The organism is Streptomyces sp. NPDC102441, assembly GCF_044765585.1.
GTDB lineage: Bacteria > Actinomycetota > Actinomycetes > Streptomycetales > Streptomycetaceae > Streptomyces.
The window spans coordinates 1-56776 of record NZ_JBIWKH010000019.1 but is presented as its reverse complement, the minus strand read 5'-3'; the positions used below and the strand labels follow the sequence as shown (position 1 = coordinate 56776).

Here is a 56776-nt window from a genome sequence, read left to right as displayed (position 1 = left end):
AGATACAACTCACCTGCCCACTCGGACACATGTCCGGACCGACCCGGACAGCAGGCGGGTGGCGGGCCGCGAAAAGGGCGGACGGCGCGTCAGAACACGCCGTCCGCCGCTGTACTGAGCGGGTGTCGGTCACCGGGCCGCCCGCCCCTCACCTCTCGCGTCAGGAAACAGCCGCAGGGCCGGTGGACCTGTCAGGGCCGCCCCCGCCGTCGTCACCACCGCCGTCGCCGTCGCTGTCTCCCACGGCGATGCCCCGCCGTTTGGACACATAGACCGCGCCGACGATGACGACGACCGCCACGACGGCCACCAGGGTCCGTACGCCCGCACTCGCGTCATCTCCGTAACTGAACTGCACCACTGCGGGGGCGATGAGCAGCGCCACGAGATTCATCACCTTGAGAAGCGGGTTGATGGCAGGGCCCGCCGTGTCCTTGAACGGGTCGCCGACCGTGTCGCCGATGATCGTCGCCTCATGGGCCTCGCTGCCCTTGCCGCCGTGATGGCCGTCCTCGACGAGCTTCTTGGCGTTGTCCCACGCGCCACCGGAGTTGGCGAGGAAGACGGCCATCAGGGTGCCGGTGGCGATCGCGCCCGCGAGATACGAGCCGAGGGCACCGACGCCCAGCGTGAATCCCACCGCGATCGGCGCCAGGACCGCGAGCAGCCCGGGTGTGGCCAGCTCGCGCAGCGCGTCCTTGGTGCAGATGTCGACGACCCGGCCGTACTCCGGCTTCTCCGTGTAGTCCATGATCCCCGGGTGCTCCCGGAACTGCCTCCGCACCTCGTGGACCACGGCCCCCGCCGAGCGGGAGACCGCGTTGATGGCCAGCCCGGAGAAGAGGAAGACGACCGCAGCTCCGAGGATCAGGCCGACCAGGTTGTTCGGCTGTGAGATGTCCAGGCTCAGCCCGAGCTCTCCCGACTGTGCCCCCACATCGTCGACCGCGGTGGCGATGGCGTCCCTGTACGAACCGAAGAGCGCGGCCGCGGCCAGGACCGCCGTGGCGATCGCGATGCCCTTGGTGATGGCCTTGGTGGTGTTGCCGACGGCGTCCAGGTCCGTGAGGACCTGGGCCCCCGCCCCCGTGACGTCCCCGGACATCTCGGCGATGCCCTGGGCGTTGTCCGAGACCGGGCCGAAGGTGTCCATCGCGACGATGACACCCACGGTGGTGAGCAGCCCGGTCCCTGCCAGGGCCACCGCGAAGAGCGCCAGCATGATCGACGTACCGCCGAGCAGGAACGCCCCGTAGACGCCGAGACCGATCAGGAGCGCGGTGTAGACGGCCGACTCCAGGCCGATGGAGATACCCGCGAGCACCACGGTGGCCGGGCCGGTCAGCGAGGACTTCCCGATGTCCCGGACAGGGCGCCGGCTGGTCTCGGTGAAGTAGCCGGTGAGCTGCTGGATCAGGGCGGCGAGCACGATCCCGATGGCCACGGCGACCAGGGCGAAGACGCGCGGGTCTCCGCCGTGCGAGGCGATGGCGTCGTCGGTGACCCCGTCAAGCCCGGCGTACGACGAGGGCAGATAGACGAAGGCGGCCACGGCCACGAGGACGAGGGAGATCACGGCGGAGACGAAGAATCCGCGGTTGATGGCGCTCATCCCGCTCCGGTCGGCACGCCGGGGAGCGACCGCGAAGATCCCGATCATCGCGGTGACCACCCCGATCGCCGGGACGATCAGCGGAAAGGCGAGCCCCGCGTCGCCGAAGGCGACCTTGCCCAGAATGAGCGCGGCCACGAGCGTGACGGCGTACGACTCGAAGAGGTCTGCTGCCATGCCCGCACAGTCACCCACGTTGTCGCCCACGTTGTCGGCGATGGTCGCGGCGTTGCGCGGGTCGTCCTCGGGGATGCCCTGCTCCACCTTGCCGACAAGGTCGGCACCTACGTCGGCGGCCTTGGTGAAGATGCCGCCTCCGACCCTCATGAACATGGCGATCAACGCGGCACCGAGACCGAACCCCTCCAGCACCTTGGGCGCGTCGGCCGCGTAGACGAGCACCACGCAGGAGGCGCCGAGCAGGCCGAGGCCCACCGTGATCATGCCGACCACACCACCCGTGCGAAAAGCGATCTTCATCGCTTTGTGCGAAACCGTGGTGAGATCCTTTTCCGGTTCCCCTTCCGCGGGAGTCGCCTCACGCGCGGCGGCTGCCACACGCACATTGCTGCGGACCGCGAGCCGCATGCCGATGTATCCGGTGGCTGCCGAGAAAAGCGCACCCACCAGGAAGAACAGCGAGCGCCCCGCACGCTGCGACCAGTTGTCGGCCGGGAGCAGCAGAAGCAGGAAGAACACGACGACGGCGAAGATGCCGACGGTACGCAGCTGCCGGGCCAGATAGGCATTCGCGCCTTCCTGGACGGCCGCCGCGATCTCTCTCATGCGTTCGGTGCCTTCACCCGCGGCCAGCACCTGGCGTGCGAGCAGCTGGGCCATGACCAGCGCGGCCAGGGCGACGACCGCGATGACGACGACGATCAGCCGATTGCCATCGGTGAGTACTGCGGCTGCGAGTGAGGTGGACCGGCCGGAAGGTGCGGGAACGTGCGTCAGTTCTGCGAGTGGGGTGTTGAAGAACTCCGCCATACGTCCTCCTTGACGCTGAGCGCTCAAGACGTGGACGGATTGTAGGGAGCCGCGGCCGATCAAAACAGTGGGTGGTCAATGAAATCGACTTTCGTCCACCCAATGACAAATGATCTCGCTCGCGCTTGAACTCGAATGCAGTAATGGGGCAGAGGCGTGGCGCGCACGGAATTTCCGGAGATCATTGATCAAGCGCAAAGAAAAAGGCCCTGCTCAGCAGGGCCCGAAAACGTGATCGCGCCTACCATTCGAGGGCCGCGCGAGGCGGGGCAGGCGCCACGGCCGGCGGGCCGGGGCCGCGTCCGGCGGGCCGGGGCCGCGTCCGGCGGGCCGGGGGCTGCATCCGGCGCGAGGGGCTGTGTCCGGCGGGATGGGGCCGACCGGGCGGCGTGGGTCAGGGAAGCACTACGGCGGAGGCCGTCGGCCAGGTCATGCGGATCACTCCGCCGTCCGCACCCGTGCGGACCTCCACGTCGTCGACCAGCCCGCTGATGACCGCGAGGCCCATCTCGTCCTCGCTGTCGGCGTCGGTGTCCGGCTCGCCCCGGCCTCCGCCGCCGGGCGTTCCTGGCGGCGAGGCATCGCTTCCCCGGGCGGGAAGCCCGTCGCCGACCTCGATGGAGAACGCCTTCTCCTCCTCGGTCAGAACGACCGTGACCGGGGCGGCGATGTCATGGCTCCGATGCAGCCCTACGGCGCGGCTGCACGCCTCGCCGACCGCGAGCCTGACCTCGTCGAGCACCGCCTCGTCGACCCCGGCCCGGCGCGCCACGGCGGCTGCCACGAGGCGGGCCGTCCTGACGTGTTCGGGCTGAGCGCTGAAGCGGAGTTCAACGGTTGGCATGCCATCCCCCTCGAACGTATGGGCGTGCATCTCAGGGGCCCGGGCGTGACGCCCGGGTACCCCTGCTCTCATTCCCCTCCGGGAACCGACGAAGCCGGCAGCCGACCGCATGGGTCGACCGCCTGCTCATGGCGGCCTGACTGCTGCCGCCTGCCGGTCTGTCACTGCGTGCCTGCCGGCCTTCTGGCTGCCGGCCTGCACCGACGGTCAGTCGGTAGCCGCGACAGCCTCGTCGACCGTGGTGTGGATGGGAAACACCTTGGTCAGACCTGTGATCCGGAAGATCTTGAGAATGCGCTCCTGGTTGCACACCAGGCGCAGCGAGCCCTCATGGGCCCGGACACGCTTCAAGCCGCCCACGAGCACGCCGAGGCCGGTGGAGTCGAGGAAGTCGACGCCTTCCATGTCGACAACCAGGTGGTAGCTGCCGTCATTCACCAACTCGACCAACTGCTCGCGCAGCTTGGGCGCGGTATACACATCAATCTCGCCACCGACCTCGACGACCGTACGGTCGCCACCAGGCCCGGACACATTGCGAGTCGACAGGGACAGGTCCACGGATCCTCCAGCACCTTGCTATCGAGCGGTCGCCCCTCGGTCTCCCCGACGGAGGCCAGGGGACGGATCGCCAGCCGCGATGGCATTCAATCACTTACCAGCAGCCATGCACGACGCCTTGGGACCATTGTCCGCCACGCCAGTGACACACTCGGTGCCGATGGCCAAGAATCACCGCCCCAGTCGACCACCTGAGAACGCGGGCTCGCGCCCCTCTCCCATGGTGGTTCTCGACCGGCTCGCCGCAGCGGCGGGCCGGGCAGCGCGCATCACTCATACGGAGCACTTGCCCCCGCGTGCGGGAACCCATGCCCTCTGGCCTGATCGCATCCGGCCAGAAGTGATCTCGGCAATCAGCCGGGCCGGAATCGACCATCCGTGGACGCATCAGGCCGCCGCCGCCGAACATGCCCTGGACGGCGAGTCCGTCGTGATCGCCACCGGGACGGCGTCCGGCAAGTCGCTCGCCTACCTCGCTCCGGTACTGAGTACCCTCCTCGACGGCTCCGATGCCCCGAACGGCCGTGGCACCACCGCCCTGTACCTGGCCCCCACCAAGGCCCTCGCCGCCGACCAGCGCCGAGCCGTGAAGACGCTCGCGGCACCTCTGGGCTCCGCGGTACGGCCCGCGGTCTACGACGGGGACACGCCGGTCGAAGAACGCGAATGGGTGCGTCAGTACGCCAACTACGTCCTGACGAACCCCGACATGCTGCATCGGGGCATCCTTCCGTCCCACCCCCGCTGGGCCTCCTTCCTCCGCGCCCTCCGCTTCGTCGTCATCGACGAGTGCCACACGTACAGGGGCGTCTTCGGCTCCCATGTCGCCCAGGTGCTGCGCCGCCTCCGCCGCCTCTGCGCCCGATACGGATCCGACCCCGTCTTCCTCCTCGCCTCCGCCACATCGGCTCAGCCCTCGGTCGCCGCGGGCCGTCTCACAGGCCTGCCCGTCAAGGAGGTCGCCGACGACGCCTCGCCCCGGGGAGAGCTGGTCTTCGCCCTCTGGGAGCCGCCGCTGACCGAGCTGCACGGCGAGAAGGGAGCCCCCGTACGCCGTACCGCCACAGCCGAGACCGCCGACCTCCTCACCGACCTGACCCTCCAGGGCGTCCGCTCGGTCGCCTTCGTGCGCTCCCGGCGCGGAGCCGAGCTCATCTCCCTCATCGCCAAGGAGCGGCTCGCCGAGGTGGACCGCTCGCTGCCCGGGCGTGTCGCCGCCTACCGTGGCGGTTACCTGCCCGAGGAACGCCGGGCCCTGGAACGGGCACTGCACTCCGGAGACCTGCTCGGACTGGCCGCCACCACCGCACTGGAGCTCGGCATCGACGTCTCGGGCCTGGACGCCGTCGTCATCGCCGGCTATCCGGGCACCCGTGCCTCCCTCTGGCAGCAGGCGGGCCGAGCCGGGCGCTCGGGGCAGGGCGCCCTGGCCGTCCTCGTGGCCCGGGACGACCCCCTGGACACCTTCCTCGTCCACCACCCTGAGGCACTGTTCCAGCAGCCCGTGGAGTCGACCGTGCTGGACCCGGACAACCCGTACGTCCTCGCGCCCCACCTGTGTGCCGCCGCTGCGGAACTCCCCCTCACGGAAACTGACATCGCGCTCTTCGGGCCCGCGGTGCCCGAGCTTCTGCCGCAGCTGGAGGCCGCGAAGCTCCTGCGCAGAAGGACGACGGGCTGGCACTGGACCCGCCGGGAGCGCGCCGCCGACCTCACCGACATCCGCGGCGGAGGCGGCCGTCCGGTCCAGATCGTCGAGGAAGGTACCGGGCGTCTACTGGGAACCGTTGACGAATCAGCGGCGCACACCGCTGTTCACGAGGGTGCCGTCCACCTCCACCAGGGCCGGACATATCTCGTCCGCACGCTGGACCTGGAGGATTCGGTGGCTCTGGTCGAAGAATCGGTCCCTCCCTACTCGACCAACGCTCGCGACACGACAGCGATCACCGTGCTGGAGACGGACACCGAGATCCCCTGGGGTGACGGGCGGCTCTGCTTCGGCTCCGTCGAGGTCACGAACCAGGTCGTCTCCTTCCTGCGCCGCAGGCTGATCACCGGAGAGGTCCTGGGTGAGACCAAGCTCGACCTGCCGCCCCGCACCCTCCGCACCCGTGCCGTGTGGTGGACGGTCACCGAGGACCAACTCGATGCCGCCCGGATCAACCCGGAAATCCTCGGAGGCGCCCTGCACGCCGCCGAACACGCCTCCATCGGAATGCTGCCGCTCTTCGCCACCTGCGACCGCTGGGACATCGGCGGTGTCTCCGTTCCGCTGCACCCCGACACCCTCCTTCCCACAGTGTTCGTCTACGACGGCCATCCGGGTGGCGCCGGCTTCGCCGAGCGCGCCTTCCACACGGCCCGTACGTGGCTCACGGCAACGCGTCAGGCCATCGCGTCCTGCGAGTGCGAGGCGGGCTGCCCGTCCTGCATCCAGTCCCCCAAATGCGGCAACGGCAACGAGCCACTGCACAAGCGGGGCGCCGTACGCCTCCTGACCGAACTGCTCAGGACCGCGCCGCCCGATCCCGGGGAAGGTCATCCGGCGGAGGGCTCGTAGGGCTCGTGTCCGGAAGGCACCGCGGGATGAGGCCGTATGCGCGATCCGGCTCCTCGGCGTATGCCGGGCAGACGCAACCGATGCCGGGCAGACGCAACCGAGGGGGCCGACCGAGCCGCCAGGGCCTACGGGGGCTCCTCCGGAGGCCCCGCTCTCGATCTGACCTCAGGTGCGTACGGGCCGAAGCGCGCTCGGGCGGTCACGTCGGCGATCTCGCCCTGGACCCCGCAGCGCACGATCTCCGCCCCCTGGGCCGCAGCGACCTCGCCGGCCGCCCCGCACGCCGCCTCCGCGCCCCGCAGCGCCTGGTCGGCAGCGGCGAGCGCCGCCAGATCCGCCGCGCCACCAGCCCTGTGACGGGCGGACACGGCCTGGCCGAGAGCGAGCAACATCGCGAACACCGCGCAGAGTGTCACCGTCGTGACCGCCACCCAGACAGTCGCCAGCCCTCGGTCCCCGGCTCCGGGACGGAATTCCGCCCTCCTCACGGCTCCGCCCCCACCGTGTCCTCGGCCAGTGCGACTGCCTCAGCACTCAGAGTCAGACCCAGCGGACCAGGCCCCGGCGTCGGTGCCTCCACCCTGACCCTCCACAGCGCCCCGGTCCGCTCCACGTCGACCCGGGCACGGCCCGGCGCCGCCTCCTGTGCCGCGGACCGTACGGATTCCTGCGGCTCGGACCGGGCCGCGGCCCGTGCCCCGGCCCGTGCGGCATCCACACAGCGGATCTGGTCCGCCGCGGCGACCAGCGCCCAGACGAGTGCGAGAACGAACGCCACCAGCACGGGAAGGGCCATGGCTGCCTCCGCCGTCACCGCTCCCCGGTCGCTGCTCCGGTCCCTCCGCGTCTCCTCAGAACTTCGCATCGAGGGCGTCCTTGATCAGCGACTGCAGCGCGGACAGCACCGCCCCGCTGGTGACCACCTTGTAGAGCACCGCCGCGAACGCGCAGGCCGCGATGGTCCCCACCGCGTACTCGGATGTCGTCATCCCCTGGTCCAGGCCACGGCGCCGGGCACCGGTGCCGAACCTGGCCTCCCACGCACGACGCAGCGCGCTCACAGACCGCTCCATGGCATTCCTGTTCATCTCAACCCCCATGTTCACAATCCACGTTGTTCCGATCCGAACTTCGATCCAGCGCTTCGGCGGGGTCCCGGCCATCAACTCGGGCTTGCCCCGGACGTCAGGCGGGATTCCGGCTGCTCCCGCTCAGCCGCGGTGCAACAGGCCGGTCGCCAGCCCGATCACCACGGGCGCCACGCCCACTGCCAGAAAGGCGGGCAGGAAGCAGAGCCCCACCGGTGCGGTGATCAGCACGCCTGCCCGCTGAGCACGTGCCACGGCCGCACTCGCCCGCTCGGCACGCATCTCATCGGCCAGCCGGGAAACCGGCTCCGCCGCAGGTGCCCCCGTCGAGGCGGCACGCTCCAGGCAGCCGGCCAGTGGCCCGGCACCCGGCAGGCACCCGAACCGGCCCCAGGCCTCGGCCGGTTCTCCTCCGAGCAGGATCTCGGCAGCCGTACGAGCCAGCCGCTCACCGACCGGGCCGCCGATGGATTCCCCGACCGCCTCCGCCGCGTCCCGCGGACCGGCACCCGCCGAAAGGCAGGACGCCAGCAGATCCGCGGCGATCGGCAACTGGCGGAGGATCAGAGGCGCCTCGTCGTCGGGGCCGGCGGCGCCACGCACCCTGACGGAGCGCCGCCACCGCCGCACGCCGAACGCAGCCGCAAGACCGATCCCGGTCCCCGCCGCACCGCCGACGAGGATCCAGCCGGCCGCCCAGACAGCCAGAAACACCGCCCACCGTCGAGCACGGTTCCAGCCAGGCGCCCGTACGTCCGTCCACCCCTGCCTCGGGCCGGCCGCACAGCTCTTGGCCAGCAGCGCCCCTCTTCTGCGTATCGCCCGCTCATGCCGCCGGCCGGTGAGGGCGAGGGCGAGATACGCGGCTGTGCCCAGCCCCGCGCCCACCGCACCAGCAACCCCCAACGCATCACCCGCACCAGGCATGCCGCTCACGAACGCATCACTCGCACCAGGCATGCCGCTCACGCCGCCTCCCCGGCCCGCACGATCCGCGATGCCCAGAGCAGCCCCGCGGTTTCCAGCAGTCCGCCCGTCACCAGGCAGACGAGCCCTCCCGGACTGTGCAGCAGAACCCGCAGTGGGTCCGCTCCAAGTGCCGCCCCCAGCCCCAGACCCAGCACCGGCAGCAATGCCAGGACCACGACCGTCGACCAGGCGCCCGCCAGCTGTGCCCGCAACTCCTCCCGCCGCCGTCTCTCACCCCGCAGCGCGCTCTCCAGGCGCGCCAGACCTGCCGCGAGACCGGCTCCGCCGTCCACCGCCACCCGCCAGCAGGCGGCCATACCCGCAAGCCCGTCGAGACCGGGCCCCAGCGCCGCCTGCCGCAGCGCGCCCGCCACATCGCCACCGAACCGCGCAGCCGCCAGCACAGCGGGCTCGGCCGTGCCCAGTGCGCCGAAGTTCCTCGCGGCGGCGAGCAACGCCTGTCCGGGCTCGCGCCCGGCGCGCAGCTCGCCGACCACCGCCCCACAGAGCGCCGTCACCGAGTCGGCGGCCTCCTCACTCGAACGCCGCCGCGCCCTCCGACGCAGCCAGCGCTTCACCAGCGGGACCGCCACAGCGCCCGCGAGCAGCGGCAGCACCGATTCACCCAGCACAGCGAGAAGGGCCGCCACAGGGGCACACAGCCATTCCCTGCGCTCGGCGAGGAGCGCCCGGGCAGCGGTCCACGCCGCCGGCCCCCACGGCTCCTCCCGCCCGCGAGCCGCCAACACCCGAGCCCGCCGCGCCCCATGGTCCCGGGCCACGGCCAGACCACCCGCCAGGCCGGCGCTGCCGGCCATCACCCACACCGGCACCTGCATGAGTCCGTCAGAGCCCGCCGACGTCACGGCTCATCCCCGATCAGCGCCCCGAGACGCTCCCAGCCCCGATCCGGCTGGAATCCCTCGGCGCCCCAGCGCAGCGCAGGCACGGTGATCACCAGGCCCGCGGAATCCCGCTCGAGCACGTGCACCTCGGCCACACGCCGCCGTCCGCGCCTGTCTCGGACAAGATGGACGACCACGGACAGTGCCGCTGCCAACTGGCTGTGCAGAGAAGCCCGGTCGAGACCCGCAGCCGTCCCAAGAGCCTCCAGACGCGCCGGAACATGCTCGGCCGCGTTGGCGTGCACCGTGCCGCAGCCCCCCTCGTGCCCGGTGTTGAGGGCTGCCAGAAGTTCCGTCACCTCGGCGCCCCGGACCTCTCCCACCACCAGCCGGTCAGGACGCATACGCAACGCCTGGCGTACCAGGTCCCGCAGCGTCACCCGCCCAGCACCTTCCTGATTGGCGGGACGCGACTCCAGCCGCACCACATGCGGGTGATCCGGGCGCAGTTCCGCCGAGTCCTCGGCCAGCACGATGCGCTCCCGCTCACCGACAGCCCCCAGCAGGCTGGAAAGCAGAGTCGTCTTCCCCGCGCCCGTCCCTCCGCTGATCAGATACGAGACCCTGGCCTCCACCAGGGCTCTCAGCAGCCGGTCACCGCCGGGTGGGACCGTCCCCGCCGTGACGAGCTCCGCCAGCGTGAAGGCCTGGGGCCGCACCACACGCAGTGAGAGGCACGTCGATCCGACGGACACCGGCGGCAGGACCGCGTGCATGCGCGTCCCGTCCGGAAGCCGTGCGTCCACCCACGGCCGGGCGTCGTCCAGCCGTCGCCCCGCTACCGCGGCAAGCCTCTGAGCCAGCCTCCGGACAGCTGCCGCATCCTGAAAGACGACCCGGGTCAACTCGAGTCCGACGCCGCGGTCCACCCACACCCGGTCCGGAGCGGAAACCAGCACATCGGTCACCGCCGGATCGGCCAGGAGCCGCTCCAGCACCCCTGTGCCCACCAGTTCCCCCCGCAGCTCCTCGGCCGCGCCGAGGACTTCCGCGTCGCCGAGCAGACGGCCCTGCTCCCTCAGCGCCGCGGCCACCCCCGCCGGCGTGGGTGCCGCGCCGCTCCTGGCCAGTCGCTGACGTACGGCGTCGAGCAGCGCGTCGGTCATGACACCCCTCCGCCATGAGACCGGGCCGTAACGGCGTCCGGACGGCCCGGGGCATCCGCCAGATCCCAGAAAGCCGTGCAGAAACGGGCCAGTGCGCCGCGGGCGTTCCCGCCCGGGGGCTCACCGCTGTCCTGAGCCGAAGACAGCCCAGGCTCCATGGGCAGATCGCCGACGAGTGGCAGGCCCAGCGTCTGCGCCACCCAGTGCTCGTCCAGGCCTGCTGTGTAAGGCCCCCGGGCGATGACACGCAGGTCCTCCAGGACCATTTGGGACACAGCCGCCATGCGCCGCGCCGCCGCCACCGCTCTCAGCTCCCCAGGAACGACCAGCAGCCCCACGTCCAGTTGTGCCAGCGCCTCTGCCACGCTTTCGTCGAACCGTCGCGGCAGATCAACGACCACCACTCCACCGAGCCGGCGAGCAGCGGCCAGCACCGACCGCATGGCCTGTGGGGGCACGATCACCTCGTCGTCCCGGCCCCAGCTGAGCACTCGCAGCCCGTGCAATGCGGGAAGCGACTCCTCCAGTGCCCCTCCGCCCAGCCTCCCTTTCGAACGGGCGAAATCCGGCCACCGCAGGCCCTCGGATTCCTCACCGCCGAGCAGCACATCGATACCGCCGCCGAGGGGATCGCCGTCGATCAGCATGGTCCGTCGGCCCGACCTCGCGGCTGTCACGGCAAGTGCACAGGCCAGCGTGGATGCGCCGGAGCCGCCGCGTCCGCCCATCACTCCCACGGTGAGCGCCGATCGACCCACACCCTCCACCGCATTGGCGATCTGGTCGACGAGCCAGCCTTCGGAGTCGGGCAGTCTGAGCACATATTCAGCCCCGATCTCCACTGCGCGGCGCCATACGTCAGGGTCGTCCTGATCCCGCCCGACCAGCATCACGCCGGGCCTGCGAGGCACTCCACGGCATCCGCGCGCCGCGTCGTCGCCGACCAGAATCATCGGGGCCCGTTCCCAGCCGCCCCGCTCTCCCGGAGGCCCGTGGTGCACTTCCGGCACTGCCCCGGCCGCCGCGCACAGCCTGAGCAGATCGTCCAGCAAATCGGGGTCCTCGGTGAGGACCAACGGTCCGTCGTGCCGCCCTTCGGCGCTCGGCGGACCTTCGCCCGCGAAAGATCCAGCCACGATCTCCGCCCCTCTCACTGTCTCCTCCAGTGCGGTTTCGCGGCGATCTCAGACGCTTCCGAGATGCGCGATTCCGGAATCCGCGGACTTCGCGGGTGGAATCAACATGCAACGCTGCGGAAAAACATGTGGATCTTGCTCAAAAACTGTGGACAACTCAAACGTTGTGAATATCCCCGTAGCTCATACAGGGGACTTTCGCAGCGCAGCCCTTCCGCTACATACAGTGACGAGGCATGATCGGGTCGATCCCCCGGGATCGCGGCCTGGAGCGGCGGCAAGAGAGGGAGGACCTGGCGTCTACGCTGCGAAACGCATCCGGACATGCGACGACCCCCGCCGGGGGGGAGAGCGGGGGTCGTCCCCACGGCCGACTCAGGGGGGGGGAGGAGCCGGACCGGGTTAGCACGGTCGCGAACGATCCGTGACTTCCATGATGTACCCGAGCCCCTTCTCAGGCAAACCCGCCTGCCGGATTTTACGCCGAATGGCGGGACCCTATGCTCACCTTTGTGGAAAACTGCTTCTCGCCGCGCACAGCAGCCTTCTTTGACCTGGACAAGACGGTCATTGCGAAGTCATCGACACTGACCTTCAGCAAGTCCTTCTACCAAGGCGGGCTGATCAACCGCCGTGCCGTACTGCGCACTGCGTACGCACAGTTCGTGTTCCTTGCCGGGGGTGCCGATCACGACCAGATGGAGCGGATGCGCGAATATCTCTCAGCGCTCTGCAAGGGATGGAACGTCCAGCAGGTCAAGGACCTTGTCGCCGAAACCCTGCACGACCTGATCGACCCGATCATCTACGACGAGGCCGCGACCCTCATCGAGGAGCATCACACCGCCGGGCGTGATGTCGTCATCGTTTCGACCTCCGGCGCCGAAGTCGTCGAACCGATCGGCGAACTGCTCGGTGCCGACCGGGTCGTGGCGACCCGGATGGTCGTGGGCGACGACGGCTGCTTCACCGGCGAGGTCGAGTACTACGCCTACGGGCCGACCAAAGCGGAGGCCATCAAGGCTCTCGCCGAATCGGAGGGCTACGACCTCTCGCGCTGCTACGCCTACAGCGACTCCGCCACCGATGTACCGATGCTGGAGTCCGTGGGCCACCCGCACGCCGTCAACCCCGACCGGGCACTGCGGCGCGAGGCCACACTCCGGGAATGGCCGATTCTCACCTTCGACCGACCCGTCCGGCTCAAGCAGCGCCTACCCACCTTCTCGATGCCACCGCGACCGGCACTCGTGGCAGCGGCCGCACTGGGCGCGGCCGCCGTGACCGCCGGGTTCGTCTGGTACACACATCGGCGCCGGGCCGCCACGGCCACCACCTGACAGGCCTGGTCGGGGACGCCACCCATCTGCGCTCGACGGCAGCAGACTCACCGCCAACCCGCCGCAAAATGTCCGACTCAGTCATATTTGAACATAAAAGTAAAGAAAAGCGGCCAGAGCTTCCACTCCCCATGGTCCTGGAGTACAAAGGATGCAACGGCCCGCGAGACCAAGGCCATCCGAGAGGATTACCTTTCTACGTACAAAAGGCCCCACGGACCGAGCACGAAAGCCGAGCACCCACGCGACGTCGACCCGTCGATTACGGGCCAGCCGCACCAGGTGACGGGCAAAGAACCCGACCTGATGGGCATACAACGAGGACGCTTGGTAACTGGGCGGACGTGCCAGCGGCGGTACCGGATTCGGTACCGCCGCAACCCTTTCCGGGGCCCGCTCGCAGCACCCTCCGGGGCCGGCCCCGGCATCCTGAACGCCCGCGGACCCGGAGGCCGAGCCGACCGGCCGAACCGACCCGGGTCGCGCGACTCAGGCGGCGCCGCGCTGCAACGCCTCGCACACCGCGGTGGACTCCCGGACACCCAGCCCCACCGAGCGCCCGCAGTGAGCGATCCAGGCGGCCATGCCTTCCGGCCTCCCCGACAGGTACCCCTCGAACGCCGCCACATAAGCCGCGCGCCCCTGCTCCGCATGGCCCACTTCGGCAGGGCAGATCGACTTCGGGTCGAGCCCACTGCCGATCAGCACGATCCGCTCGGCGGTCCGGGCGACCAAGCCGTTGTGTGAACCGAAGGGGCGCAGCGCCAGCAGCTCACCGTGAACCACCGAGGACGTCACAAGCGCGGGCGCCGAGCCTCCGGCGATGATCAGTCGCGACAGCCCTTCAAGGCGTCCCGACACCTCGTCCGCACCCGGGACAGGAGCCTCGATCAGCGGTTCATCGACCGCCTCGCCCGCCAACCGGGGCCTGCCGACCGTCTCGTCCGGAGTCGCGCCGCCCGCCGCCACCAGGTGCAGGCGGGCCAGGACACGAAGCGGCGACTGCCGCCAGATCGAGAGCAACTGTCCGGCCTCCGCTGTCAGCCTCAAGGCGGCACCGATGGTGCGGGCCTCGTCCTCACCGCTGAAGTCCGTGCGCCGGCGAACCTCCTCGAGATTCCAGTCGGCGCCCGAGAGCGCCGCCGAACCACGAGCGCCGCGCAGGGCCGCCTCCGCGGTGACCTCATTGCTGCGGCGCCGCATGACCCGGTGCCCGTAGACCCGGTCCACGGCCTTGCGTACGGAGTCCACCGCGTCGGCGACCCCCGGCAGGTCACCCAGAGCGGCAAGCGGGTCCGAGGATGTCGTACTCATAAGTAGGGAGGCTACGCGTCCCGGGTACGGATACCGCCCGGGAGTGGTCTTCTTCACGAAGAATGACAACGGTGAGCGATGAGACCGCTACCCTAGGTGAACATGAAGATCGCTTTCGTAGGGAAGGGCGGCAGCGGCAAGACCACGCTGTCCTCGCTCTTCATCCGTCACCTCGCTGCCAATGAAGCCCATGTCGTCGCGGTGGACGCCGACATCAACCAGCATCTCGGGGCCGCCCTCGGCCTGGACGAGAAGGAAGCGGCCGCTCTGCCCGCCATGGGCGCGCAGCTGCCTCTCATCAAGGACTACCTCCGCGGCAGCAATCCCCGCATCACATCCGCCGCAACGATGATCAAGACAACGCCGCCCGGGGAGGGCTCCAGGCTCCTGCACGTCCGCGAGGACAACCCGGTCTACGACGCCTGCGCCCGCACGGTCCGTCTCGACGACGGGGAGATCCGGCTGATGGCCACCGGCCCGTTCAGCGAGTCCGATCTCGGTGTCGCCTGCTACCACTCCAAGGTCGGGGCGGTCGAGCTCTGCCTCAACCACCTGATCGACGGCCCCGACGAGTATGTGGTGGTCGACATGACTGCGGGTTCTGATTCGTTCGCGTCAGGAATGTTCACCCGCTTCGACATGACCTTCCTCGTCGCCGAACCGACCCGGAAGGGCATCTCCGTCTACCGCCAGTACAAGGAGTACGCACGGGACTTCGGCGTCACGCTGAAGGTGGTGGGCAACAAGGTCCAGGGCGAGGACGATCTCGACTTCCTGCGCGCCGAGGCCGGTGACGACCTGCTGGTCGGCATCGGACAGTCCGACTGGGTCCGAACCATGGAAAAGGGCCGTCCTGCCCCGTTCGAACTGCTGGAAGCAGACAACCGGATGGCACTGCAGGCCCTACAGAACGCCGCGGAGGACTCGTACGAGCTACGCGACTGGGAGCGCTACACGCGGCAGATGGTGCACTTTCACCTGAAGAACGCGGAGAGCTGGGGCAACGAGAAGACGGGCGCCGACCTGGCGGCCCAGGTCGACCCCGCCTTCGTCCTGCATGAGCACCGTGCGGAGACGGGCGCCGCCCAGCCGGCCTGAGCCGGACGGGGCGGCACCGGAGAGTGATCCCTACTCCGCGCTCCCGTCGGCCCCCTTGCCTGCCGGCTGATCCGCCGGCCTGGCAGGCACGGGGCTGCCCGCGGGTTTACCCGGAGCCGTCCCCGCAAGGAAGGCGGTCCAGCCCGGCTTGGGCTCCTGCCCCACCTTCAGCGTCCCGAGTGTGGCGAGCGTCGCCGGGTCCTGCGCGTCCAGCCAGTCGGCGAGCTGACGGAAGGAAACGCATTGCACATCCTGTTTGGTGCATACCGTCTTGATCGTCTCCTCGACCGCACGCATGTAGGTGCCGCCGTTCCAGGACTCGAAGTGGTTGCCGATGATCATCGGAGCCCGGTTCCCGTTGTAGGCGCGGTCGAACGCCTGAAGCAGACCGTCCCGCATCTGATTACCCCAGTACTCATGCTTGTCCGGGTCGCCCTGTGTCGTCGTACCCGACTGGTTGAACATGAAGTTGTAGTCCATCGAGAGCGTCTCGAACGCGCGCCCCGGCACGGGAACAAGCTGCAGGGGAAGGTCCCAGATACCGTCCCTCTTCGCGGGCCAGACCTGGTTGCCGATCCCGCTGGAGTCGTAGCGGAATCCCATGGTCCGTGCCGCAGCGACCATGTTCTTCTGCCCCTCCAGGCATGGGGTGCGAGCGCCGATCAGCTCCGTGTCGTAGTCGAAGGGCAGAGGTGCTTCACCCTTGAGGTCCGGGGCATTGGTCTTCCAGCTCTTCACGAACGACTTCGCCTGGCTGATCTCGCTCTTCCACTCCTCGACCGACCATGTGCCGACACCTCCGTCCGGCCCGCAGAAGTGCCCGTTGAAGTGGGTGCCGATCTCGTTGCCCTCCAGCCACGCGGCACGCAGCTCCGTCAGCGTGTTGCGGATCCCCTCGCCGTCGTTGAACCCGATGTCGGAGCGGCCCGCCGAATGCTGCGGCGGATCGTAGAGCTCCTTCTTCTTCTCCGGCAGGAGATACACGCCGCTCAGGAAGTACGTCATCTTGGCGTCGTACTTCTTCGCGACCGAGCGAAAATGCGAGAAGAGCTTCTGGCTGTCCTCACCGGCGCCGTCCCACGAGAACACCACGAACTGGGGAGGCTTCTGGCCGGGCTTGAGGCGCTTGACAACGGGTAGTTCCGGCTGGGTTCCCGTAAAGGCGGTGGAACCGTCGCCGATGAGCTTGACCGCCCCCTTCGGCGCCGCCGCCGGAGAGTTCCCCTCCGTGACGGGAGCGGACTTCGTGCCTGTTCCGGCCGCGGGACCGGTGGCGCCCGCGCCCGAACCCGAGCAGCCGGCCAGGCCGGCGATCAGCCCCGTGACCACGGCTCCCAGGGCGACCCGCTTCGTGACGGCCATCATCCGTCCACCCTCTTCCTTGCAGCATTCGTGCGTTGACGTGCCGACACGGCGCGGTCAACCTCACACGCAGCTCCGCCGGAACCAGTACGACAAGCCGGATGAAAAGCTGCTTATTCACTGAAGAGAGTGATTCGCTGGGCTATTTGCTCGAAAACATGGACACCCTTCTTTACTCTCCATTACGATTCATTTACCGAGAGTTGGAAATCCCGCCGCTGTACCCCACCGCTGCACGCCGTGACCCACGGCCGCCGTCATTCACATACCGCGACCGCGCTGCCCCGGAGGAGACGGGAACATGTCTGCCTGCGTCCCCACTCGTAAAGACCACTCATCCCGCAGCTCGCACCCTTCCCGGGCTTCGGGATTCAAGCGTCCACACAGCCCGCCGCCGCCCCGCCGCGGAGGTCTTCGCATCTCAGGTGCGGATCTGTCCGCATCGATCACTGTCTTCCTGATCGCCGTTCCCATGTCGCTCGGTCTCGCCGTCGCCATGGACGCCCCTCTTGCCGCCGGACTGGTTTCGGCCGCGATCGGCGGCATCGTCGCCGGACTACTGGGCGGCACACCGCTCCAGGTCAGTGGACCATCCGCCGGACTGACCGTAGTCACCGCAGAGTTGATCCAGATCTACGGCTGGCGCACCACGTGCGCGATCACCATCGGCGCGGGTCTCCTGCAGATCCTGCTGGGTTCGCTGAGAGCGGCCCGCAGTGCCCTCGCAGTCAGTCCGGCCATCGTGCACGGCACACTCGCCGGTATCGGTGTAGCCATCGCTCTGGCCCAGCTGCACATCGTGTTCGGTGAGGTGCCTCAGAGCTCCGCCCTCGACAACGTCCTGTCGCTCCCTTCCCACTTGGCCCACTTCGAGCCGGCCGGGCCTCTCATCGGAGCCCTGACGATCTCCATCCTCGTCGTGTGGCCGCGCCTGCCCGGACACGTCGGAGCCTCACTCCGCAGACTTCCGGCCGCGCTCGCAGCCGTGGGTATCGCGACGGCTGTAGCGGCCGCGGCAGCCCCTGGCATCACCCGGGTGGACCTGCCGTCATGGCACTCGCACGCACTGCCGGAGCTGCCGAAGGGTCCGGTGGCGGCACTGGCGACAGCGGTGTTCACCGTCATGCTCGTCGCCAGTCTCGAATCCCTGCTGGCCGCGGTCTCCGTGGACAAGCTGGCTGCAGACCGCTCAGCAGCCGCGCCCAAGGACGGGGCGGCGCCGCACGCTCCGGTCAAACGATCGGATCTGGATCGGGAGCTGCGGGCCCAGGGTGTCGCCAACGCGGTATCAGGCCTGGCCGGAGGGCTGCCGGTGTCGGGTGGCGCCGTGCGCAGTTCTGCGAATGTGCGGGCGGGAGCGACGAGCCGCGCCTCCACCGTGCTGCATGGCGTGTGGGTGCTGCTGGCAGCCGTCCTGCTGGTCAGGGCCCTCGAGTGGATCCCCCTGGCCGCGCTCGCCGCTCTGGTGATGGTCGTGGGGATCCAGATGGTCAGCTTCGCCCACATCCGCAAGGTTCACAGGCACCGGGAGTTCCTGGTGTACGGCGCCACGATCAGCGGCGTCATTCTGGCGGGGGTGCTAAAGGGCGTGACGATCGGCATCGTCGTGGCGGTGGCCGTCGCCCTGCACCGGCTGGCACACACAAGGATCACAGTGACCGAACAGGACGGCCGCTATCTGGTCGCCGCTCGCGGCCAGCTGACCTTCCTGGCCGTCCCCCGGCTCAGCCGCATGCTCGGCAAACTCCCGCAAGGGGTGGACGCCGTCGTGGAGTTGGACGGATTCTTCATGGACCACGCGGCGTACGAGACGATCCAGGACTGGTATGCGGCGCAGACCGCGCTGGGAGGCCGGATCGAGTTCACCGGACGTTCCGGTGGCCGGATCGCCGAGCCTGCGTCGGCCGCCCATTCCTGCTGCCGTCCTTGGACGCCGTGGCGCAATCATCACTGCCACGACCGCGTGCAGGACACCACACCGACAACCGCCGCCCCCGCCTCGCACGTCATCTCGAAGGCTTCGCCTTCCGCCCCTGGAGGCTCCTCGGATCCCCGGCACGGAGCCCATCGGCTGCTCAGTGGCCTCAGTTCCTTTCAGCGCACCACCGCCCCGCTGGTGCGTGAGGAGCTGGCCCGGCTGGCCACCGAAGGGCAGCGCCCTTCACAGCTGTTCCTGACCTGTGCCGACTCCCGCCTGGTCACCAGCATGATCACCGCAAGCGGCCCGGGCGACCTCTTCACCGTACGGAATGTCGGCAACCTGGTGCCGCCCCCGGGGACCGGGGACGCGGCGATCAACGACGATTCCGTAGCCGCCGCCATCGAGTACGCGGTGGATGTGCTGGAGGTCGAGTCCATCACCATCTGCGGACACTCCGGGTGCGGAGCAATGCAGGCGCTGTTGGGGGCCGCGCCGGAGACACCCCGGACACCTCTGTGGCGCTGGTTGCGGCACGGGCTGCCGAGCTTGGAGCGCATGCGTTCCCGTCACCACTCCTGGGCGCGGATCGCAGGTCGGCTGCCCACCGATGCGGTGGAGCAGCTCTGTCTGACCAATGTGGTCCAGCAGTTGGAGCATCTGCGCGGGCATGAATCGGTGGCCCGCCGACTGGCGGCGGGGACCTTGCAGCTGCACGGCATGTACTTCCATGTCGGCGAGGCGCAGGCCTATCTGCTGACCGAGGGCGCCAGTTCCGGCACCGGACCCGACGAGGTCTTCGCCCGGGTCGCCCCCGGCGCGGCATGGGGTGCGGAGCAGGGCATCGAAGCACTGCATCCGACTCCCGGCACCACCGTCGGGGCCTGAACCGCTCACACACCCGGTCCGTGAGACCTTGTGGTCCCGCTTTCGCATCGCACAGCGCTGCTCGCGAAAGCGGGGCAGGTGGCTCCTTACAGGAGGCACAGGTCTAAACCAATTTCCGGCAGACACTTGTCACCTGGCCCGCAGCCTGATGAGCTGTCCCCCGGGACACAACGGACACCCTGGGAATGGGAGATGTCGTGAGCAACGAAAGCCTGGCCAATCTGCTCAAGGAGGAGCGGCGGTTCACACCGCCTGCCGATCTGGCTGCGAACGCCAACGTGACAGTGGAGGCGTATGAGCAGGCCGAGGCGGACAGGCTGGGCTTCTGGGCCGAGCAGGCCCGCCGCCTGACCTGGGCCACAGAGCCGACCGAGACGCTCGACTGGAGTAATCCGCCCTTTGCGAAGTGGTTCGCGGATGGCAAGCTCAACGTCGCGTACAACTGCGTGGACCGTCATGTCGAAGCGGGCAACGGCGACCGGGTCGCCATCCATTTCGAGGGCGAACCCGGAGACAGCCGCGCGATCACCTACGCGGAGCTGAAGGACGAGGTCTCCCGCGCGGCCAACGCACTCACCGAACTCGGCGTCGGCAAGGGAGACCGGGTCGCCGTCTACCTGCCGATGATCCCGGAAGCCGCCGTAGCGATGCTGGCGTGCGCCCGCATCGGCGCAGCGCATTCGGTGGTCTTCGGCGGCTTCTCCGCCGACGCCATCGCCGCGCGGATCCAGGACGCGGACGCGAAGGTCGTCATCACCGCCGACGGCGGCTACCGCCGCGGCAAGCCCTCGGCGCTCAAGCCGGCGGTGGACGACGCCGTCTCCCGGATCGACAGCGTCGAGCACGTGCTCGTGGTCCGGCGCACGGGGCAGGACACCGCCTGGAACGAGGGCCGGGACGTCTGGTGGCACGAGATCACTGGCCGTCAGTCGGCCGAGCACACGCCGGAGGCCTTCGACGCGGAGCAGCCGCTCTTCATCCTCTACACCTCGGGGACCACGGGTAAGCCGAAGGGCATCCTGCACACCTCCGGGGGCTACCTCACCCAGACGGCGTACACACACCACGCGGTCTTCGACCTCAAGCCCGAGTCGGATGTGTACTGGTGCACCGCCGACATCGGCTGGGTGACCGGACACTCGTACATCGTCTACGGTCCGCTGGCCAACGGCGCGACCCAGGTGATGTACGAGGGCACGCCCGACACCCCGCACCAGGGGCGCTTCTGGGAGATCGTCCAGAAATACGGCGTCACGATCCTCTACACCGCGCCGACGGCGATCCGTACGTTCATGAAGTGGGGAGACGACATCCCCGCCAAGTTCGACCTGTCGTCGCTGCGTGTCCTGGGTTCGGTCGGTGAGCCGATCAACCCCGAGGCCTGGATGTGGTATCGCAAGCACATCGGTGCGGACTCCTGTCCGATCGTGGACACCTGGTGGCAGACCGAGACCGGCGCCATGATGATCTCGCCGCTTCCCGGGGTCACCGCGACGAAGCCCGGTTCGGCCCAGCGTGCCCTGCCCGGCATCTGCGCCACCGTGGTCGACGACGAGGCCCAGGAGGTACCGAACGGCGGGGGCGGCTATCTCGTCCTCACCGAGCCGTGGCCGTCGATGCTCCGCACCATCTGGGGCGACGACCAGCGCTTCCTCGACACCTACTGGTCGCGCTTCGAGGGCAAGTACTTCGCGGGCGACGGTGCCAAGAAGGACCAGGACGGCGATGTCTGGCTGCTCGGCCGGGTCGACGACGTCATGCTCGTGTCCGGGCACAACATCTCGACCACCGAGGTCGAGTCGGCTCTCGTGTCGCACCCCTCGGTCGCCGAGGCCGCCGTGGTCGGCGCCAACGACGAGACGACCGGTCAGGCCATCGTCGCCTTCGTGATCCTGCGGGGGACGGCCACCGCTTCCGATGAGCTGGTCGCCGAGCTGCGTAATCACGTCGGCACCACGCTCGGACCGATCGCGAAGCCCAAGCGGGTCCTGCCGGTGGCGGAGCTGCCGAAGACCCGCTCCGGCAAGATCATGCGTCGTCTGCTGCGCGACGTCGCCGAGAACCGCGAGCTGGGCGATGTCACCACGCTCACGGACTCCTCGGTCATGGCACTCATCCAGACGCAGCTGCCCTCCGCCCAGTCCGAGGACTAGGCAGACCCGGCCGGAGACGGTCCAGGCAGGACGGGAGACGCTCCAGGCCTGACGGGAGACGGCCCAGGACCTGGAGCGGTCCGCCCGTACGCGTGAAGGGGCATCCGGAACAACCCGGGTGCCCCTTCCGGCTGCCAGGGGCAAGGCAAAGACCGGGCCCGGTGCGCGCCTGCGAGTGGGGGACACCGGATCCGGATACGCTTCCGACAGCCCAGGTAGAGTGACGTCTCAGTCGGCGGCGCACGTCAGCACGTTCGTGTGCACGCCGGCCAGCAAGTGCAAACACCGAGCACGAGCGAGCGAGCGACAACAGCACAAGAAATCTCCACAGGGGCGCCGGGAAGTCTGGTCGGCATGTGAATCCGCCATGCCACCACTGCCGCAACCCGACCCGGAGGTCTTCCTCGTGGCCCCGCCCCTTCCCCCTTCCGGCCGCCGCACCCTGCTCGGCCGGCTGTCACTCCCCGAGCGCAACTACGTCGCCGAAGCCCTGCGCACCGAGACGGTCGGTGGCGTCATCCTGCTGCTGGCGGCCGTCGCCGCGCTGATCTGGGCCAACACCTCCGGCTCCACCTACGCGTCCGTCAGCCATCTCCACTTCGGCCCCGAAGCCCTGGGGCTCGATCTCTCGGTGTCCCACTGGGCGGCCGACGGACTGCTCGCCGTCTTCTTCTTCGTGGCGGGCGTCGAACTCAAGCGTGAGCTGGTCGCCGGCGAACTCCGTGATCCCCGGGCCGCGGCGCTTCCCGTCGCGGCAGCGCTCTGCGGCATGGCCGTCCCCGCCCTGGTCTACACACTGACCGCCGCACTCGGCGGAGGATCCCTCGGCGGCTGGGCAGTCCCCACCGCCACCGACATCGCTTTCGCGCTCGCCGTCCTCGCGGTCATCGGCACGTCACTGCCGTCGGCGCTGCGCGCCTTCCTGCTGACGCTCGCCGTCGTGGACGACCTCTTCGCCATCCTCATCATCGCGGTCTTCTTCACCGAGAACATCGACTTCCTGGCACTCGGCGGGGCTTTCGCCGGGCTGGCCGTGTTCTATGTACTGCTGCGCACGGGAGTACGAGGCTGGTACATCTATCTGCCGCTCGCCCTGGTCATCTGGGCGCTGATGTACAACAGCGGCGTACACGCAACGATCGCGGGCGTCGCCATGGGGCTGATGCTGCGCTGCACCAGGCGCGAGGGAGAGACGCACTCTCCGGGCGAGCACATCGAGCATCTGGTGCGCCCCTTGTCGGCCGGTGTCGCGGTTCCGCTGTTCGCTCTGTTCTCCGCCGGTGTCACCCTCAAGGGCGATGCCCTGGCCGGCGTCTTCACGCGGCCCGAAACGCTCGGGGTGGTGCTCGGTCTGGTCGTCGGAAAGACCGTGGGCATCTTCGGCGGCACCTGGCTCGTCACCCGCTTCACGAAGGCCCAGCTGAACAAGGACCTCGCCTGGGCAGATGTCTTCGCCGTAGCCACGCTGGCCGGTATCGGCTTCACCGTTTCGCTGCTCATCGGGGAGCTCGCCTTCACCGACGAGGACATGATCAACGACGTCAAGGCAGCGGTACTCATCGGTTCCCTGATTGCCGCCGTACTCTCCGGTGTACTGCTCAGACTGCGGGTACGCAGATACAGGGCGCTGTACGAGGCCGAGGAGCTCGACGCGGACGAATCGGGAGTGCCCGACGTCTATGAGCAGGACGACCCCGAGTACCACCTGCGCATGGCCGCGATCTACGAGAGAAAGGCTGCCGAGCACCGTCGCCTTGCCGAACGGGCCGGGGCAGCGAGCAGCAAGCCGGACAGTCCGGCATGATCTGACATCGGATGTACGGAAGAAGAGAGGGAGTCAGGGATGAGCGACCCCGGCAACTACGCGGGCAGCACCGATCGTAGTCTCGGACAGCTGTTCGCTTCGGCGACCGCTGAAATGTCCGCATTGGTCCACGATGAGATCGCGCTGGCCAAGGCCGAGATGCGTCAGGACGTCAAGCGCGGCGCGATCGGCAGCGTGGCTTTCATCGTCACGGGTGTGCTGATCCTCTTCGCGATCCCCGTGCTGAGCTTCGCCGCGGCGTACGGCATCCACAATCTCGGGCTCGGTCTGGCCTGGTCGTTCCTGATCGTCGGCGGTGCCTTCATCCTGCTGGGGGCCCTGCTCGGCCTCTTCGGGTACGCCAAGTTCAAGAAGGTCAAGCCGCCGGAGAAGTCCATCGCTTCGGCGAAGCAGACCGCGGCGGTTCTCCAGGGCGTCAAGCCCCACCCCCGCCCCGCCGGCGCGCGTGCGATCGAGCAGGCGCAGGGCAGCACACTCGCGGACAGGGCCATCGAGAACCGTCCTGTCCAGGACAAGGCGGTCTCTGTGACACGCTCGTCCACATGACCGACCCCGATTTCAGCGCATCCGGCCCGGTGGGGCCGCTGGGACCGGCTGCCGGGCCCGGTGGCCCTGTTCGCCTCGACGGGCCCTGGACCCACCGTGATGTGGCCGCCAACGGCGCGCGCTTCCATATCGCCGAGCTCGGCGACGGGCCGCTGGTGCTGCTGCTGCACGGCTTCCCGCAGTTCTGGTGGACCTGGCGCCATCAGCTGACCGCCCTGGCCGACGCCGGGTACCGAGCGGTCGCGATGGACCTTCGCGGGGTGGGCGGCAGCGACCGTACGCCCCGGGGCTACGACCCCGCGAACCTGGCGCTCGACGTCACCGGCGTGATCCGCTCGCTCGGCGAGCCGGACGCGGCGCTCGTGGGGCACGACATGGGCGGCTACCTCGCCTGGACGGCGGCCGTGATGCGGCCGAAGCTGGTCCGGCGGCTCGTGGTCTCCTCGATGCCGCATCCGCGCCGCTGGCGCTCCTCGATGCTCGCGGACTTCGCTCAGTCCCGGGCCGGCTCACACGTCTGGGGCTTCCAGAGGCCCTGGGTTCCGGAACGTCAGCTCGTCGCGGACGACGCTGCGTTGGTGGCCCGGCTCATCCGCGACTGGTCGGGGCCGCGCACCCCCGGCTTCCCCGACGACGGGACCATGGACGTCTACCGGCGCGCGATGTGCATCCCTTCGACGGCCCACTGCTCGATCGAGCCGTACCGCTGGATGGTCCGCTCACTGGCCCGTCCGGACGGCGTCCAGTTCAACCGGCGGATGAAGCGTCCGGTACGTGTACCGACGCTGCATCTCCACGGCTCGCTCGATCCGGCGATCCGGACCCGTAGTTCAGCGGGGTCCGGCGAGTACGTCGAAGCGCCGTACCGGTGGCGACTTTTCGACGGTCTGGGGCACTTCCCCCACGAGGAGGACCCGGTCGGCTTCTCGGCCGAACTCATCAACTGGCTCAAGGACCCTGAGCCCGACCGGTAGCCGACGGGCACAGGTGTCCGACGAACAGCCAATTGCCTGCCGCATAAGCCAATTGGCTGACTCGCGCACGATTACCGACCACGGCTCACGGGCAGACGTCGGGGTATGGGCTGGACGCGCGACTTCAATGACGCAGCACGCAACCGCCGCTCGACCGCTCCTGCTGGTCCGAGCACTCATGAGGGGGGCGGCTCCAGGAGCCGGGTGCACGATGTGAGCGATTTCCATGATCTCCGGCTGGGCATTCCGCGTATTCTCCACCGCCGGGCCCGCTGGGTCTCGGCGCGCCTGCGCCATCCCCGCGGATGACCCCGTAGCCGTCAGGCATCACACCACGCACAGGCCCCCGGTCCGCTGAGGCCCGGGGCCCGTACGTGGCATCCGTACGACAGCAGCAGGTGGCCCCTGGACTGCTGGTGTCCGCCGGACGGATACCTCAGAGTGCGCAGCCCTGGCTGTCGACCTGCTGGGCCGTGGACTTGCCGAGCTCGATGTCCTCGCGGATCTCGTCGGCCGTCAGCGCGTAACCGGTGTCCGGGTCGTCGAGCGACTTCGCGAACACCACTCCGTACACCTTTCCGTCCGGAGTGAGCAGCGGGCCGCCGGAGTTGCCCTGGCGGACGGTCGCGAAGAGCGAGTAGACATCTCGTCGCACGGTGCCCCGGTGGTAGATGTCGGGGCCGTTGGCGTCGATGCGGCCGCGGATGCGCGCGGAGCGTACGTCGTAGGCGCCGTTTTCCGGGAAGCCGGCGACGATGGCGCTGTCACCGCTCCCCGCGTCCTTGTCGGTGTCGGTGAAGCGCAGCGGCTCGGCGTCCAGGTCCGGGACGTCCAGTACGGCGATGTCCCGCTCCCAGTCGTAGAGGACGACCTTGGCGTCGTAAAGCCGGCCCTCGCCGCCGATCTGGACGGTCGGTTCGTCGACGCCGCCGACCACGTGGGCGTTGGTCATCACACGGCGGTCGGAGAAGACGAAACCGGTTCCTTCGAGGACCTTGCCGCAGCCCGGAGCCATACCGACGACCTTGACGATGGACTTCTTGGCACGGGTGGCGACGGGGCTTCCGGCCAACGCCGGGTCCGGCGCGTCGACCTCGGTGATGGGCTCGTTGGCGAAAGGGCTGAAGACCTGCGGGAAGCCGTTCTGCGCGAGGACGGAGGAGAAGTCCGTGAACCAGGTGGAGGCCTGATCGGGCATCACCCGGGAGACGCCGAGCAGGACGGAGGAGTTACGGACCTCCTTGCCCAGCGTCGGCAGCGACGTGCCGGCCAGCGCGGAGCCGATCAGCCAGGCCACCAGGAGCATGGCCACCACATTGACCAGGGATCCGCCTGTGGCGTCCAGGGCACGCGCCGGCGACCACGTGATGTACCTGCGGAGCCGGTTGCCGAGGTGGGTGGTGAACGCCTGGCCCACGGAGGCGCACACGATCACGATCACGACCGCGATGATGGCAGCGGTGGAGGAGACCTCCGACCCGTCGGTCACCTGGTCCCAGATGATCGGCAGCAGGTAGACAGCCACGAGGCCGCCGCCCAGAAAACCGATCACGGACAGGATGCCGACGACGAAACCCTGGCGGTAGCCGATGACCGCGAACCACACGGCGCCGACGAGCAGCAGGATGTCCAGCACGTTCACCGTCTATAGCCTCGCAGATTCGTCACCTGGCCCGTCCGGTTCGACGGGGTCCGGGCCAGGCCCGGAACAGCGCAGCACGGGAGTCAGCCTGTCATGCGCGCCAGTCGAGCGGCACCTGCCTGGTCCTGTCCCAGGGGCGTTCCCATCCCGCGTAGTGCACAATCCTGTCGATCACACCGGCTGTGAATCCCCAGACCAGGGCGGATTCGACCAGAAACGCCGGACCCTGATGGCCGCTCGGGTGAACGGCCGTCGCACGGTTGGCGGGATCCGTGAGATCTGCCACGGGGGCGGTGAAGACCCGGGCGGTCTCGGCGGGATCGACGGCTCCCACCGGGCTGGGCGTCCGCCACCAGCCGAGGACGGGTGTGACGACGAAGCCGCTCACCGGGATGTACAGCCGGGGCAGCACACCGAAGAGCTGGACACCGCTCGGATCGAGCCCGGTCTCCTCCTCGGCCTCCCTCAACGCGGCCCTGAGCGGCCCGGTGGTCGCGTGGTCCCCGTCCTCGGGGTCGAGGGAGCCCCCGGGGAAGGACGGCTGGCCGGCGTGGGAGCGCAGGGAACCGGCACGCTCCATCAGGAGCAGCTCCGGACCGCGCTCGCCCTCACCGAAGAGGACCAGGACGGCGGACTGGCGCCCCGCGCCGCTCTCCGGCGGCAGAAACCTGCTGAGCTGCTGGGCCCGCACCGTACGCGCTGCCCGGGCCACAGGCTCCAGCCAGGCGGGCAGGCCGTCGGTGGTGACGGTGAGCGCGCTGTCCTGGGGCGCGCCCGTGTCGGTGGTGGCCGCGTCGGTCGCGGCCCGTGTGCTCTGTGCGTGCGTCATGGGCACCCCCGTCGTTTTAACGCCTGTCGCCAGCCATTTCGTTCCGCTCGTTCCGCGCGGACGGGGCCGGCGGGCCCGCGAAGGACGCCGCCCGCTTCTCGGCCCCACGGCCCGGGCAGGGCACCGGCCACCCCTCCGGCGGCAGGACCGAGCGGGGCGCCGGTCACGCCCATCCCCGCGGAACGGCCGCTCACCCGGCTCCAAGCGGCGGTGCGGGGCTGCCCGGATAGTCCGGGGGCGGGCTGAGGCGCTGGCCCGGATAGCCGCCCATCTCGTACTTCAGGAGCTTCTTCGCCTTCTCGGGATCCGTCTCGCCCTCCCCGTAGGCAGGGCAGAGCGGGGCGATCGGGCAGGCGCCGCAGGCGGGCTTGCGGGAGTGACAGATGCGGCGGCCGTGGAAGACCACGCGGTGCGAGAGCATCGTCCACTCGCTCTTCGGGAAGATCGCGGCGATATCGGCCTCGACCTTCACAGGGTCCTCCTGCTCGGTCCATTTCCAGCGGCGGACCAGCCGGCCGAAGTGGGTGTCCACCGTGATGCCGGGCACCCCGAACGCGTTACCCAGGACGACGTTGGCCGTCTTGCGCCCGACACCGGGCAGCTTCACGAGATCCGCCAGCCTGCCGGGGACCTCTCCGCCGAAGTCGTCCCTCAGGGCTGCCGACAGGCCCATGAGGGACCGCGCCTTGGCCCGGAAGAAGCCGGTCGGCCGGATGATCTCCTCCAGCTTCTCGGGAACGGCCGCAGCCATGTCCTCGGGCGTCGGATAGGCGGCGAAGAGGGCCGGAGTGGTCTGGTTGACCCTCAGGTCGGTGGTCTGGGCGGACAGAACCGTGGCCACCAGGAGTTCGAAGGGATTGCGGAAATCCAGCTCCGGGTGGGCGTACGGATAGAGCTCGGCGAGCTCGCGGTTGATCCGGCGGGCGCGGCGGACCATCGCGAGATGCGACTCAGGCTTCGCGGGCTTGCCCGAAGCCGCCCCCGTCGGACGGTTCGCGGCTTTTTTCACACTTCGTACAACCTGTTCGCCCACAGCAGAATCCTTCTCTCCCGACACCCCATCAGCCCCCTCGGCCTGCGCTGTCACCGGCGCTCCGGACACTCGGCCAGCCTAGAGCCAGGGACTGACATCCGCCCCGGTCACCGCATGTCCACGCCCGATCGGCCCCCTGCCGTAGGGTCCGGCACGCCCGTGCGTCAAACTGGTTTGTGATCGATCGCACTGTTTTACCGTCCGGCATCATGGAAACCACGCTTCCCTGAACAGGCCGACAAGGAGAGAACTCGTGGACGACGTTCTGCGGCGCGCCCCGCTTTTCGCGGCGCTCGATGACGAGCAGGCCGCGGAGCTCCGCGCCTCGATGAGTGAGGTGACCCTCGCACGCGGTGACGCGCTGTTTCACGAGGGCGACCCGGGCGACCGCCTGTACGTGGTCACCGAGGGCAAGGTGAAGCTCCACCGCACCTCCCCCGACGGGCGGGAGAACATGCTGGCCGTGCTCGGCCCCGGCGAGCTGATCGGGGAGCTGTCGCTCTTCGACCCGGGCCCGCGCACCGCGACGGCGAGCGCGCTCACCGAGGTCAAGCTCCTCGGCCTCGGTCACGGAGACCTCCAGCCCTGGCTGAACGCACGCCCCGAGGTGGCCACCGCGCTGCTGCGTGCCGTTGCCCGCCGGCTGCGCAAGACCAACGACCAGATGTCCGACCTGGTCTTCTCCGATGTGCCGGGCCGCGTCGCCCGTGCGCTCCTCGACCTGTCGCGCCGCTTCGGCGTGCAGTCGGAGGAGGGCATCCACGTCGTCCACGACCTGACGCAGGAAGAGCTGGCCCAGCTGGTCGGAGCCTCCCGCGAGACGGTCAACAAGGCGCTCGCGGACTTCGCGGGCCGCGGCTGGCTGCGGCTCGAGGCGCGCGCCGTGATCCTGCTGGACGTGGAGCGGCTGGCGAAGCGGTCCCGCTGACGCCTCCACCGCCTACGCGGCGCCCTGGACGAGATCGCCCCGGAGGACGCAGCCGTCGAAAAGGCCCCACCGGCCGGTGGGGCCTTTCGCGTGCCCCGGCCGTTTCCGGGGACGGGCCGGGCCAGGTCAGATCAGGCCGTGCTCGGTCAGGTACTCCAGCTGGGCCCGCACCGACAGCTCCGCCGCCGGCCAGAGGGAACGGTCCACATCCGCGTACACGGCCGCCACGACCTCGGCGGGCGTCCGGTGCCCCGCCTCCACGGCCGTCTCCACCTGGGCCAGGCGGTGTGCCCGGTGGGCGAGATAGAACTCGACGGCGCCCTGCGCGTCCTCCAGCACAGGCCCGTGCCCCGGGAGCACCGTGTGCACCCCGTCGTCGACCGTCAGCGAGCGCAGCCGCCGCAGGGTGTCCAGGTAGTCCCCGAGCCGCCCGTCCGGGTGGGCGACGACCGTGGTGCCGCGCCCCAGGACCGTGTCTCCCGTCAGCACGGCCCGGTCGGCCGGCACATGGAAGGAGAGCGAGTCCGCGGTGTGACCCGGGGTGGGGACGACCCGGAGTTCCAGGCCTCCCGTGGTGATCACGTCGCCTGCCGCGAGCCCCTCGTCGCCCAGCCGCAGGGCCGCGTCCAGGGCGCGCACCTTCGTACGGGTGAGCCCGGCGAACCGGGCGGCGCCCTCCGCGTGGTCGGGGTGTCCGTGCGTGAGCAGGGTGAGGCCGACGCGCCTGCCCGCCCGTTCCACCGTGTCGATGACGGCCCGCAGGTGTACGTCGTCCAGAGGCCCCGGGTCGATCACGACGGCGAGATCGGAATCCGGTTCCGCGACGATCCAGGTGTTCGTTCCGTCCAGGGTCATCGCCGAGGCGTTGGGGGCCAGGACGTTGACCGTACGGGTGGTGGCCGGCCCGGACAGGGCCCCGCCGCGAGGTTGTCCGGGCAGTGCTGCCGCGTCGCTCATGCGGTGCCGCCTTCCACGTCGGCAGAGGCGTCCTCAGAGGCGTCCCCAGAGGCGTCCCCAGGGAGGTCCCCAGAGGCGTCCCCCGAGGTGGACGGGATGTGTTTGGTGAACTCGTCGTGCCCCGGCCAGCTCAGCACCAGCTCGTCCCCCTCCATGCGGGCCTCTGCCAGCACGGGAGTGAGGTTCTGGGAATCCGCTGCCTCCAGCGCCTCCGCGGCCGTCCCGTACGGCCTCAGGGCCCGCAGGGTGGCCACGGTGGGCGGCATCATCAGGAGGTCGCCCTTGTCGTAGCCGTCGGCGGCGTCCCCGGGCCGGATCCACACCGTCCGGTCGGCCTCGGTGGAGGCGTTCCGGGTGCGCTGGCCCTCCGGGAGCGCGGCCACGAAGAACCAGGTGTCGTACCGTCGCGGTTCGAAGGCCGGGGTGATCCAGCGCGCCCACGCGGCCAGCAGGTCGGAGCGCAGCACCAGGCCCCGGCGGTCCAGGAAGCCCGCGAAGGACAGCTCCCGGGCGACGAGGGCCTCACGGTCGGCCTCCCAGTCGGCGCCCGTGGTGTCGCTCACGACGGTGCCGGCGGTCGGTCCGGCCAGCAGGACCCCTGCTTCCTCGTACGTCTCACGCACCGCCGCGCAGACGACGGCCTGTGCCTCGGCGGCCGTGCCGACGCCCAGCCGGACGGCCCAGGTGGCCAGGGACGGTCCCGCCCAGCGCACGAGGTGGTCGTCGTCGCGCGGGTCGACCCCGCCACCCGGATAGGCGTACGCGCCTCCGGCAAAGGCCATGGAGGTGCGGCGGCGCAGCATGTGCACGGAGGGACCGGTGGCGCCCGGCCCCGATGTGTCGTCCCGGAGCAGCATCACGGTGGCCGCCCGCCTGGGGGTCACGGCTGTCAGCTCGCCGCTGGCGAGGGCCCGGATCCGGGCGGGCCATTCCGGTGGGTACCACTGACCGTTGGACATGGCCGGAGGCTATCCGGAACCGCGCCGATGTTCGAGGGGCCCCGGGCCGCGGTGTCTGCCCCATACACGCATGATCCCGCCCGGTCGCGGGACCGGGCGGGATCGTGGAGGTGCGGGATCAGGCGTCGACGAGCTCGACCTGGACCTCGACCTCCACCGGTGCGTCCAGCGGCAGCACCGCGACACCGACGGCGCTTCGGGCGTGCACGCCCTTGTCACCCAGAACCGCGCCCAGCAGCTCGCTCGCCCCGTTGACGACTCCCGGCTGCCCGGTGAAGTCGGAGGCGGAGGCGACGAAGCCCACGACCTTCACGACCCGTGCGATCCGGTCCAGGTCACCGGCGACCGACTTCACCGCCGCCAGGGCGTTCAGCGCGCAGGTCTTCGCCAGCTCCTTGGCCTCGTCAGGCGTCACCTCGGCACCGACCTTGCCTGTCACCGCGAGTGTGCCGTCCACCATGGGGAGCTGGCCCGAGGTGTAGACGTACACCCCCGACCGGACGGCGGGCTGGTAGGAGGCCAGCGGCGGTACGACGTCCGGGAGCGCCAGGCCGAGTTCGGCGAGCTTCGCCTCGACGGCGCCCGCCACTACGGCTTCTCCCGCTTCAGGTAGGCCACGAGCTGCTCGGGGTTGTTCGGGCCGGGAACGACCTGGACCAGCTCCCAGCCGTCCTCGCCCCAGGTGTCCAGAATCTGCTTGGTCGCGTGCACGAGAAGGGGCACGGTCGCGTATTCCCACTTGGTCATGAGCCGACTGTAATGCCTGGCACAGGCGGTCTCGTGCGTAGCCTGCCTGCTGACTGGTTAGGCTCGAAGACGTGAGCAGGTTCCAGGTCGTCAGCGGCAAGGGCGGGACCGGTAAGACCACGGTCGCCGCCGCACTCGCGCTCGCCCTCGCGACCGAGGGCAGGCGCACTCTCCTCGTCGAGGTCGAGGGCAGACAGGGCATCGCCCAGCTCTTCGAGTCCGAGCCCCTCCCCTACGAGGAACACAGGATCGCCGTGGCGCCCGGCGGCGGCGAGGTCCACGCACTGGCGATCGACGCCGAGCGCGCCCTCCTGGACTACCTCCAGATGTTCTACAAGCTGGGCAGCGCCGGCCGGGCACTGAAGAAGCTCGGCGCGATCGACTTCGCGACCACCATCGCCCCAGGGGTCCGGGACGTCCTGCTGACGGGGAAGGCCTGCGAGGCCGTACGCCGCAAGGACAAGCAGGGCAGGTTCGTCTACGACCACGTGATCATGGACGCGCCCCCCACCGGCCGCATCACGCGCTTCCTCAATGTGAACGACGAGGTCGCGGGACTGGCGCGGATCGGCCCCATACACAATCAGGCGCAGGCCGTGATGCGGGTCCTGAAGTCCCCCGAGACCGCGGTCCACCTGGTGACGCTCCTGGAGGAGATGCCGGTCCAGGAGACAGCGGACGGCATCGCCGAACTGCGGGCCGCCGAACTGCCCGTGGGGCGGGTCGTCGTGAACATGGTGCGGCCCCATCTGCTGGACGAGGACGCGCTGCGTACGGCCTCGGGAGGCCGCCGCAAGGAGATCGCGAAGACGCTCACGCGGGCCGGCGTGACAGGTTCCGCCGGTCTGGTACGACCGCTCGTCGAGCAGGCCGCCGAGCATGCGCAGCGCGTCCGTCTGGAGCGTGAGCAGCGCGCGGTGCTGGCCGGGCTGGGACTGCCCACGGCGGAGCTCCCGCTGATGGGCGAGGGAGTGAGCCTGTCCGCGCTGTACGAGCTGGCAGCGGAGTTCCGCAAGCAGGGTGTGGGCGATGAGACCGCGGACGCGGCGGGGCACGGCCCCCCGGGCGGGAAGCGACGCGGATCCGGAGAAGGGGCGGGGTCATGACGCTGGGCACGGACATCGCACCGGGGCTGGAGACCGACGCGCTCCTGGACGACCCGGGGATCCGTATCGTCGTGTGCTGCGGTTCCGGCGGCGTGGGCAAGACCACGACCGCGGCGGCGCTCGGCGTCCGGGCGGCGGAGCGCGGCCGCAAGGTCGTCGTGCTCACCATCGACCCGGCCCGTCGGCTCGCCCAGTCCATGGGCATCGACCGGCTGGACAACATCCCGCGCCGGGTCGAGGACATCGGGGGCGAGGGCGAGCTGCACGCCATGATGCTCGACATGAAGCGCACCTTCGACGAGACCGTCGAGGCGCACACCGACGCCGAGCGGGCCCGCGCGATCCTGGAGAACCCCTTCTACCAGTCCCTGTCGGCCGGGTTCGCGGGCACACAGGAATACATGGCGATGGAGAAGCTCGGCCAGCTCAGGGCGCGCGACGAGTGGGACCTGATCATCGTCGACACCCCGCCGTCCCGTTCCGCCCTGGACTTCCTGGACGCGCCGAAACGTCTCGGCTCCTTCCTGGACGGGAAGTTCATCCGGCTTCTGATCGCCCCGGCCAAGATCGGCGGGCGGGCCGGGATGAAATTCCTCAACGTCGGGATGTCGATGATGACGGGGACGCTCGGCAAGCTCCTCGGCGGACAGTTCCTCCGTGACGTACAGACCTTCGTCGCGGCGATGGACTCCATGTTCGGCGGATTCCGTACCCGGGCCGATGCGACGTACAAGCTGCTCCAGGCACCAGGCACGGCATTCCTCGTGGTGGCGACGCCGGAGCGGGACGCGCTGCGCGAGGCCGCGTACTTCGTGGAACGGCTGGCCGCCGAGGAGATGCCACTGGCCGGCCTGGTGCTCAACCGGGTGCACGGGAGCGAGGCCGCACGGCTCTCCTCGGAGCGGGCGCTGACAGCCGCAGAAAATCTTGAAGGCGTCGGCATTGTCGATCAGACGGCCGGGAAGGCTGCCCTTGGTGACCCGGTGGACCCGGTGTCCGTCACCTCTCCCGAAGCCCCGGAGCCGCCGCTCTCCCCCAAGCGCAGCAACGAGCACGCACCACACGAGCCGTCACAGCAGGAGCCGTCACAGCAGGAGCCGCCCCAGCACGACCGGACGACGAGCACCGCCGAGACGGAGCCGCACGGCCGTGGCCGAAAGTCGCCTGACCCGTCCGGACCAACCACGCACACGGAAACAGACAGGCACGACGCGCCCGCCGCGGACGCCGCATCCGTCGAGGTGTCCATCGAGCAGCTCACCGCGGGTCTCCTGCGGCTGCACGCCGAGCGGATGCAGGTCGTCGCGCGCGAGCAGCACACACGGGACCGCTTCACCACGCTTCACCCCGAGGTCCCGGTGACCGAGGTGGCCGCGCTGCCCGGTGACGTGCACGACCTCTCAGGCCTCAGGGCCATCGGGGAACTGCTCGCGACAGGTTCCGCTCCCACACCGGCCTGAGCCGCCCAGGACCACCGCGGGCCTCCCCAGGGCAGCCCGTGCGGCACTACGAGCGCGCGGCGCTACCCCACGGCGGCGAACCTCTCGTGCAGTTCGTCGTCATGCAGGCCCTCGTCGTGCAGGCCGTCATCCAGGCCCACCGCTGCGGGCAGCATGCCTGTGGACCGCTCGTACTCACTGCGCGCGGTCTCCAGCAGGCGGCGCCAGGACGTGACGGTCGGCCGTCGGCGCAGCAGCGCCCGGCGCTCCCGCTCCGTCATTCCGCCCCACACGCCGAACTCGACGCGATTGTCCAGCGCGTCGGCCAGGCACTCGGTCCGCACCGGGCAACCGGTGCACACCGCCTTGGCCCTGTTCTGCGCTGCCCCTTGTACGAACAATTCATCCGGATCGGTAGTGCGGCAGGCTGCCTGCGCACTCCAGTCGGTTACCCAGCCCATGCCGGCGCCGTCCTCTCCCGAATCGAGGCTCCCCCACGGCGGTAGCGGCATATTCACCGCTGCCAGTTGAGGACGTTACGGAAGGTGGGGACAGCACAACACCCCCTTCGAGCCCAATCTTGAATGGTCCGAACGGACTATGCGTACGCGGCAGATCACCCAGAGGAGTGATGCAAGGACATGCGGGACCTTCCCGAACGAATCGGGACAGAAGCCCCAAGTCACAACGGACATTCGGCGACACATGAGACGAATTCGGGAGCGTCCCGGCAGGTGGCTGAATTCCGTTGAAGGCCGTGCAGGGGGGTTGATGCAGAATCGGACTGCTGTGACAGTTGAGAGCAGCTTAGGCCAAGGCCTATACGTGTGTCCGGCGAATGAGAACGTAGGCTGCCCCCATGCCAAAGAAGCGCTCAGGCGGGGGTCTGACGACGACCCAGCAGGCCGCCAAGTTCCTCGGTGTCGCCGCGCTCGCCGGAGCTGTGCTGGCAGGCATCGCGCTGCCGGCCGCCGGCGCTCTCGGGCTCGCCGCCAAGGGGACGGTCGAGGGATTCGACGAGATCCCTTCCAACCTCAAGACGCCGCCGCTGAGCCAGCGGACCACGATCCTGGACAACGAGGGCGGCGCGATCGCCACGGTCTACTCGCGTGACCGCACCGTCGTCCCGCTCAAGAACATCTCGCCGTACATGCAGGACGCGATCATCGCGATCGAGGACTCGCGCTTCTACGAGCACGGCGCGGTGGACCTCAAGGGCATCCTGCGCGCGATGAACCGCAACGTGCAGGCGGGCGGCGCCTCGCAGGGCGCGTCGACGCTCACCCAGCAGTACGTGAAGAACGTGTTCGTCGAGGAGGCCGGCGACGACCCGGACAAGGTCGCCGAGGCCACCCAGCAGACTCTGGGCCGCAAGGTCAGGGAGCTGAAGTACGCGATCCAGGTCGAGGAAGAGCTCGGCAAGAAGAAGATCCTGGAGAACTACCTCAACATCACGTTCTTCGGGCAGCAGGCCTACGGGGTCGAGGCGGCCTCCCAGCGCTACTTCTCCAAGCACGCCAAGGACCTGAAGCTGGAAGAGGCCGCGATGCTGGCCGGTCTCGTCCAGTCACCGACCCGCTACGACCCGGTCAACGACACGGAGGAGGCGACCAAGCGTCGCAACACCGTGCTGCAGCGCATGGCCGCCGTCGGCAGCATCTCGAAGGCCGAGGCCGCCGAGGCCGCCGCCGCCCCCCTCGAGCTGAAGGTCAGCAAGCCGAACAACGGCTGCATCACCGCCGTCAGCGGCGCCGGATTCTTCTGCGACTACGTGCGCAAGACGATCCTGACCGACCAGGCCTTCGGGAAGACCGAGGAGGAGCGCGCCAAGCTCTGGAACCTCGGCGGTCTGACCATCAGGACCACGCTCTCCCCGCGTGCGCAGAAGGCCGCCAACGAGGCCGCCACCTCGAAGGTCAACAAGGACGACAAGGTCGCCGCCTCCGTGGTGCAGGTCGAGCCCGGCTCCGGCAGGATCCTCTCGATGGGCCAGTCCCGCCCGTACGGCCTGGACCAGAAGCAGCACGAGACGGTCCTCAACCTCGCCGCCAGCAACAAGATGGGCGGCAGCACCTACGGCTTCCAGGTCGGCTCGACCTTCAAGCCGATCACCGCGGCGGCCGCCCTGGAGAAGGGCGTCAGCCCGGCGCAGAGCTTCGACACACCGTGGAAGACCTCTCTTCCGCTGAACAGCTACAAGAAGTGTGACGGTGGCCCTGCGGGCGGCGGTGAATGGTCCGTACAGAACGAGATGGAGTCCGAGAAGGGCTCCTACGACATGACGGACGCCCTCGGTAAGTCCATCAACACGTACTTCGCGAAGCTGGAGCAGAAGGCCGGCCTGTGCGAGACCCTCACGATGGCCGGGAAGGTCGGTTACCAGCGCGGCAACGGCGAGCCGCTCACGGAGAACCCTTCCATCACGCTCGGCACCACGGAGAGCACCCCGCTCGCCATGGCCGCCGCGTACGCCACGTTCGCCAACCGCGGCACGTTCTGCACGCCGATCGCCATCGAGTCCATCACGGACCCCAACGGCAAGAAGCTGAAAGTTCCCAAGTCGGCCTGCTCGCGCGCGATGAGTGAGAAGACCGCCGACACGATCAACCAGATGCTCAAGGGCGTCGTAGCGGACGGCACCGGTCAGCAGGCCGGCCTCGACGACCGCGACAACGCGGGTAAGACGGGTACGACCGAGAACCGCGTGGACGCCTGGTTCGTCGGCTACACGCCGAACCTGTCCACGGCGGTGTGGGTCGGTGCCGACATCGGCAAGAAGGTGCCGATGTACGACATCACCATCGGCGGCCAGTACTACGACAAGGTCTGCGGTGGCTGTCTTCCCGGCCCTATCTGGAAGACCGCGATGACCGGCGCCCTGGACGCCTCGCAGACCCCGTCATTCAACCCGATCTCGGTGCCGCGCGCCCAGGAGAAGGAGAAGGAGAAGGACAAGGGCCGTGACGCGGGCAACGGCGGCAGGAACGACGACGACAACGACAAGCCCGGCGCCGACCCCATCGGCGGCATCACCCTCCCGCCCGGCGTCATCGGCGGGAACGACGGTGGCGTGCGCGGCGGCAACGGCCGCTGACAGTCCGGTTCGCGCGACGACATCATGAGAAAGGAGGGGCGCCCCGAGCCGGGGGCGCCCCTCCTTCGTGCACCGGCCTCTCAGCCCGCGAGCAGCTTCTTCACCGTGGCGGCGACCCGGCCGCCGTCGGCGAGCCCGGCCACCTTCGGGTTGACGATCTTCATGACGGCGCCCATGGCCCGCGGCCCCTCGGCGCCGGCGCTCTTCGCCTCCTGGACGGCCTGCGCGACGATCACGTCCAGCTCGTCGTCGGAGAGCTGCTTCGGGAGGTACGCATCGAGCAGCTCGCCCTCGGTCTTCTCCCGCTCGGCCTGCTCCGTCCGGCCGCCCTGCGCGAAGGCCTCGGCCGCCTCACGGCGCTTCTTCGCCTCCTTGGCGATCACCTTCTGCACCTCGTCGTCGGAGAGCTCGCGCGACGTCTTGCCGCTGACCTCTTCCTTCGTGATCGCGGTCAGGGTGAGCCGGAGGGTGGACGAGGTGAGCTCGTCACGCGCCTTCATGGCTGTGGTGAGGTCTTCCTTGAGCTTGGACTTGAGCGTGGTCATGCGGCGATTGTGACAGGTACGGGGCACATGGCGCCCGCCTGTTTTCGTCCCGCCGCACCGCTTCTGCGACGATGGGCCCATGCGCGCACGCTACGGAGTACCCCTGAAAGTCACGGCAGCCGGCGCAGCGGTCGGTGCCGCCGCCCTCGTGTACGCGGCCGGATTCGAGGCACGCTCGTTCCGCCTCCGCCGGATCACGATTCCCGTACTCCCGCCCGGGGCACGCCCGTTGCGCGTACTCCAGGTCTCGGACATCCACATGGTGAGCGGCCAGCGCAAGAAACGCGCCTGGCTGCAGTCCCTGGCGGGGCTACGCCCGGACTTCGTCGTGAACACCGGCGACAACCTCTCCGACCCGGAGGCAGTGCCGGAGCTGCTCGACGCCCTCGGCCCACTGATGGAGTTCCCCGGGGTCTACGTCTTCGGTTCCAACGACTACTACGGGCCGAAGCTCCGTAACCCGGTCCGCTACCTCCTGGAGAAGACGCAGGGCAAGCACGGGCTGAACGGAAACGCCCCGGCGGTCGGCGTCGTCCACAACCCGTGGGAGCCGATGCGGGACGCCTTCGACGAGGCCGGCTGGCTGAACCTGTCCAACACCCGGGGCCGGATCAAGGCCGACGGGCTCGAGATCGGCTTCACCGGCCTGGACGACCCCCACATCAGGCGGGACCGTTACGCCGAGGTCGCCGGCGGCCCGGAAACGGACACGGACCTCTCGATCGGCGTCGTCCACGCCCCGTACCTTCGCTCCCTGGACGCCTTCACCTCGGACGGCTACCCCCTGATCCTGGCCGGCCACACCCACGGCGGCCAGCTCTGCATCCCCTTCTACGGCGCCCTCGTCACCAACTGCGACCTGGACACGGACCGCGTGAAGGGCCTCTCCGGCCACACGGTGGGCGAGCGGCGCGCCTACCTCCACGTCTCGGCGGGCTGCGGCACGAACCGCTACACCCCGGTCCGCTTCGCCTGTCCGCCCGAGGCGACCCTGCTGACACTGACGCCCCGCGACTGAGGCCCCCGACCCCCACCCGGTCCCAAAAACCGGATTTCGCCTCCGGCCGCGGGTGGGCTAAAGTAATCGATGTCGCCGGGACACTGGTGGACATCGGGGTGTAGCGCAGCTTGGCAGCGCGCTTCGTTCGGGACGAAGAGGTCGTGGGTTCAAATCCCGCCACCCCGACAGCTGAAGTACCAGGTCAAGGGCTTGATCCTCTCGGAGGATCAGGCCCTTCCTGCATTTCCGGAGATCGTACGGAGAAATCTGGGAGAAGGTCTTGACCGGGGCCTCCCTGCCGGGCCCGCCGGTCTTGGTCGGCTCCGAGCGGACAGCGCGGTCTCCGCGGTTGCCTCGTTCCGCGTTCTCGCACTCGCCGATCACCTCATGGGAACGGCACCGCTTCCAAGCTGCCACATTTCGTAGTTCCCACATTCTGCCGTGATCTCGGCCGCCGCCTGAGCCGCGTTGAAGAAGTCGTCGACCACCGGCGAGATGCGCGTTGCCGCCACCGCGAGGCACACCTGGTCGGGCGCCATATCCGGGACGGGCACATAGATGACGTCCGGATGTGAGTAGAACACGGTCGCCGAACGGGCCAGGAACGAGATGCCCCGGCCGGCCGCGACATGCTCGAGCGTCTCGTCCACCCCGCGCACCAGGTACCCGGCGTTGGGGTGCGGACGCCTGGTGGGCTGCGTGCTCGTGTCCATATGCCAGACCAGCGGCTCGCCGGCCAGGTCGGCCTCGGTGATCTGCTCCCGGCCGGCCAGCGCGTGGCCGGCGGGCAGCGCCGCCACCCGAGGCTCGGCGTACAGCGGGGCGACGCGCAGGCCGGCCTCGTCCATGGGCAGCCGCACATAGCCGACGTCGATGCGGCCGTCGAGCAGCATCGGAGCCTGGTCGTCCCATTCGATCCGCTGCACGTCCACCAGAACGTCCGGGTGCCGGGCGGCGAACAGTCGTACCGCCGGGGCGACCGCGATGCCCGCCCGGAAGCCGACCATGATCCGCCGACCGCCCCGCGCGGCCACGGTCACCCGGCGGCGGGCCGCGTGCGCGGAGGCCAGCAGTGGGCCGGCGTCGGTCAGCAGCTGCCTGCCGGCGTCGGTCAGCGCCACGCCGTGGCTGTCCCTTGTCAGCAGCGGGGTGCCGAGATCCTTTTCCAGCGCGCGGATCTGCCGACTCAGCACCGGCTGCGCGATGTGCAGCTCATCGGCGGCGCGGCCGAAGTGCAGCCGGTCGGCGACGGCGACGAAGTAACGCAACTTGCGCAGGTCCAGATCCATGAAGCCTCCCGGCCCGGCGATGCCGCCAGGGTATCGCAGCGCCTGAAAGAGGTCTTGGACAGCCGCTCAGGCCGATGACAGCCTCGGGAATCGAGGGCCGGCCGTACAGGCCCGTCGTCCGACGGCCTCGACCACACAACCGTTGCCAACAACGGGGTCGGCACGGCGTCCTGTTCAACTTCAGAAAGCAGCACACCATGAGCAGCATCAGCATCATCGGCCTGGGCGGCATGGCCCGCGCCATAGGCGCCCGCGCGGTCGAGGCCGGCCACGTCGTCGAGGTCGTCGGCCGCGACGCGGCCAAGGCCAAGGACCTGGCCGCCGCGCTCGGCGGCGGCGCCACGGCCGGGACATTCGGCACCACCCCGGCCGGCGACCTCGTCATCCTCGCCGTGCCGTACGCCGGTGCCGTGCCGGTCGTCGCCCGGTACGGGGACGCGCTGGCCGGCAAGGTCGTCATCGACATCTCCAACACCTCCAACGCCGACGCCACCGGGCTGGTCCCCCCTGACGGCACTTCCGGCGCGCAGGAGATCGCCGAGGCCGTCCCGGCGAGCGCGTACGTCGTGAAGGCGTTCAATACCGTCTTCGGCCACATCCTGGCCCGGGGCGGCCCGCTGGACGTCCTCTTCGCCGGCGACGACGCGCGGGCCAAGGCAAGCGTGTCGGCGTTCATCGAGAGCCTCAGGCTGCGCCCGCTGGATGCCGGCGGCCTGGAGGTGGCGCGCTGGCTGGAAGGGACGGGCCTGCTGATGATCAGCCTGGCCCGCCACGGCGTGGGGGATTTCGACTTCTCCCTCGGCGTCAACCTTCCCGGCTGAGCGCACCCGCACCACCCCTTCTCGCGTCACATCACGTCAGTCGATCTACGGCACGAGAAGAACAGCCCACCGGCCTAGCCTCACATGGAGCAGTAGTGCGCGTCTTCGTCACTGGCGGGACCGGCCACTCCGGTTCGTACATCATCCCCGAGCTCGTCGCCGCCGGGCACGAGGTCACCGGCCTGGCACGGTCGGACCAGGCCGCGGCGGCGGTGTCCGCGCTCGGCGCGAAGGTACGTCGCGGCGACCTCGCGGATCTCGACGGGCTCAAGGAGGCGGCTGCGGATTCCGACGGCGTCGTCCACGTCGCGCACAGGCAGGACCTGCTTCCGTCCGGCGGGATGGACGCCGTGGCCGCCGCGGAGCTCCCGATCATGCTCGCGTACGGCGAGGCACTTGCGGGAACCGGAAAGCCACTGGTCGCGGCGGGGAGCATAGGGTCGCCCGGGAAGCTGGGCCGGCCGGCCACCGAGAAGGACCCGGCCCTCTTCGTCGGCGACGAGCACAAGGGCACCCTCCGGGTCCGCAATGCCGTGGAAGCCGCCGTGATCGGTCTCGCCGAACGGGGAGTGCGGTCTTCGGTCGTGCGGATTGCCAACATCATGCACAGCACGGCCGATGCCGGCTTCCTCCCCATGCTGATCGCGCTCGCGAAGGAGAAGGGGTTCGCCGGCTACCCAGGAGACGGCGCGAACCTGTGGAACGCCGTGCACATCCGCGATGTCGCCTCGTTGTTCCGATTGGCGCTGGAGAAAGGTCCGGCAGGCGAATACTGGCACGCGGTCGAGGACGGGGGCATCCCGTTCCGCGACATCGCTGAGGCCATCGGCAGCCGCCTGGGCCTGCCCGCGGTGAGCATTCCCTCGGACGAACTGATGGTGCCGGGATACTTCGGGTTCCTCGCGAACATAGTCACGCACAACTACCCGGCGTCCAACCTCATCACCCGCCAGGCCCTCGGCTGGGAACCCGCTCGACCCAGCCTGCTCGCCGATCTGGACAACGGCCATTACTTCCCCGCCGGCACCTCAGCCGGCACCTCAGCCGGCACCTCAGCCGGCAACAACGATGTGGCGGCGCTGGAGACGTTCGTGACCCGCTTGCAAGCCGGTGACCTGAGTGGGGCCCTGGAGATGGTCGACGAGGAGGCGGTCTGGGAGGAGGCCGAGACCCTGCCCTGGTCAGGACGGTGGCGAGGACCCGACGGGTTCGCACGGCTGGAAGGCGCGATCAACACTTCGGCAGAAATGATTGTGCGGGACTACGCCGTCGTCGAAGCCGGCGAGGTGGTGGAGATGCGGCTCGACCTCGTGTTCGTCTCCCGGAAGAGCGGGCGTCGACTGCCGATGGAGGTTGTGGAGCACTACACGGTGCGTGAGGGCAGGATCCACGGCGCAAAAGCCTTCTACAAAGACACCCAGGCCGTCAACGACCTGGTCAAGCACGGCTGACCCAGCTCTTCTGGAGGGGCCTGAGAACATGACGCCGACTGTGGGATTCATCGGAAGCGGCAACATCGGCAGTACCGTCGCGCGGCTCGCCGTCGAGGCCGGGTACCAGGTCGTGCTCAGCAACTCGCGCGGTCCGGAAACGCTCACGGACACTGCCGCGGAACTGGGGCCACGGGCGTCCGCGGCGACGAGCGGGGAGGCCGCGGCGGCCGGTGACATCGTCGTGGTCACGGTGCCGGTCAAGGCCTTCCCCGACATGCCCGCCGCGCTACTGGCCGGGAAGACGGTCATCGACACGTGCAACTACGGCCCCGCGCGTGACGGGCGCATCCTCGAGCTCGACAGCAAGTCGCTCACCTCGAGCGAGCTGCTGCTGCGGTACATCCCGGATGCCGTGCTCGTGAAGGCATTCAACAACATCTTCTTCAAGCACCTGCTGTCGCTGGCCCGCCCGGCGGGGGCGGCCGACCGCTCCTACCTGCCGATCGCCGGGGACTCCGCGCCGGCGAAGGCGGCGGTGTCCGAATTCATCGAATCCATCGGGTACGGCGTGGTGGACGCGGGACCGCTCGCCGACAGCTGGCGGCAGGCGACGGACACGCCGGTGTGGGGGACCCCGTACGGGCCGACCTCGCACGAGAAGGGCCGGCCGGCCGGCGAGGACGCCATCCGCGCGGCACTGGCCGCCGCGACGCGGTAGCCGTAAGTCGGCGCGGGCCGCGGTACGTCCCGGCCGTGTCATGGCCCCATCCGGTAGGCGCCGGGCGGGGCCATGACGCAGAACTCGTCGACCCGAGGGGCGAGCACCCCCGAGTCGCCCCTCGACATCGACCTGCCCGGCACCGACGGCATCACGGCCGCCGCGGAACTGCCCGCCCGGCTCCCTTCGTGCAGCACGCTCATGCTCGCCGGCGTGGCCCGGACGGAACATGCACGCCGTGCGCTCTCGGCCCGGGCCTCCGGCATCATCCGCAAGGCCACCCCGGCCTCGGCTCGCCGAGGGCAGCCGGGGCGGACGGCACACAGGCGTGTGCCGCCCGCCCCTGCCCTCGTACCGCGGTTCAGTCCAGCGGCGGGGTGCCGTGGGTGTGGAACGACTCGATCGTCTGCAGGCCCCACGCCTGCCCCTTGGCGCGCTCGGCCTCGGTCCAGGTGACCAGCGGCCAGTCGGGGGCGAGTACCAGGCGGGTGAGCGGGTTGCAGAGCTCGATGCGGTTGCCGCCGGGCTCGTAGACGTACAGGAAGAACGTCTGCTGGATGGCGTGCTTGTGCGGGCCCGTCTCGATGAACACACCGCTGTCGACGGCGAGATCGGCCGCGCGCAGGATGTCCTCACGGGTGTCGGTGGCGAACGCGATGTGATGCAGGCGCCCGGTGGAGCCCGTCCAGTCCGAGGTGTAGACGACGTCGTACGACTTGTTGTTGAACGTCAGCCACTTCGCGCCGATCCTGCCCGTGTCGAGCTGGATCTGTTCGGTGGGCCGCGCGCCGAGGACCTGCTGGTGGAAGTCGGCGTTGGCGGCGACGTCGGCGGCGAGGAAGTTGATGTGGTCCAGGCGGCGCACCCCCACCCCCCGGTTGGGCTTGGCCTGCGGCTGGTTCTTCAGCGCGGGCCTGAGCTCCGGGGGTGCCTGGTAGTACTCGCTCTCCCAGTACAGGGCGATCTCGTGTCCGTCGGGGTCGGCGGTCAGATAGAGCTTGCCGATGCCCGGCTCGTCCTCCGCCCAGCGCCCCGCGTGTCCCGTGGCCTCGAGTTCGGCGACCCTGCGCCGCAAGGCCTCCTCGCTGGAGGTGCGCAGGGCTGTGCGACGCAGGCCGGGCTTCTCCGCGGCGGTGAGTACGAGGCTGTGGTGTTCGTAGTCGTCGAAGGTGCGCAGGTAGACGGAGTCGCCGTCCTGCCCGTTGACGGTCAGGCCGAGGTAGTCGGTGAAGAACCGGACGCTGCCGTCCAGGTCCGGGGTAAGCAGTTCGGCGTGGCCGACGTGCGCGATGTCACCGAGAGGGGGAGTCATCCGCGGCTCCTTGCGAGGAGAGTTCGGGGGTCGGAGCTTCCTGCTCGGACCGGGGGAAGACGGTGCCGTCGAAGATCTTCCGCGCGGTACGCACCACAGCGGTGCGCCTGACCACGGGGGTGCCGTCCGCACCGGTCCCGACACCTGTCTCGATGTCGAGGAATCCGGTGGGGTGCTCGATGCGCAGCCGGTCGCCGTCCGGGGGGAGCCGGGCGATGCCCTCCGCGACGCTCCCGGTGATGCGCAGCCCGGCCGCGACACCGGCGGCGCCGAGGACGCCGATGGAGGTGTGGCAGCGGTGCGGGATGAAGGTGCGGGTCGTCACCGCGCCGTCCTGGGCCGGCGGGGCCAGCAGACTGAGCTTCGGCACCGTCGTGTCGCGGACGTCGCCGAGGCCCATGAGGGGGCCCGCTTCGAGACGGATCCTCTCGATGCGGTCGCGCAGGGCGGTGTTGCCCTCCAGCTCCCGCGGGGTCTCGTAGCCCGTGACGTCCAGGGCTTCCGCAGGGATGAGCACGGTCGGCATTCCGTTGTCCACACAGGTCACCGGCGTATCGGCGATGACCTCACGGGCCCGTCCTGTGGGCAGCAGAGGGCCGGCGCCCTGCGCGAACTCGATCACCACCGGCGCGGCGGTCCCGGGCACCCCGGAGATCCGGGCCTGCCCGGTGTAGTCGACCCGCCCGCCGGGGGTGGGAAAGGTCGCCGTGGCCAGGTCGTCGGTGTTGACCATCCGGATACGTACGGAGGTCTGCCCGTCCCCGGCAGCCACCAGGCCCCGCTCCACGGCGAAGGGGCCGACCCCGGCGAGCAGGTTGCCGCAGTTCTGCCGGTCGGAGACTTCCGCGGTGTCCACGGCGACCTGGAGGAAGAGGTAGTCCACATCGACGTCCGGGTCGTCCGGTACGGAGACGACCGCGACCTTGCTCGTGAGCGGGTGCGCCCCGCCGAGGCCGTCGATCTGGAGCGGGTCGGGGCTGCCCATGATCCGCAGGAGCAGGTCGTCACGGGCGGCCGGGTCCCGGGGCAGGTCGTCCGCCAGGAAGTAGGCGCCCTTGGACGTACCGCCCCGCATCAGGAGGCAGCGGACCTCCACCGGTCCGCCGGTCACGCCCCGGTCTCCCGCGCATGGTCCTCGTACGAGGTGTACCGCACGCCCAGCTCGTCGAGCTTCTCTCGCAGTCCGTAGCGGTCAAGACCGAGTTGGCCGTCCAGGAAGGCCGCGCGCGCCTTGGCCTCCTTGGCCTCCCGCGCCTCGGATGCCTCGGCGGTCTCGCGGGCGCGCTCGCGGGGAACGACCACCACACCGTCGTCGTCGGCGACGATGATGTCGCCCGGACGGATCACCTGGCCTTGGATGACGACCGGGACGTTGACGGATCCGCCGGTCGCCTTGACGGTCCCCTGGGCGGACACGGCCTTCGCCCACGCGGCGAAGCCCATCTCCCGTAGCTCCTGGGTGTCACGGATTCCCGCGTTGATCACGAGCCCGCGCACCCCGCGCCTGCTGAGTGCGGTGGCGAACAGCTCTCCGAACAGGCCGTCGGTGGAGGGGGACGTGGTGGTGACGACGAGGACGTCCCCCTCGCAGCACTGCTCCACCGCAGCGTGGATCATGAGGTTGTCGCCGGGCCAGCTGAGCACCGTGACCGCGCTGCCCGCGATCCGTACGCCCTGCTGGACGGGGCGCAGTTCGGGGCCGATGAGACCTGTGCGGCCCATCGCCTCGCTCACGGTGGCGACGCCGTACGCCGCGAGCGCCTCGATGTCCCGCGCGTCCGCCTTCGGCGGGCCGGTGACGATGACGCCGCTCATGCCGGCCGCTCCGCGGTCCGCGCCGTCTCGATTGTCATGGCTGAACTCTCCTTGCTGGACAGGGCGTTGACCCACCAGCGCGGCGCGCCATGCGCGCAGTGCGTCGATCAGGCGCCGCGCGTCACCCGCGCAGTGCCTCGATCACGCTCGCCAGGTGGGAGCGGACGGCCGCCTCGGCCGCCTGCGGGTCCCTGGCCCTGATCGCCTCGATCATGGCCAGGTGTTCACTCAGGGACTGCTGCGGGCGTCCGGGCCTCAGAGCGAGCTGGAACCTGTGGCGCACCAGCTGGCCGTTCAGCCGCTCGAGGAGCGACACAGCCGTCTGCTGACCGGAGATCTCCCGCACCATGGCGTGGAGTTCGTGATTCAGGTCGGAGTAGAGCATGGGCTCGCCACCGGCCACGGCCTTGGTCATGGCGTCGCCGACTTCCGCGAGCCGGTCCAGCTGCTCGCTGTCGGCGGCGACGGCGGCCTTGGCCGCGCAGAGCCCTTCCAGCGCCATGCGGCACTCGGTGATGGCGACGGCTTCGTCGACGCTCACCACTCGCACCCGCGATCCGCGGTTACGGATCCGCTCGACCAGTCCCTCCGACTCCAGCTCGATCAGCGCCGCTCTGACGCTGGCCCGTGTCACACCGAACTGCTCGGCGAGTTCGTTCTCCACCAGCCGCTGGGCCGGTGCCATCTCACCGCGCAGAATCGCCTGCCGAAGGCGGGTCAGGGCCAGCTGCCTGGCCTGCTCCCCACTGGTCGGACCGGCTTGGTTCGGCATGGTTGCCCCCCTGAGTGAGTGCCTGTCGAACCTAAATCTAGGCCAACAGGATTGTCAACGATTCTGTTGGCCATATTGCCGAACGTGCGGGGTGGGCTCTGCGGGAGAACGCCCCCCAACGCGCGTGGGCCCGGTCCCCTCTCACTGTGAGAGGGGACCGGGCCCACGCGGATCGTGCCGAGCGGCACGGGGACGGCGGTGCGCACCACCGTCGGAGAGGGATCAGGCGGCAGTCGCCGCGGCGCCCTCGGCGACCTGGCGGAGCACCTCGGTCAGCGAGGTGACGACCTCGGCGTCGTCAGCCGGGTGGAGCTCGGCGAAGCGGGTCACGGAGCCGGGGATGGAGAGCTTGACGTCCGCCAGGACCGCTCCACCCGCGAGGCCGGCCGCCTTGCGGGCCTCGTCCTGGGCCCACACGCCGCCGAACTGGCCGAAGGCGGTGCCGACCACGGCGACCGGCTTGGCGGTCATGGCGCCGGCGCCGTACGGGCGGGAGAGCCAGTCGATGGCGTTCTTCAGGACGGCCGGCATGGTGCCGTTGTACTCGGGCGAGAAGAGCAGGAAGGCGTCGGCCTGGCCGGCCGCGTCACGCAGCTGGGCGGCGGCAGCGGGAACGCCGCCCTCGACGTCGATGTCCTCGTTGTAGAAGGGGACGTCGACGAGGCCCTCGTACAGCACGACCTCGGCACCCTCGGGCGCGTGCTTGACGGCCGCCTCGGCGAGCTGACGGTTGTGGGAGCCGGCGCGGAGGCTGCCGACGAGGGCGAGGATGCGTACAGACATGAGGGAAGCTCCCGGAAGACGGAGACTGCAGAGGTAAGCGGACCAAAGTCCGTTTAAAGTTGTACCACCTAAACGGACCGCGGTCCACTTTCCGTTTTCCGGGGCTACCCTGAAGCCATGACCGCTCCCCTCCCCCCGCCGCCCGGGCCGCCCCACCCGGGCGAGGCACGGACGAATCTCGCGCTCGCCGCCGCCGGCGGACCGGAGATCCTGCGGGCGGACGCGGCGCGCAACCGGGCGCTCCTGCTGGACGCCGCCTCACGCCTCCTGGCCCACTGCGGGGCGGCCAACCTCACCATGGAGTCGGTCGCTGCCGCCGCCGGAGTCGGGAAGGGCACGGTCTTCCGGCGCTTCAAGGACCGCACCGGCCTGCTCATCGCACTCCTCGACCACCGCGAGTCCCTGCTGCAGGCCGCCTTCCTCTCCGGGCCACCCCCCATGGGGCCGGACGCCCCCGCCGCCGAGCGGCTGCACGCCTTCGGCCCCGCTCTGATGCGCCACGAACGCGATCACCACGAACTGATCCTGGCCACCCGCACCGATCCCCTGCGCACCTACGAGGTCCCCGCACAGCGGCTGAGGCTCAGCCATGTGACCCTGCTGCTGCGCCAGGCCCGTGCGGCGGGGGAGCCGGAGCTGTTCGCGCACACGCTGCTCGGGTCGATCGACACACCCCTCGTCCACCATCTGACATGTGAACGCGGAATCAGCACCGACCAGTTGGAGCGGGGCTGGCACGACCTGCTCGACCGGTACGGGGTCACGCGCTGAGGGCGGCCCCGCCGGACCGCGGCCGCACCTGGATCAGGGCATGGGTGCCGCTGGTACGCCACGCCCGGCCCGACCGCTCCAGGCTCTCCAGGGTCAGCGGGTCCAGGCCCACCACGACATCCGACTTCAGCGTGCGCAGCGCGGCGACGGCCCCCGGGAAGTAGGCAGTCAGGTCGGCGAACGACGTGGTCGCCGACCACATCCTGTCGCCCACCAGACGCCGGTAGTTGAGGTCACCCTTCAGGATCGTCAGCGCGGCGGTGCCGAGCTCCGCCCGTAGGTCCCCGGGCATCCGCTCGTACGGGAACGGGGCGCAGAAGAACGGGTGGGTACGCACCTGGAGCCGGCCGGCGCCCATGGCCTCCCACACCCGGCCGCCGATCGCGCCCGCCTCACCGGGGGCGCCGCTCAGCCGGCGCAGGCAGTCGATGACATCGGCCGTCATGGCGTCGGAGACGTAGTACGGACCGGGCTTCACATGGAGCACCACCCGGTCGGCACGGCCGTGCTCGAGGAGGTGGTCGATGAGAACGAGGTCGGGGATCAGCTCGCGTCCGGTGTTGTCCGCGATGACGGCGACGGTGGCCGGGGACCCGGCGGGCAGGAGCGACCACAGCGCCGCGCTGTCGTCGGCCACCAGCCCGGGGTCGGCCTCGCCGGGGGTGGATTCGCCCGCCGGACCGCGGAAACCGAGATCGGCGCGGTTGCCCCAGAGCGAGGCCTGGAGAAGAGCTGCCGCCCGCTCGGCGGCGGGGGCATCGGCGAGATCGCCCAGGGAGCGGAGTTCCTCCTCGACCGTGGAGCCCCGGAGTTCCGCGCGCTTGAAGGAGGCAAAGGGGTCGATGCCCTGCCACGGGCCCTCGCCGAAGTAGCCGACGGCTTCCAGAAGCCGCCGGTAGAAGTAGCTCTCGGACCAGAGGAACGGGGCGTCGAACCACGGGCGTCCGAAGTACTCCCGTCCCCGTTCCAGCCAGAGCTCGCGGTCCGGGATCCCGGGACCGAGCGGTTCGACGACGCCGTGAAGGATCTCGTGCAGCAGGGCGTCCAGGGCGCGGTGCTGCCCGGGGCCGTACGGGAAGGCCTCACGCACCTGCTCGATCAGCGCCGGATGGCGCTCGGCCATGACGCCCCGCGCGAAGCTGCCGGGCTCCCGGCAGGTGATCACAGGGGGGAGGCCGAGGTCCTCCACGGCCCGGGAAGTCGCTCGCGTATCGCCCATGCGCCCCAGTCTGCCTGGTGAGGGAAGCCGCTCGCCCCCGCCCGCGCGTGTCCCGCGTCAACGGCCGTGGCCGTTCCGGCACATGACCGGCCCGGGGCCTGGCTACGATATGGAGCAGCTCAGATTATTTACCCCAGGAAAGGGAACCCGTACCCATGCCGGCCGAGACATTCGAGTTTCAGGTAGAAGCGCGCCAGCTCCTGCAGATGATGATCCATTCGATTTACTCGAACAAGGATGTATTCCTGCGTGAGCTCATTTCCAATTGTTCGGACGCGCTGGACAAGCTGCGACTGGAAACTCTCCGCGACGACACGCTCCAGGCGGACTCGTCCGACCTCCACATCGCCATCGAGGCCGACCCGGAGACGCGCACACTGACCGTGCGCGACAACGGAATCGGAATGTCGCACGACGAGGTCGTCCAGCTGATCGGAACGATCGCGAATTCCGGTACGGCGAAATTCCTCCAGGAACTGAAGGAAGCCAAGGACGCCACCGCTTCCGAGGAGCTCATCGGACAGTTCGGTGTCGGGTTCTATTCGAGCTTCATGGTGGCCGACGAGGTCACTCTGCTGACCCGGCGCGCGGGCGAGGACGCGGGCACGCGCTGGCAGTCCAGCGGCGAGGGCACCTACACCGTCGAGTCCGTCGACGACGCGCCGCAGGGCACCTCGGTCACGCTGCGGCTCAAGCCCGAGGACGCCGAGGACAAGCTCTTCGACTACACATCGCCCTGGAAGATCAGGGAAATCGTCAAGCGCTACTCGGACTTCATCACCTGGCCCATCCGTATGGCATCGGTGGCGGGCGAGGAGGGCGCCGAGCCCGAGGCCGAGACGGTCAACTCGATGAAGGCGCTGTGGGCACGGTCGAAGGACTCCGTGACCGATGAGGAGTACAGCGAGCTGTACAAGCACATCAGCCACGACTGGACCGACCCGCTCGAAACCATCCGCATGCAGGCGGAGGGAACCTTCGAATACCAGGCCCTGCTCTTCCTGCCTGCGCACGCACCACAGGACCTGTTCATGCAGGACCACAAGCGTGGAGTCCAGCTCTATGTGAAGCGCGTGTTCATCATGGATGACTGCGAAGCGCTCATGCCGACCTATCTCCGCTTCGTGAAGGGCGTGGTCGACGCACAGGACCTTTCGCTCAACGTGTCGCGCGAGATCCTTCAGCAGGACCGCCAGATCGAGATGATGCGGCGCCGCCTGGTCAAGAAGGTGCTCTCCACGCTGAAGGACATGAGGTCCGGCACACCCGAGAAGTACGAGACGTTCTGGAAGGAATTCGGCCGGGTCCTCAAGGAGGGGCTGTTCCAGGACTTCGAGAACCGCGACGCGATCCTGGAGATCTCCTCGTTCGCCTCGACCCACGACGAGGAGGGGCTGACCACCCTGCGCTCGTACGTGGAGCGGATGAAGGAGGGCCAGGAGCAGATCTACTACATGACGGGCGAGTCGCGTGCCGCCATGGAGAGCTCGCCGCACATGGAGGCCTTCCGCGCCAAGGGCTTCGAGGTCCTGCTGCTGACCGAGCCCGTCGACGAGGTCTGGGTCCAGTCGGTCCCCGAGTTCGACGGCAAGCCGCTCCAGTCCATCTCCAAGGGCGAGGTCGACCTGGACACCGCCGAGGAGAAGAAGGAGGTCGAGGCCGAGCGTGAGAAGCAGCAGCAGGACTACGCCGGTCTGCTGACCTGGATGACGGAGCAGCTCGGTGACACCGTGAAGGAGGTACGCCTCTCCTCGCGGCTCACCGTCTCACCGGCCTGCGTCGTCTCGGACACGCACGATGTCACCCCGGCGCTGGAGAACATGTACCGCGCCATGGGCCAGGAGGTGCCGCAGATCAAGCGCATCCTCGAACTCAACCCCTCGCACGCCCTGATCAGCGGGCTGAAGAAGGCGCATGCGGAGCAGAGCGACGAGGAGGGTGCCCGCGCCGAACTGGCCGAGACGGCCGAGCTGGTCCACGGGCTGGCGCTCCTCTCGGACGGCGCCGAGCTGAGTGACCCCTCGCGCTTCAGCAAGCTGATGGCGGACCGTCTGGAGCGCACGCTCTAGTCCACCCCGTCCTCCGCACGACTGCGGCCGCCAGGATGCCTGGCGGCCGCAGTCGTGCGCCGGGCCGGGCGGCCGGTGTGCGGCGCGGGGCAGTCGTGAAGACGGGGCGGCGGCGGGAGGCAGTCCACGTTCGAACAGATGGCGCTCCCCACAAGGTGACTCGGCGGAGTCACGAGAGGTGTTGGAGAGATCCGTAACTTCACTCTTTCGAGGGCCTGTTGAAGGTTTATCTACGCGCGGAGCATCGACTGCCGAACGATCCTTCGGGCATATCAGACGACTTCCTCCGAAGCCATTACCGCCGAGTACCGGGAGCTGCTACAAACGTGCTCGCCCCACGAACTCCCCACTCGTCCCCCACATTTCGAAGGGCTGGCAGCCATGTCAGTACGAACCTTCCGGGCGTCCGTCACCACCCTCGCGATCGCCGCCGTGGCCGCGCTCGGCCTCGCGCAACCGGCATCCGCCGCCGGCGACAACTACGTCGCTCTCGGCGACTCCTACTCCTCGGGAGTAGGTGCCGGGAGCTACACCTCGGAGAGCGGTGACTGCAAACGCAGCACCAACGCCTACCCCTACCTCTGGAAGAACGCGAACGCTCCGTCGTCGTTCGCGTTCGTCGCCTGCTCGGGTGCGACCACGGCCTCCGTGTCCAGCGGCCAGCTGGGCGCGGTGAGTTCGTCGACCACGCTCGTCAGCCTGACGGCCGGCGGCAACGACGTCGGGTTCGCGGACGTCATGCAGACGTGCGTCCTGCAGAGCGAGGCCAACTGCGTGACCCGGGTGAACACCGCGATCTCCCAGATGGAGAACTCGCTGCCCGGCCGGCTCGACTCCCTCTACGCGGGCATCCGCTCGCGGGCTCCGCAGGCTCATGTGGTGGTTCTGGGCTACCCGCGCTTCTACAAGCTGTCGGGCACCTGCGTCGCCGGGCTCACGGAGACCGAGCGCGGGGCCATCAACGACGCCTCGGACGTGCTGAACGGGGTGCTCGCCAAGCGGGCGGCCGACGCGGGGTTCACCTATTCGAGCGTGGTGGACGAATTCACCGGGCACGAGCTCTGCTCGGGTGACCCGTGGATCCACAGCGTGTCCATCCCCGTCACCAACTCGTACCACCCGAAGGCGGTCGGACAGTCGAACGGCTACCTCCCGGCCTTCGACTCCGCGGCGTAACGCGCGCAGAGGGTCCGCCCGGCGCGCAGTGGGCGGGCCCCGGGCGGTGCGCACCGACGATCGGCCGGGCAGCGGGCGAAGAGTTATCCACAGGCTGCCCGGCATGGTGGTCACATCGGGTTGGATGGGGTCATGAGCGACACACAGAACGACGCGTCCATGCCGGAGCGGGAGCAGGAGCCGCAGTGGGAGCAGCGCTTCCGCGCTGCTCGGGTGTCCCTGCCCGACTGGGCCGAGGACGCACCCGACCGGGCGCTCTTCGTCTCCAACGCCACCGGTACGTACGAGCTGTACGCCTGGGACAGGGCCACCGGGAAGCAGCGCCAGGTCACGGACCGGCCCAACGGGACGACCGACGGCGTGCTGACGCCGGACGGCCGGGCCGTCTGGTGGTTCGCCGACACCGACGGCGACGAGTTCGGCGTGTGGATGCGGCAGCCCTTCGGCGGCGGTGCGGACGAGGCGGCCACGCCCGGTCTCGATCCCTCCTACCCGGCCGGGCTGGCGATCGGCCGTGACGGCACGGCGGTGGTCGGGCGCTCGACGGACGAGGAGGGCACGACCGTCCACCTCGCGCGCGCCGGGGAGGAGCCGGTCGAGATCTACCGGCACCGGGAATCCGCTGGGGTCGGCGACCTCTCCCACGACGGGACGCTGATCGCCCTGGAACACACGGAGCACGGCGACGCGATGCACTCCGCGCTGCGGGTGGTCCGCCCCGACGGTTCGACGGTCGCGGAGCTGGACGACACCGAGGGCGGCACGAAGGAGCTCGGTCTGTCGGTGCTGGGCTTCGCGCCGGTGGCGGGTGACGCCCGGCTGCTGATCGGGCACCAGCGGCGCGGTCGGTGGGAGCCGATGATCTGGGATCCGGTGGCGGGCACACAGACGGACCTGCCGGTCGACCTGCCCGGTGACGCGGGCGCCGAGTGGTATCCGGACGGATCCGCGCTGCTGATCGAGCACAGCTTCGAGGCCCGCAGCGAGCTGTGGCGGTACGAACCGGGCGCGGCGGGGCCGGTGCGCGTCGAGACGCCCTCCGGCACGGTCTCGGGCGCCACGGCCCGCCCGGACGGCACGGTGGAGTATCTGTGGTCGTCGGCCGCGCAGCCGCCCGCCGTGCGGTCCACGACGGGCTCCGTCGTCCTCGACCCGCCGGGTGCGAAGGCTCCGGGCTCGGTGCCGGTGCGGGACGCCTGGGTGGACGGCCCCGGAGGGCGCATCCACGCCCTGGTGCAGACCCCGGCCACCGGTGACGGCCCGTTCCCCACGGTCTTCGAGATACACGGCGGGCCCACCTGGCACGACAGCGACGCCTTCGCGTCGGGCCCCGCAGCGTGGGTGGACCACGGCTTCGCCGTCGTGCGGGTCAACTACCGCGGGTCGACGGGGTACGGCCGCGCCTGGACGGACGCGCTCAAGCACCGGATCGGGCTGATCGAGCTGGAGGATGTCGAGGCCGTCCGGCAGTGGGCGGTGAAGTCGGGGCTGGCGGACCCGGAGCGGCTGGTGCTGGCGGGCGGCTCGTGGGGTGGCTACCTGACCCTGCTGGGGCTCGGCACCCAGCCGGACGCCTGGGCCCTCGGACTCGCCGCGGTCCCGGTCGCCGACTACGTCACCGCCTATCACGACGAGATGGAAGCGCTGAAGGCGATGGACCGCACCCTGCTGGGCGGGACCCCGGAAGAGGTGCCCGAGCGCTTCGAGGCCTCGTCCCCGCTGACCTACGTGGACGCCGTGCGCGCCCCGGTCTACATCTCGGCCGGCGTCAACGATCCGCGCTGCCCGATCCGCCAGGTGGAGAACTACGTGGACCGCCTCGCGGCCCGTGGCGCGGTCCACGAGGTGTACCGCTACGACGCGGGGCACGGCTCGCTCGTCGTGGAGGAGCGGATCAAGCAGGTGCGGCTGGAGCTGGACTTCGTCCTGCGCCACCTCGGACGGGACGGGCTCCGGGAGGCGGACGGCCGGGCCGCGGAGGACCGGCAGGGAGAGACGCCGTCGGCATGAGATCCGGATAAATGGTGCCCCCGCTCCGGGGACCCGGAGCGGGGAACCGTACCTTGGAGGGGTGTACCGGTTCCTGCTGACCCCGCGGTGGTGGGGGATCAACCTCTTCGTCGTGCTGGCCATCCCGTTCTGCGTGTTCATGGGCACGTGGCAGCTCGGACGTTTCGAGGACCGTGTGGAGACGCACGAGGAGGCCGAGGAGCGCCCCGACCCGGGCACCCGCTCTCCGGCACCGCTCGACGAGCTGCTCCCCGTCAGCACGGAGACGTCCGGCCGCCCCGCCGTGGCGAAGGGGACGTACGCCGATCAGTTCCTGGTCCCCGGGCGCAAGCTGGAGGACCGTGACGGCTTCTACGTGCTGGATCTGCTGCGCACCGGCAGCGGCAAGGCCCTGCCCGTCGTGCGGGGCTGGCTGGCGGGCAGCCCGGGCAGTACAGAGGTTCCCGCGGCGCCGGCCGGCGAGGTCACCGTGACCGGAGATCTGCAGGCCTCGGAGGACAGCGGCACCACGGGCGTCGACCTCAGCGGCGGACTCCCCGAGGGCCAGCTCGGCATGATCAGCGCGGCGTCCCTGGTGAACCTCGTCCCGTACGACGTCTACGACGCCTGGGTGACCCTGCCGGATGCGGGTGGCGCGGGCGGTGATGGCCTGGAGCCCGTCCCCGCGGCGGCGGCACAGGGCAGCGGGCTCGATCTGAAGGCCTTCCAGAACCTCGGCTACACCGGCGAGTGGTTCGTCTTCGGCGGCTTTGTGCTCTTCATGTGGTTCCGGCTGGTGCGCCGCGAGGCGGAGGCCGCACGCGACATCGAGCTGGGCCTCGCGGCCGACGCCGACTGACGGAGCCTCGCCACGAGGCGCCGCCTGACGAACGCCCGCCAGGCGGCCCCGCCGCGAGAAGGACGACAACGACGTGCACGGACGTCGGTACGGGCAGGGGCCCGCCGGAACCCTGGAGTTCCTGGCGGGCCCCTGTGCCCGTGTCGGTGCCGGTGTCCGTGTCGGTGCCGGTGCCGGTATCCGGCTAGTGACCTGGTTCGGAGATGCGTGAGCAGTAGCGGCAGATCCGGTCGAGGATCTGGTCGGCGGTCTTGGTCCACTTGAAGGGCCGGGCCTCGT

General features: G+C 69.6%; 51 protein-coding genes, 1 tRNA gene and 1 pseudogene. 24 read left to right on the top strand and 29 right to left on the bottom strand.

Annotation, left to right across the window (positions count from 1 at the left end):
* Positions 1-160 precede the first annotated feature (160 nt).
* The 3 genes from ACIREO_RS33805 to ACIREO_RS33795 form a co-directional block, all read right to left on the bottom strand.
* Positions 161-2602: a sodium-translocating pyrophosphatase gene (locus ACIREO_RS33805; RefSeq protein WP_404117256.1), complete on the bottom strand. Its 2442-nt coding sequence runs from the start codon at positions 2600-2602 to the stop codon at positions 161-163.
* 394 nt (positions 2603-2996) lie between these two features.
* Positions 2997-3446 (bottom strand): ATP-binding protein, encoded by a 450-nt coding sequence (locus ACIREO_RS33800; protein ID WP_404117254.1) that lies wholly within the window; start codon positions 3444-3446, stop codon positions 2997-2999.
* A 207-nt stretch (positions 3447-3653) separates the two neighbouring features.
* The gene (locus tag ACIREO_RS33795) at positions 3654-4007 is read right to left on the bottom strand and encodes an STAS domain-containing protein (RefSeq protein WP_003967428.1); all 354 of its coding nucleotides are present in this window, start codon (positions 4005-4007) and stop codon (positions 3654-3656) included.
* A gap of 79 nt (positions 4008-4086) precedes the next feature.
* Here ACIREO_RS33795 and ACIREO_RS33790 point away from each other — a divergent pair, with 79 nt between their 5' ends.
* A complete protein-coding gene (locus ACIREO_RS33790; RefSeq protein WP_404117251.1) occupies positions 4087-6570 on the top strand; it encodes a DEAD/DEAH box helicase in 2484 nt (827 codons plus the stop codon).
* 125 nt (positions 6571-6695) lie between these two features.
* Here the strand turns inward: ACIREO_RS33790 and ACIREO_RS33785 are convergent, their stop codons facing one another.
* From ACIREO_RS33785 to ssd, 7 genes are all read right to left on the bottom strand, one after another.
* Positions 6696-6971: an Rv3654c family TadE-like protein gene (locus ACIREO_RS33785; protein WP_404117249.1), complete on the bottom strand. Its 276-nt coding sequence runs from the start codon at positions 6969-6971 to the stop codon at positions 6696-6698.
* Between the two features lie 83 nt (positions 6972-7054).
* The gene (locus tag ACIREO_RS33780) at positions 7055-7435 is read right to left on the bottom strand and encodes a TadE family type IV pilus minor pilin (RefSeq protein WP_404117246.1); all 381 of its coding nucleotides are present in this window, start codon (positions 7433-7435) and stop codon (positions 7055-7057) included.
* Positions 7422-7658, bottom strand: a complete 237-nt coding sequence (locus ACIREO_RS33775; RefSeq protein WP_404117244.1) for a DUF4244 domain-containing protein — start codon at positions 7656-7658, stop codon at positions 7422-7424. The genes ACIREO_RS33780 and ACIREO_RS33775 overlap by 14 nt, the downstream gene beginning before the upstream one ends.
* A gap of 123 nt (positions 7659-7781) precedes the next feature.
* Entirely contained in the window at positions 7782-8585 is an 804-nt protein-coding gene (locus ACIREO_RS33770) for a type II secretion system F family protein (protein WP_404117499.1), read from the bottom strand.
* Positions 8586-8623: 38 nt separating this feature from the next.
* Positions 8624-9466 (bottom strand): type II secretion system F family protein, encoded by an 843-nt coding sequence (locus tag ACIREO_RS33765; RefSeq protein ID WP_404117242.1) that lies wholly within the window; start codon positions 9464-9466, stop codon positions 8624-8626.
* 23 nt (positions 9467-9489) lie between these two features.
* Entirely contained in the window at positions 9490-10638 is a 1149-nt protein-coding gene (locus ACIREO_RS33760) for a TadA family conjugal transfer-associated ATPase (protein ID WP_404117240.1), read from the bottom strand.
* The gene (gene ssd / locus ACIREO_RS33755) at positions 10635-11774 is read right to left on the bottom strand and encodes a septum site-determining protein Ssd (protein WP_404117238.1); all 1140 of its coding nucleotides are present in this window, start codon (positions 11772-11774) and stop codon (positions 10635-10637) included. The genes ACIREO_RS33760 and ssd overlap by 4 nt, the downstream gene beginning before the upstream one ends.
* 500 nt (positions 11775-12274) lie before the next feature.
* Here ssd and ACIREO_RS33750 point away from each other — a divergent pair, with 500 nt between their 5' ends.
* Positions 12275-13114 (top strand): HAD family hydrolase, encoded by an 840-nt coding sequence (locus tag ACIREO_RS33750; protein WP_404117236.1) that lies wholly within the window; start codon positions 12275-12277, stop codon positions 13112-13114.
* 489 nt (positions 13115-13603) lie between these two features.
* On the opposite strand, the gene ACIREO_RS33745 is transcribed toward ACIREO_RS33750, so the two are convergent.
* Positions 13604-14428: an oxidoreductase gene (locus ACIREO_RS33745; RefSeq protein ID WP_404117234.1), complete on the bottom strand. Its 825-nt coding sequence runs from the start codon at positions 14426-14428 to the stop codon at positions 13604-13606.
* 102 nt (positions 14429-14530) lie between these two features.
* On the opposite strand from ACIREO_RS33745, the gene ACIREO_RS33740 reads away from it, so the two are divergent.
* Positions 14531-15526, top strand: coding sequence for an ATP-binding protein (locus ACIREO_RS33740; protein WP_404117232.1), 996 nt, complete (start codon positions 14531-14533; stop codon positions 15524-15526).
* 30 nt (positions 15527-15556) lie between these two features.
* Here ACIREO_RS33740 and ACIREO_RS33735 read toward each other — a convergent pair whose 3' ends face one another.
* Positions 15557-16891 carry a hypothetical protein gene (locus ACIREO_RS33735; RefSeq protein ID WP_404117230.1) on the bottom strand — a complete coding sequence of 445 codons (1335 nt, stop codon included), beginning with the start codon at positions 16889-16891 and terminating at the stop codon, positions 15557-15559.
* A gap of 298 nt (positions 16892-17189) precedes the next feature.
* Between ACIREO_RS33735 and ACIREO_RS33730 the strand changes: the two genes are divergently transcribed.
* The 6 genes from ACIREO_RS33730 to ACIREO_RS33705 all read left to right on the top strand — a co-directional run bounded on the left by ACIREO_RS33730 (position 17190) and on the right by ACIREO_RS33705 (position 25501).
* Positions 17190-19694 carry a SulP family inorganic anion transporter gene (locus ACIREO_RS33730; protein ID WP_404117228.1) on the top strand — a complete coding sequence of 835 codons (2505 nt, stop codon included), beginning with the start codon at positions 17190-17192 and terminating at the stop codon, positions 19692-19694.
* A 185-nt stretch (positions 19695-19879) separates the two neighbouring features.
* Positions 19880-21847: an acetate--CoA ligase gene (acs, locus tag ACIREO_RS33725; protein ID WP_404117226.1), complete on the top strand. Its 1968-nt coding sequence runs from the start codon at positions 19880-19882 to the stop codon at positions 21845-21847.
* Between the two features lie 367 nt (positions 21848-22214).
* Positions 22215-23651: a Na+/H+ antiporter NhaA gene (nhaA, locus tag ACIREO_RS33720; RefSeq protein ID WP_404117224.1), complete on the top strand. Its 1437-nt coding sequence runs from the start codon at positions 22215-22217 to the stop codon at positions 23649-23651.
* 39 nt (positions 23652-23690) lie between these two features.
* On the top strand, positions 23691-24218 hold the full coding sequence (locus ACIREO_RS33715) for a phage holin family protein (protein ID WP_404117222.1): 528 nt from the start codon (positions 23691-23693) through the stop codon (positions 24216-24218).
* Positions 24215-25192: an alpha/beta fold hydrolase gene (locus ACIREO_RS33710; RefSeq protein ID WP_404117220.1), complete on the top strand. Its 978-nt coding sequence runs from the start codon at positions 24215-24217 to the stop codon at positions 25190-25192. Before ACIREO_RS33715 ends, ACIREO_RS33710 begins: the two co-directional genes overlap by 4 nt.
* Positions 25193-25297: 105 nt before the next feature.
* On the top strand, positions 25298-25501 hold the full coding sequence (locus ACIREO_RS33705) for a hypothetical protein (protein WP_404117218.1): 204 nt from the start codon (positions 25298-25300) through the stop codon (positions 25499-25501).
* Positions 25502-25628: 127 nt separating this feature from the next.
* Here the strand turns inward: ACIREO_RS33705 and ACIREO_RS33700 are convergent, their stop codons facing one another.
* The 3 genes from ACIREO_RS33700 to nth form a co-directional block, all read right to left on the bottom strand.
* Positions 25629-26834 carry a MarP family serine protease gene (locus ACIREO_RS33700; RefSeq protein ID WP_404117216.1) on the bottom strand — a complete coding sequence of 402 codons (1206 nt, stop codon included), beginning with the start codon at positions 26832-26834 and terminating at the stop codon, positions 25629-25631.
* 91 nt (positions 26835-26925) lie between these two features.
* Positions 26926-27663 (bottom strand): NUDIX hydrolase, encoded by a 738-nt coding sequence (locus ACIREO_RS33695; protein ID WP_404117213.1) that lies wholly within the window; start codon positions 27661-27663, stop codon positions 26926-26928.
* Between the two features lie 190 nt (positions 27664-27853).
* Positions 27854-28696 (bottom strand): endonuclease III, encoded by an 843-nt coding sequence (nth, locus tag ACIREO_RS33690; RefSeq protein WP_404117210.1) that lies wholly within the window; start codon positions 28694-28696, stop codon positions 27854-27856.
* A 253-nt stretch (positions 28697-28949) separates the two neighbouring features.
* Here nth and ACIREO_RS33685 point away from each other — a divergent pair, with 253 nt between their 5' ends.
* Complete coding sequence (locus ACIREO_RS33685; RefSeq protein ID WP_031090867.1) at positions 28950-29624, top strand: Crp/Fnr family transcriptional regulator; 675 nt, start codon at positions 28950-28952, stop codon at positions 29622-29624.
* Positions 29625-29750: 126 nt separating this feature from the next.
* Here the strand turns inward: ACIREO_RS33685 and ACIREO_RS33680 are convergent, their stop codons facing one another.
* The 4 genes from ACIREO_RS33680 to ACIREO_RS33665 form a co-directional block, all read right to left on the bottom strand.
* Positions 29751-30581: an MBL fold metallo-hydrolase gene (locus ACIREO_RS33680; protein ID WP_404117208.1), complete on the bottom strand. Its 831-nt coding sequence runs from the start codon at positions 30579-30581 to the stop codon at positions 29751-29753.
* Positions 30578-31540, bottom strand: a complete 963-nt coding sequence (locus tag ACIREO_RS33675) for an NUDIX hydrolase (RefSeq protein WP_404117206.1) — start codon at positions 31538-31540, stop codon at positions 30578-30580. The genes ACIREO_RS33680 and ACIREO_RS33675 overlap by 4 nt, the downstream gene beginning before the upstream one ends.
* A 118-nt stretch (positions 31541-31658) precedes the next feature.
* Positions 31659-32129 (bottom strand): RidA family protein, encoded by a 471-nt coding sequence (locus ACIREO_RS33670; RefSeq protein WP_404117203.1) that lies wholly within the window; start codon positions 32127-32129, stop codon positions 31659-31661.
* Complete coding sequence (locus ACIREO_RS33665) at positions 32129-32287, bottom strand: DUF4177 domain-containing protein (RefSeq protein WP_019992579.1); 159 nt, start codon at positions 32285-32287, stop codon at positions 32129-32131. The genes ACIREO_RS33670 and ACIREO_RS33665 overlap by 1 nt, the downstream gene beginning before the upstream one ends.
* Before the next feature lie 71 nt (positions 32288-32358).
* Here ACIREO_RS33665 and ACIREO_RS33660 point away from each other — a divergent pair, with 71 nt between their 5' ends.
* Together ACIREO_RS33660 and ACIREO_RS33655 are read left to right on the top strand one after the other, a co-directional pair.
* Positions 32359-33393, top strand: a complete 1035-nt coding sequence (locus ACIREO_RS33660) for an ArsA family ATPase (protein ID WP_404117200.1) — start codon at positions 32359-32361, stop codon at positions 33391-33393.
* A complete protein-coding gene (locus tag ACIREO_RS33655) occupies positions 33390-34853 on the top strand; it encodes an ArsA family ATPase (protein ID WP_404117199.1) in 1464 nt (487 codons plus the stop codon). The genes ACIREO_RS33660 and ACIREO_RS33655 overlap by 4 nt, the downstream gene beginning before the upstream one ends.
* Positions 34854-34915: 62 nt before the next feature.
* Here ACIREO_RS33655 and ACIREO_RS33650 read toward each other — a convergent pair whose 3' ends face one another.
* The gene (locus ACIREO_RS33650) at positions 34916-35293 is read right to left on the bottom strand and encodes a WhiB family transcriptional regulator (RefSeq protein ID WP_404117197.1); all 378 of its coding nucleotides are present in this window, start codon (positions 35291-35293) and stop codon (positions 34916-34918) included.
* 398 nt (positions 35294-35691) lie between these two features.
* Between ACIREO_RS33650 and ACIREO_RS33645 the strand changes: the two genes are divergently transcribed.
* A complete protein-coding gene (locus ACIREO_RS33645) occupies positions 35692-37926 on the top strand; it encodes a transglycosylase domain-containing protein (protein WP_404117194.1) in 2235 nt (744 codons plus the stop codon).
* An 80-nt stretch (positions 37927-38006) separates the two neighbouring features.
* Here the strand turns inward: ACIREO_RS33645 and ACIREO_RS33640 are convergent, their stop codons facing one another.
* Positions 38007-38471 (bottom strand): GatB/YqeY domain-containing protein, encoded by a 465-nt coding sequence (locus ACIREO_RS33640; RefSeq protein WP_404117191.1) that lies wholly within the window; start codon positions 38469-38471, stop codon positions 38007-38009.
* A 79-nt stretch (positions 38472-38550) separates the two neighbouring features.
* Between ACIREO_RS33640 and ACIREO_RS33635 the strand changes: the two genes are divergently transcribed.
* The gene (locus tag ACIREO_RS33635) at positions 38551-39489 is read left to right on the top strand and encodes a metallophosphoesterase (protein ID WP_404117189.1); all 939 of its coding nucleotides are present in this window, start codon (positions 38551-38553) and stop codon (positions 39487-39489) included.
* A 94-nt stretch (positions 39490-39583) separates the two neighbouring features.
* Positions 39584-39657 (top strand) — tRNA-Pro (locus tag ACIREO_RS33630).
* Between the two features lie 194 nt (positions 39658-39851).
* Here the strand turns inward: ACIREO_RS33630 and ACIREO_RS33625 are convergent.
* Positions 39852-40760 carry a LysR family transcriptional regulator gene (locus tag ACIREO_RS33625; RefSeq protein WP_404117187.1) on the bottom strand — a complete coding sequence of 303 codons (909 nt, stop codon included), beginning with the start codon at positions 40758-40760 and terminating at the stop codon, positions 39852-39854.
* Positions 40761-40957: 197 nt separating this feature from the next.
* On the opposite strand from ACIREO_RS33625, the gene ACIREO_RS33620 reads away from it, so the two are divergent.
* The 4 genes and pseudogenes from ACIREO_RS33620 to ACIREO_RS33605 all read left to right on the top strand — a co-directional run bounded on the left by ACIREO_RS33620 (position 40958) and on the right by ACIREO_RS33605 (position 43732).
* Entirely contained in the window at positions 40958-41581 is a 624-nt protein-coding gene (locus ACIREO_RS33620; protein ID WP_404117185.1) for an NADPH-dependent F420 reductase, read from the top strand.
* A 95-nt stretch (positions 41582-41676) separates the two neighbouring features.
* A pseudogene (locus tag ACIREO_RS33615) lies at positions 41677-42603 on the top strand (SDR family oxidoreductase); the annotation flags it as partial.
* A 48-nt stretch (positions 42604-42651) separates the two neighbouring features.
* Complete coding sequence (locus ACIREO_RS33610) at positions 42652-43032, top strand: nuclear transport factor 2 family protein (protein WP_404117496.1); 381 nt, start codon at positions 42652-42654, stop codon at positions 43030-43032.
* 10 nt (positions 43033-43042) lie between these two features.
* Complete coding sequence (locus tag ACIREO_RS33605; protein WP_404117493.1) at positions 43043-43732, top strand: NADPH-dependent F420 reductase; 690 nt, start codon at positions 43043-43045, stop codon at positions 43730-43732.
* Positions 43733-43770: 38 nt separating this feature from the next.
* Here ACIREO_RS33605 and ACIREO_RS33600 read toward each other — a convergent pair whose 3' ends face one another.
* From ACIREO_RS33600 to ACIREO_RS33575, 6 genes are all read right to left on the bottom strand, one after another.
* Entirely contained in the window at positions 43771-43935 is a 165-nt protein-coding gene (locus ACIREO_RS33600; RefSeq protein WP_404117184.1) for a hypothetical protein, read from the bottom strand.
* 158 nt (positions 43936-44093) lie between these two features.
* Complete coding sequence (locus ACIREO_RS33595; protein WP_404117181.1) at positions 44094-45044, bottom strand: catechol 2,3-dioxygenase; 951 nt, start codon at positions 45042-45044, stop codon at positions 44094-44096.
* Positions 45025-46155 (bottom strand): 4-oxalomesaconate tautomerase, encoded by a 1131-nt coding sequence (locus ACIREO_RS33590; protein WP_404117179.1) that lies wholly within the window; start codon positions 46153-46155, stop codon positions 45025-45027. The genes ACIREO_RS33595 and ACIREO_RS33590 overlap by 20 nt, the downstream gene beginning before the upstream one ends.
* Entirely contained in the window at positions 46152-46859 is a 708-nt protein-coding gene (locus ACIREO_RS33585; protein WP_404117177.1) for a 4-carboxy-4-hydroxy-2-oxoadipate aldolase/oxaloacetate decarboxylase, read from the bottom strand. Before ACIREO_RS33585 ends, ACIREO_RS33590 begins: the two co-directional genes overlap by 4 nt.
* 121 nt (positions 46860-46980) lie before the next feature.
* Positions 46981-47631 carry a GntR family transcriptional regulator gene (locus tag ACIREO_RS33580; protein ID WP_404117174.1) on the bottom strand — a complete coding sequence of 217 codons (651 nt, stop codon included), beginning with the start codon at positions 47629-47631 and terminating at the stop codon, positions 46981-46983.
* A 222-nt stretch (positions 47632-47853) separates the two neighbouring features.
* Positions 47854-48414: an NAD(P)H-dependent oxidoreductase gene (locus tag ACIREO_RS33575; protein WP_404117171.1), complete on the bottom strand. Its 561-nt coding sequence runs from the start codon at positions 48412-48414 to the stop codon at positions 47854-47856.
* 117 nt (positions 48415-48531) lie between these two features.
* Here ACIREO_RS33575 and ACIREO_RS33570 point away from each other — a divergent pair, with 117 nt between their 5' ends.
* The gene (locus tag ACIREO_RS33570; RefSeq protein WP_404117168.1) at positions 48532-49185 is read left to right on the top strand and encodes a TetR/AcrR family transcriptional regulator; all 654 of its coding nucleotides are present in this window, start codon (positions 48532-48534) and stop codon (positions 49183-49185) included.
* On the opposite strand, the gene ACIREO_RS33565 is transcribed toward ACIREO_RS33570, so the two are convergent.
* The gene (locus ACIREO_RS33565; protein ID WP_404117166.1) at positions 49175-50404 is read right to left on the bottom strand and encodes a damage-control phosphatase ARMT1 family protein; all 1230 of its coding nucleotides are present in this window, start codon (positions 50402-50404) and stop codon (positions 49175-49177) included. The two genes, ACIREO_RS33570 and ACIREO_RS33565, sit on opposite strands and share 11 nt — an antisense overlap.
* A gap of 155 nt (positions 50405-50559) precedes the next feature.
* Between ACIREO_RS33565 and htpG the strand changes: the two genes are divergently transcribed.
* The 4 genes from htpG (at position 50560) to ACIREO_RS33545 (ending at position 56497) form a co-directional block, all read left to right on the top strand.
* Positions 50560-52473 (top strand): molecular chaperone HtpG, encoded by a 1914-nt coding sequence (htpG, locus tag ACIREO_RS33560; protein ID WP_404117164.1) that lies wholly within the window; start codon positions 50560-50562, stop codon positions 52471-52473.
* A 381-nt stretch (positions 52474-52854) separates the two neighbouring features.
* The gene (locus ACIREO_RS33555) at positions 52855-53649 is read left to right on the top strand and encodes an SGNH/GDSL hydrolase family protein (RefSeq protein ID WP_404117161.1); all 795 of its coding nucleotides are present in this window, start codon (positions 52855-52857) and stop codon (positions 53647-53649) included.
* A gap of 132 nt (positions 53650-53781) precedes the next feature.
* On the top strand, positions 53782-55659 hold the full coding sequence (locus ACIREO_RS33550; protein WP_404117158.1) for a S9 family peptidase: 1878 nt from the start codon (positions 53782-53784) through the stop codon (positions 55657-55659).
* A gap of 61 nt (positions 55660-55720) precedes the next feature.
* Positions 55721-56497: an SURF1 family protein gene (locus ACIREO_RS33545; RefSeq protein WP_404117155.1), complete on the top strand. Its 777-nt coding sequence runs from the start codon at positions 55721-55723 to the stop codon at positions 56495-56497.
* Positions 56498-56776: the final 279 nt, after the last annotated feature.

What these genes read in the sequence shown, in the direction of transcription:
- ACIREO_RS33805 (WP_404117256.1), bottom strand. Translation starts at nt 2,602, where the DNA reads ATGGCGGAGTTCTTCAACACCCCACTCGCAGAACTGACGCACGTTCCC.
- ACIREO_RS33800 (WP_404117254.1), bottom strand. Translation starts at nt 3,446, where the DNA reads ATGCCAACCGTTGAACTCCGCTTCAGCGCTCAGCCCGAACACGTCAGG.
- ACIREO_RS33790 (WP_404117251.1), top strand. Translation starts at nt 4,087, where the DNA reads ATGGCATTCAATCACTTACCAGCAGCCATGCACGACGCCTTGGGACCA.
- ACIREO_RS33780 (WP_404117246.1), bottom strand. Translation starts at nt 7,435, where the DNA reads ATGCGAAGTTCTGAGGAGACGCGGAGGGACCGGAGCAGCGACCGGGGA.
- ACIREO_RS33775 (WP_404117244.1), bottom strand. Translation starts at nt 7,658, where the DNA reads ATGAACAGGAATGCCATGGAGCGGTCTGTGAGCGCGCTGCGTCGTGCG.
- ACIREO_RS33770 (WP_404117499.1), bottom strand. Translation starts at nt 8,585, where the DNA reads ATGCCTGGTGCGGGTGATGCGTTGGGGGTTGCTGGTGCGGTGGGCGCG.
- ACIREO_RS33765 (WP_404117242.1), bottom strand. Translation starts at nt 9,466, where the DNA reads ATGCAGGTGCCGGTGTGGGTGATGGCCGGCAGCGCCGGCCTGGCGGGT.
- ACIREO_RS33760 (WP_404117240.1), bottom strand. Translation starts at nt 10,638, where the DNA reads ATGACCGACGCGCTGCTCGACGCCGTACGTCAGCGACTGGCCAGGAGC.
- ACIREO_RS33750 (WP_404117236.1), top strand. Translation starts at nt 12,275, where the DNA reads ATGCTCACCTTTGTGGAAAACTGCTTCTCGCCGCGCACAGCAGCCTTC.
- ACIREO_RS33745 (WP_404117234.1), bottom strand. Translation starts at nt 14,428, where the DNA reads ATGAGTACGACATCCTCGGACCCGCTTGCCGCTCTGGGTGACCTGCCG.
- ACIREO_RS33740 (WP_404117232.1), top strand. Translation starts at nt 14,531, where the DNA reads ATGAAGATCGCTTTCGTAGGGAAGGGCGGCAGCGGCAAGACCACGCTG.
- ACIREO_RS33735 (WP_404117230.1), bottom strand. Translation starts at nt 16,891, where the DNA reads ATGATGGCCGTCACGAAGCGGGTCGCCCTGGGAGCCGTGGTCACGGGG.
- ACIREO_RS33730 (WP_404117228.1), top strand. Translation starts at nt 17,190, where the DNA reads ATGTCTGCCTGCGTCCCCACTCGTAAAGACCACTCATCCCGCAGCTCG.
- acs (WP_404117226.1), top strand. Translation starts at nt 19,880, where the DNA reads ATGGGAGATGTCGTGAGCAACGAAAGCCTGGCCAATCTGCTCAAGGAG.
- nhaA (WP_404117224.1), top strand. Translation starts at nt 22,215, where the DNA reads ATGCCACCACTGCCGCAACCCGACCCGGAGGTCTTCCTCGTGGCCCCG.
- ACIREO_RS33715 (WP_404117222.1), top strand. Translation starts at nt 23,691, where the DNA reads ATGAGCGACCCCGGCAACTACGCGGGCAGCACCGATCGTAGTCTCGGA.
- ACIREO_RS33710 (WP_404117220.1), top strand. Translation starts at nt 24,215, where the DNA reads ATGACCGACCCCGATTTCAGCGCATCCGGCCCGGTGGGGCCGCTGGGA.
- ACIREO_RS33705 (WP_404117218.1), top strand. Translation starts at nt 25,298, where the DNA reads ATGGGCTGGACGCGCGACTTCAATGACGCAGCACGCAACCGCCGCTCG.
- ACIREO_RS33695 (WP_404117213.1), bottom strand. Translation starts at nt 27,663, where the DNA reads ATGACGCACGCACAGAGCACACGGGCCGCGACCGACGCGGCCACCACC.
- ACIREO_RS33680 (WP_404117208.1), bottom strand. Translation starts at nt 30,581, where the DNA reads ATGAGCGACGCGGCAGCACTGCCCGGACAACCTCGCGGCGGGGCCCTG.
- ACIREO_RS33675 (WP_404117206.1), bottom strand. Translation starts at nt 31,540, where the DNA reads ATGTCCAACGGTCAGTGGTACCCACCGGAATGGCCCGCCCGGATCCGG.
- ACIREO_RS33665 (WP_019992579.1), bottom strand. Translation starts at nt 32,287, where the DNA reads ATGACCAAGTGGGAATACGCGACCGTGCCCCTTCTCGTGCACGCGACC.
- ACIREO_RS33655 (WP_404117199.1), top strand. Translation starts at nt 33,390, where the DNA reads ATGACGCTGGGCACGGACATCGCACCGGGGCTGGAGACCGACGCGCTC.
- ACIREO_RS33650 (WP_404117197.1), bottom strand. Translation starts at nt 35,293, where the DNA reads ATGGGCTGGGTAACCGACTGGAGTGCGCAGGCAGCCTGCCGCACTACC.
- ACIREO_RS33645 (WP_404117194.1), top strand. Translation starts at nt 35,692, where the DNA reads ATGCCAAAGAAGCGCTCAGGCGGGGGTCTGACGACGACCCAGCAGGCC.
- ACIREO_RS33640 (WP_404117191.1), bottom strand. Translation starts at nt 38,471, where the DNA reads ATGACCACGCTCAAGTCCAAGCTCAAGGAAGACCTCACCACAGCCATG.
- ACIREO_RS33635 (WP_404117189.1), top strand. Translation starts at nt 38,551, where the DNA reads ATGCGCGCACGCTACGGAGTACCCCTGAAAGTCACGGCAGCCGGCGCA.
- ACIREO_RS33625 (WP_404117187.1), bottom strand. Translation starts at nt 40,760, where the DNA reads ATGGATCTGGACCTGCGCAAGTTGCGTTACTTCGTCGCCGTCGCCGAC.
- ACIREO_RS33620 (WP_404117185.1), top strand. Translation starts at nt 40,958, where the DNA reads ATGAGCAGCATCAGCATCATCGGCCTGGGCGGCATGGCCCGCGCCATA.
- ACIREO_RS33600 (WP_404117184.1), bottom strand. Translation starts at nt 43,935, where the DNA reads ATGAGCGTGCTGCACGAAGGGAGCCGGGCGGGCAGTTCCGCGGCGGCC.
- ACIREO_RS33595 (WP_404117181.1), bottom strand. Translation starts at nt 45,044, where the DNA reads ATGACTCCCCCTCTCGGTGACATCGCGCACGTCGGCCACGCCGAACTG.
- ACIREO_RS33585 (WP_404117177.1), bottom strand. Translation starts at nt 46,859, where the DNA reads ATGAGCGGCGTCATCGTCACCGGCCCGCCGAAGGCGGACGCGCGGGAC.
- ACIREO_RS33580 (WP_404117174.1), bottom strand. Translation starts at nt 47,631, where the DNA reads ATGCCGAACCAAGCCGGTCCGACCAGTGGGGAGCAGGCCAGGCAGCTG.
- ACIREO_RS33575 (WP_404117171.1), bottom strand. Translation starts at nt 48,414, where the DNA reads ATGTCTGTACGCATCCTCGCCCTCGTCGGCAGCCTCCGCGCCGGCTCC.
- ACIREO_RS33570 (WP_404117168.1), top strand. Translation starts at nt 48,532, where the DNA reads ATGACCGCTCCCCTCCCCCCGCCGCCCGGGCCGCCCCACCCGGGCGAG.
- ACIREO_RS33565 (WP_404117166.1), bottom strand. Translation starts at nt 50,404, where the DNA reads ATGGGCGATACGCGAGCGACTTCCCGGGCCGTGGAGGACCTCGGCCTC.
- htpG (WP_404117164.1), top strand. Translation starts at nt 50,560, where the DNA reads ATGCCGGCCGAGACATTCGAGTTTCAGGTAGAAGCGCGCCAGCTCCTG.
- ACIREO_RS33555 (WP_404117161.1), top strand. Translation starts at nt 52,855, where the DNA reads ATGTCAGTACGAACCTTCCGGGCGTCCGTCACCACCCTCGCGATCGCC.
- ACIREO_RS33550 (WP_404117158.1), top strand. Translation starts at nt 53,782, where the DNA reads ATGAGCGACACACAGAACGACGCGTCCATGCCGGAGCGGGAGCAGGAG.